Genomic DNA, 57,671 nt, shown 5'->3' on the forward strand with positions numbered 1-57,671 from the left:
AACATCACCTATAGCAAATGCGGGCTGACTGCTTAAAAATGAAGATATTGCATCTAAACAACATTCGGTCTGGCGGACAAAGATTCGATTTCAAAATCCCGCACTTGCCATAGCCATGGCGTTGGGGCACATTTAAAAACAAGCGCATTTCATGAAATATACATTCGTAATCGGGTTACTTTTTTTGACGGTACAAACAGTATTTGGTCAACATCTTTATCCAGAAAAATATGACGCCTGTAAATTGAGCAGTTATTGTCTTGATTGTGGCGAACCAAAAGCTGAAGTTCCTCAAAATGCTGTGGAGAGCATACTAAGCGGTTTGAACCAAAAGTCTCTCAAAAATATAAATGGATTAATAAGAGTTCAAATCTTAGTCGACACATTAGGAAATTCATGTCTCCTAAGCTCTGAGAACAGTACAAATGTGTCATCCAAAAATCTTTCATTACAAAAAGCAATTAATTCAATGCCTAAATGGATTCCCTCCATGAAAGACAATATAGCTCAAAGTGCCTCAGTTTCTCTCGAACTTACTTTTCAAGATGGAAAATTAGGAATTAGAAGGGTTTCATTTGACTTTAAGTATAATACAAATTTTAAATCGGTTGGCACACCAGATGTCAAAGGCTCTAAGGAAAAAGATTTATCAGTTCAATGGACAGTTTTATCTCAGTCGAATTCAGACCTGCCATGGGATATGACGAGAACAGTTGTTTCAACTAACAACAACCTTTGGATTGGTACAGATAATGGGCTTGTAAGAATGACTAATGAGAAAATGGAAATTTTTGGCGTTACAAATTCAGCTATTAAACCAGTCAAATACAACCAAAACATAGCATCTTCAATAAGAGATGCTGCAACGGACAGTAGAGGCAACATTTGGTTAGCGGCAGGTTGGGACGCATATAAATTCGATGGGAATAAATGGACTGTTTATGATTCAATCAATTCTCCTATAGAATGGCCAAGAAAAATCTTTTCAGATAATTATGGCAATGTTTTCTTGACTTCATGGGATGGCTTGGCAAAGTATGATGGTGAAAATTGGAGTGTAATTGACTCCTCTAATTCAGCGCTTCCTTCCAATAAAATATCAGGTGTCTATCTTGACAATCAAGACCGTTTATGGATTGGAACATTTGACGGTAATATCAGAATTGATAAAGACCAAACGATTGAATTTAACGAATCTGACTCGCCATTAAAAGAAGGCTCAATCTCGCAAGCATTTGAAGATAGTAAGGGTAACTTTTGGTTCGACCTGTACAGTAAAGACAAGACAAAATCAGGAATGTGGCTTTTAAAACCAAATGGTGAATGGACTTCTATTAGACCAAGGAATTCCGAACTATTCACTAAGAACGATATAAATGATTTCCTGCTTGACGAAGAGAATGGAGTTTTATGGGTTGCATTAAATAGCGTTGGACTTATTCGTTACGATATAGAAAATGATAAATGGGAAACATATACGCCCGAAAACTCTGAAGTTCCCAGCATTCATGTAATGAAGTTAACAAAGGACAAAAATGGAATTATTTGGGCTGCAACATTTGCAGGAGTAATTAAAATGAACAAATAAAAAACGATGCCCCAACACGGGTTTTGCGTCAGGTGGGGTCAAGTTGAAACGCGGAGCTTTGTACTCCTATTCAAGTTAAGTGCAGGTTGACAGTCTTGTGCATCGAAACCCGCCCGAACGCAAAGCCCGAAACCGTTAAAAACTAGTTGAAATAGAAATAATATCATATTTGAGAAAAGATTATACAATTGCTTGTTATAAAGTGTATACTTCCAAAAGAATAGGACAGTTAAACACAGCATTTATTAACTACCAATAGGAAATGGACAACATGATAATAAACCCCCAAAGAATGAAAACAAATTTAATTATACGGCTAAAGATTAGCTCAATAGCATGTTTTATGATCCTGTTTTTCTTTTGTATTCAAAATTCAATAGCCCAAACAAGGAGTGCTAAAGAAATAAACTATCAGCGGGTAGAGAATGCTGAACATATTGTTGTTTATCAAGAAGAGGATAAATTTCTAGGTTGGCCAGCCAATAACGGCGCGTGGTCTGCAGATGGGGTCAATATGCTTGTGGGATTTACACGAGGTGATTATGAGCTTATTATAGACAATCACAACATCGGAGGAAATCAGGAAAGCTGGCTGGCTCGGAGTTCTGATATGGGGCAAACCTGGGAAGGGTTTAATCCAGACAATTATGTCGGGGACTTTGGTAAGGAACCAGAACTGAAAACATTGGTAAACCCCATAGACTTTTCTCATCCCCAATTTGCTATGCGCGTTGTGGGAACTTCCTACCATGGATCCTTTGATGCGAGAGGCCATTTCTTCTTTTCTTATGATGCTGGGAAGACATGGAATGGACCCTATCGTCTTGGGGATAATACCATTCGAGAATGGCCCGAATTGAAAAATACCTCACTTTCTAGTGAGACCGAGTTAACTCCAAGAACAGATTACGTAGTGAAAGGAAAGGATGAGTGCATAGTATTTATGTCTGTGCGAACTAAAAGTGAATTTGGAACAGATAGACTTTTTAGTATGCGTACCGTTGACGGTGGAAAGACGTTTAAATTCGTGAGTTGGGTGATACCACCTTATGATGAAGAGAAGGCAGACCCTTCTGCAAAAATTAAATTGTATGAAGACGAAGCCCTAAACCCTCATGCTGACCAAAGCCGTGCAGTGATGTCTAAGACCATCATCCTTGAAAATGGCAAGTTGATCTCTGCAATGCGTCGAAGGTATAATGAACATAACTGGGTTGACGCATATGTTTCTGAAGATGACGGTAACACCTGGACATTCCTGTCAGAAGTTGGAGATGCGGGAGCGGGTAATGGAAATCCTCCAGCACTCAATATAACTGACAAGGGTCGACTGGTTGCAATTTTTGGAAACCGAGTAGAGCCTGGAACTATGATGGTTGTATACAGTGACGATGAGGGATCCTCGTGGAGCAATCCGCAAATCTTGCGAGATGATTATGGCTCAGAAGATATGGAGACTATTGATCTTGGTTACCCCCAACTACTGAAACGTAAAGACGGCAAGATGGTCGCCCTCTATTATTGGTCTACCAAAGAGTCCCTGCACCATATCGCCGCAACCATATGGGACGGGGATAATTAGAAAGGATTTGTTGTTTCTATGATGAAAAGGAAATAATGACAAGAAACATGGCTAGAAACTAATGTACTGAAAAATGTATATCCGCTTTTGCACCAGTAAAATAGTCTAAGCAACTTATTTTATGGTAAATACTAGCATTGAGGCTACTTCGGTCCCCTATCTTCAGCCTTCTCATAAGTCAAGCTATCAAAATAAGGTTACTTGCATGATTGCGGATAATCATATAAAGTAAAGGCTAAAATTTACCCTGTGTAAACTTTGAGTAACTACTTTCCTGAAGACATAACAGCTGCTGGCGTCAACGTATCAAAATAATAAAGGAATTATTGCTAATCCTAAGTAAGTAAATCTTAAAAAGGATTGTGTTTGAGTGAAATTTTTGTGCAGTTTAACCCACTACTATTCTTATACTAACCGCTAGCAACGATTCCACCTCACCACTGCTCTAATAAATAGGCAGCTGTAGAATTCTTGATATCATGAAGCACAAAGGAACTCTGAATTTTAGTAATGTTGGGTAGCGCTGCCAGTTTGCCAGAGGAGAACTGATTAATCGTTCAGATCTCTCACAATCAGTTCCAATAGAAAATCACTTGCTCCACCCATCGGGTAGCATTCCTTGACTTCAGGGTGTGGGGGACTGATGATGAGTGTTGGGTGACGGGTGACGGGTGACTGATGTAGAGTTTCAGATTTTTGGCGTAGGGTAAAGTAACCCAAGGATGGCCTCAATTCTAACAGGATAAAACTTTCCACATGCTAGACTTGAGTTCAATGACTATTAAATAGTAGAAAAAATGAGGTAAACACATGTAGTCCCATTAAAAAGCTCTTTTCCCACTAAGTCAGTTAATAAATGAATCAACTTGACTCGCTGGAAAAAGAGCTTTTGTGGGGAATATAAGGAGTATTAAACTACTCCTTGGGCCAACATAGCATCGGCAACTTTCACAAATCCTGCAATATTTGCACCCTTTACATAGTCGCAATAGCCAGTTTCACAGCCTCCATATTCTATGCATGAATTATGAATTTCCTTCATAATTACTTTCAGACGATTATCCACTTTTTCTCTAGTCCAGCTGTATCGCAGCGAGTTCTGCGACATCTCAAGTCCAGAGATTGCAACTCCGCCAGCGTTTGAGGCTTTGCCTGGAGCATAAAGAATTTTGGCAGCTAGGAATTGATGAATAGCATCAGGTGTAGACGGCATATTTGCTCCTTCTGCCACGCACATGCAACCATTTTCTATCAATAATTTGGCATCGTGTCCATCAAGCTCATTTTGCGTAGCACAGGGTAAGGCTATATCACATGGGATACTCCAAGGACGAGCATCTGCAAAATATTCTGCCGAAGGATACTTTGTAACGTAATCAGAAATTCTTCCACGCTCTACATTTTTCAGCTTCATGACATACGCCAACTTCTCGCGATCTATTCCATCTTTATCGTAAATGAAACCCTGTGAATCAGAAAGTGTAAGTACGATACCTCCTAAATCTAAAACTTTTTCTACCGCATACTGGGCTACATTACCCGCTCCAGAGATCACCACTTTTTTTCCTAGTAGTTCCATATCTTTTACTGCGAGCATATTTTGTACGAAGTAAACGGTACCGTAACCCGTAGCTTCTGGGCGAATCAAAGAGCCACCCCAAGAAAGACCTTTGCCTGTCAACACACCGGTGAATTCATTTCGAATCTTCTTATACATCCCAAATAGATATCCGATTTCTCGGGCACCCACACCTACGTCACCGGCCGGAACATCCGTATTTGGTCCTATATGTCGTTCAAGTTCGGTCATAAATGCATAGCAAAAACGCATAACCTCACCATCAGATTTTCCTTTTGGATCAAAATCAGAGCCTCCTTTACCTCCACCCATTGGCAGAGTAGTTAGGCTATTTTTGAAAACTTGCTCAAAAGCTAAGAATTTCAAAATACTCGCATTCACGGATGGGTGAAATCGTAAACCGCCTTTATAAGGACCTAGTGCGGAATTCATTTGCACTCTATATCCTCGATTGACTTGAACTACCCCCTTGTCATCCACCCAGGCCACACGAAATGAAATCATTCGCTCTGGCTCTACCATTCGCTCTAAAATGCTCTGGTCTTTAAAAATAGGATGTTGGGAGATATAAGGAATAAGCGTCTCAGCGACCTCTTCCACGGATTGAATAAATTCTGGTTGATGGGCATTTCTAGTTCTTACACCGTCCATGAATTTCTTGAAATCGTCTTGCATTGGTTATTTTTAGTAATAATAGGGTTGAGTAAAACAGGTGGAACTTTAACTATGTCCTCGTTCTGTTTCGAAAATTGCAACAATACCAGCTAACAATTAAACAATTTTATATAAACTGGCAAAATTTTATGATTTCAGAATCTAACATATTCACTTTTGCTTGAGAAAGAAATTGTCCAAAACCACCAATTGGACCATACGGTAAAAGTTATTTGAACTAAAAGATTTATAAGACATAGTTAGCGGAATAATCATTGGCTTATTCAACTCCAGTTAATGTGGATAAGAATTCTGCCTAAGTGCAAAAATGACAGGGAAGAAGCAATTATACTTGGCTCGGTCCTAAGAAAAAAGAAGAAAGCAATAATACTAACTCCATCTTTCGCGTCTATTGGAAGTTGAGCTCTTTTGGTTAAATTTCATTTCGCTTTTCACCAAACTTCCAATCCATGAATTTAAAATCAATAGCTAGTCTGCTTGCTGTTCCTGCTATACTTTTAGCTTGCTCTACGACTAAAAAAGATGCTTATATCATTCAAGTAGGTGATTTGGAACCACATATTATAACGCTTTCTTCAGATGAATTTGAGGGTAGAATGCCTTTTTCTGAGGGGGAAACAAAAACGATAAACTACCTAGAGTCAGAATTCAAAAAATTGAGTTTGGAGCCTGGAAATGGTGATTCCTATTTCCAAGATGTCCCTATGGTATCGATTAATAGCACTGCAGCATCTTCGATGACCGTAAGTTCTGCAAAGGAATCGGTGACGTTAGAGGGATTAAAAGATTATGTGATCTGGACCCAGCGAACAGATTCAACTGTGGATTTTAAAGATGTTGAATTGGTCTTTGCGGGTTTTGGAACAGTCGCTCCTGAGTATGGCTGGGATGATTATAAAAATATCGATGTAAAGGATAAAATCGTCATGCTACTAGTCAATGATCCGGGATTTGGGACTGAGGACGAAGCATTTTTCAAAGGCAATACCATGACCTATTATGGGCGTTGGACTTATAAATACGAAGAAGCGATTCGCCAGGGAGCTCTAGGAGTTTTGATCGTGCATAATACCATTCCTGCTGGCTATGGATTTAATGTGGTACAAAACCGCTGGAATTCTAAGCAACTTTATCTTGACGATCGAGGCACTGAGAATTATAAACTCGCTTTTGAAGGATGGGTGACTTTGCCTACAGCAAATAAGCTTTTTGAAATGGCAGGATTGAACGAGCGAGAAATGCTTGCCAAAGCAAGAAAAGCTGATTTCCAAGCTATTGCTATGAATCTGAATGTGAGTTCTTCACTCACGGTAGCAACTACGTATGATGTAACCAAAAATGTGATTGCCAAGGTAACTGGAGCTAGCAAACCTGAAGAATACGTAATCTACTCAGCCCATTGGGATCATTTGGGAATCGGAAAACCTGACGAAACTGGCGACTCCATTTACAATGGTGCATTGGACAATGCCAGTGGAACAGCAGCTTTGCTCGCACTGGCAAAAGCATTTGCGACTGAAGAAAAGCCTGAGCGAACAGTGGTATTTTTGGCCGTAACTGCCGAGGAGCAGGGCCTTTGGGGCTCCCTATATTACGCGCTCAATCCTGTGTACCCTAAAGAACAAACTGTCGCTAATATCAATATGGACGGAATCAATCCGTATGGAAAGATGAAAGATGTAGCTATTATTGGTATAGGACAAAGTGAGATGGAGGATTTGCTAGACATAGAATTGGAAAAAGTAGGCCGTTACTCATCTCCAGATCCTACGCCTACGGCTGGATATTATTTCAGATCAGATCATTTTAGTTTTGCAAAAGTGGGGATTCCTGCACTTTACATTGGAACAGGGATAGATCATTTTGAAAAAGGGAAAGCTTACGGAAAGCAGCTTGATGATAAATATGTAGAGAAATACTACCATAAACCATCTGATGAGTATGATGCAAGCGTATGGAATCTAGATGGAGCAGTGGACGATGTCCAATTACTCTACTCCGTAGGTAGAAATCTGGCTAATTCAGCTACTTGGCCTATGTGGAAGGCTAACTCAGAATTTCGATCAATTCGGGAAGGGTATATGAAATAGGATAAATGGTTCTCCTCAAACTACTAATCATAAAAATTTACCCATGCAGATTTTACTTGCTCTATTCCTAGGGAGTACCACTTAATAGTTCTACTCCAATTATGGAGAAAGATCTTGATTTTAGTCCCGAACTTATTGATATCCTCAAATACTTCAATCCTGTTTTTGAACCGTCTTGGCAGACCCATCAGTAATGAAAGTCGGAGAGGAATTCTATGCTTATGGTAGAGAAGACAATTAGGGAGTGGAAGGCGACTACCATTTGGTGCCCAGTGATCAAATCAAAGGGTTTGGTAAGCTGGGTGCTGGTAGGAAATCCCCTGTCGGACAGCACCTGGCCAGACACTGTATCAGATTTCTGGTCGTTACTTCAACTTTTCGGCTTCAGCTTTTCGCCATGGCAGAGCGGCTCTTCAATTTTTACCTCGCGGATGACACACTTGCTTAAACTAGAGGATTACAATCATTATGGCACCTTAAAATTCTCTCCCATTGATATTGTCATATGCCCAGTTCACATAATAGTATAATCCTTCGAATCTTTTCTTTGATATTATTAACGCTATGAATCTAGACATACATCAAATATGGCAATAGGCATAGAGACTGAAAATCATCTTTTTAAAATTCTCTAAAGACACTTGCATTTTCCAATTTTACAGTACCTAAATTTATTATTTATCTAACTTTATCCCCATGAAAAGCAATACTAATAAATCATTAGCAAAAACCCGAACCGGTATTGACGGCCTTGATGAAGTAACCGAAGGAGGTTTTCCAGAAGGAAGACCAACACTTATTTGCGGAAGCGCAGGATGCGGAAAAACATTACTTGCTATGCAATTTCTTGTTAAAGGAATCACTGAGGACAACGAGCATGGAGTATTCATGAGCTTCGAAGAAGGTGTAAAAGACCTTACACAAAATGTGCAGTCTCTAGGCTTTGATTTGGAAAAACTGATTACACAAAAAAAATTGCGCATTGACCACGTGCGTATCGAACGCTCGGAGATTGAAGAAACAGGTGAGTATGATTTGGAAGGCATATTCGTGCGCCTTAATCATGCCATTGACAGCATTGGCGCAAAGCGTGTGGTACTTGATACTATTGAATCGCTCTTTGGTGGATTGGATAATTCAACAATCCTGCGGTCAGAATTGCGAAGGCTGTTTCAATGGCTGAAAGATAAGGGCGTTACTACTATCATTACGGGTGAGCGCGGAGAAAATTCACTAACAAGACAGGGGCTTGAAGAATATGTTTCCGATTGCGTTATTCTTCTTGACTTTCGGGTCATAGACCAGATTGCCACAAGAAGGTTACGTATTGTAAAATATAGAGGCTCTACACATGGCACCAACGAATATCCGTTTCTTATTGATGAAAGCGGAATATCTGTGCTACCCATTACATCGCTAAAACTTGAACACCATACTTCTAACGAGATAGTATCAACAGGGCTTCCTACGCTTGATAATTTATTTGCTCGAGGCGGATTTTTCAAAGGTAGTAGTACACTTATAACAGGATCGGCAGGTACTGCAAAAACAACTTTGTCCACATACTTTGCCTTAAGCAGTTGCAAAAGAAATGAACGCGTGCTTTATTTTTCTTTTGAGGAATCTCCTGAGCAACTCATACGCAACATGCAGTCGGTTGATATAAAAATTGAGCAGTATGTAAAATCAAAATTGCTTTATATTCATGCGTCTAGACCGTCTTTGCAAGGTCTGGAAATGCACCTGCTTTTATTACATAAACTAATTAAAGAATATAATCCACTCACCGTGATTGTTGACCCCATCAGCAGTTTAGTCACTGTGGGCTCAGGAAGTGAAGTCCGCGCTATGCTTGTGCGCTTAATGGATATGCTAAAAGTAAAAGGGATTAGCGCACTCTTTACATCACTCACGCCCAGTGACCAATTTGAGAGTTCCATTACTGAAACCACCATCTCATCCCTTGCCGACACTTGGATTAAATTGAGTAATAAAGAGCACAATAAAGGAAGAGTTCGTAATTTAGTAGTGGTAAAATCAAGAGGAATGGGTCATTCTAGTGATGTGAGCGATTTTATTATTACCGATGAAGGAATTAAAATACTTAGCTCACTTTCAGTATAGAAAAACAATATAATTATTCGCAATCCTGCCAGTAACCTTGTTTTGATAGCTTAACTGGCTGGAAGACCGAAGTAGCCTCAATGCTAGAATTTACTTTGAAATAAGTCGCTTTTGGTATTTTACTGTTACAGAAACGAGTATATATAAAGAACAAATTGATTAAAACCACTACTATGTCAAAAGAGGAGTTAGTTGAGTTAAGATTGTATGTAGCAGGGCAAACGCCTAAATCAATCCTTGCACTTAAAAATATTACCAAATATTGCAAAGAACATTTAGAAGGAAGGTACACTATTGAAGTCATTGACCTTTTAAAAAATCCGCAACTTGCAGAAGGCGACCAGATATTTGCCATTCCAACACTTGTCCGCAAATTTCCTGAACCCATACGTAAAATAATTGGCGATCTATCAAATGAAGAAAAAGTATTGGTAGGTCTCAACATCCGTACACTAGCTTCAAAGTAATAATGTGTAGATGAAAGATAGTCAACATCCAAAACTTAATACAGACGACACTCTTGTGCTCAAATTATATGTTTCGGGCATGTCGCCAAATTCTATGGAAGCCATAGAAAACATAAAAAAATTATGTGATGATCGTTTGAAAAATGGTTTTGAATTGGAAATAATAGACCTCTACAAAAACCCCGAAGCTGCAAAAGAACACCAAATTATTTTCAGTCCATCTCTAATTAAAATCTCCCCCTTACCCAAGAAAATTTTAATAGGAACTTTTCATGATGCAGAAAAAGTAATTACCGTGTTAGGATTATCAATTAAAGAATAGTGATGGATTCTGCGAAGCAAGAAAAATATAAGCAAGAAATTGCCGATCTCAAAATTCGGTTAGAGGAAGCAGAGCAATTGATAGACGCCATCAAAGCAGGTGAAGTAGATGCATTTGCCGTTAACAATGATAATAAATCAGAAATTTTCACGCTTCAAAGTGGAGATTATGCCTATCGTGTTTTAGTGGAGAATTTTAGTGAAGGCGCCATAAACATCACAGATGATGGGTTGATAGTTTACAGCAATAAGTATTTTCATGAGCTTCTTCGCTCGCCGTATGAAAATACTGTAGGAAATTCAATTTACCACTTCATACATCCTAACTCAATCAATAGCTTCACTGCTCTTTTAACCAAAGCTCTGGAAGGAAAAAGTAAAGGAGAAATAAATTTGAAGGCAGGACAAAAAAGCATTCCTGTTTATGTTTCTCTCACTTCATTATATCCGAACCTTCCGACTATAGGAATCATCGTTACCGATCTTAGCGAAAAGAAAAACAATGAAAAAATATTGGCAGCAAAAAATCTAGAACTTGAAAATATAAATAGAGAACTTGCCTCTTTCAGTTATGTTGCCAGTCATGATTTGAAAGAACCATTAAGAAAGATTCAGGCATTCAGCAAACGAATACTCGATGTCGAAAAATTTTCTGCTAAAACCGAAGACTACTTCCAGCGTATCATTTCAGCAGCCGAGCGAATGCAAAACCTGATTGAATCTTTACTGCAATTTTCAAAAGCAAACACGACGGAATTAACTTTTGAAGCGTATGATTTGAACAAAATTGTAGAAGAAGCAAAATCATACCTTCATGAAAACATCATTGAAACACAAGCAATCATTGAAACAGAACATCTTCCGGTAATAAATGTAGTGCCGATTCAGTTTACACAATTTATTACCAACTTGCTTGACAATTCAATGAAATACAGTCGCCCGCAAGTTCAACCTCATATAAAAATTTCAAGCAAACTTATTGATGGCAAAAAAATAGATCATTCTCTTGCTGATAAACAAAAAAAATATCACCAGATTAATATTAGTGACAACGGAATTGGTTTTGAAAAACAATACGCAAATAAAATCTTTGAATTATTTCAACGGCTTCACGGTATGAACGAATATTCAGGCACCGGAATTGGTTTAGCCATTTGCAAAAAGATTGCAAGCAATCATAACGGTTTTATCATAGCAGAAGGAACACTTGGAAAAGGTTCAACATTTAGTATATTCATACCACATGAATAAAATCTTTTTGATTGACGATGATGAAGACGACCAACTCTTTTTCAAAGATGCATTAGAGTTAATAAATCCATTGCTTCAATGCGACACCGCAGGCAATGGAAAAATTGCCCTTGAGAAATTAAAAAACAACGATAGCTTACCCGACCTCATATTTCTTGATCTCAACATGCCCGTTATGAATGGGTTTGAATTTCTTACAGAAATAAAAAATAAAAACCATTTTAATAAAATCCCAATAGGAATTTTCACTACTTCCAATATTATTGATGATATAGAAAGAACAAAAAATTTAGGGGCCAAATTTTTCTTTACCAAGCCTAGCGATTTTAAAGTGCTTTGCATCAAACTGCGAAATTTATTGAAGGAAGATTTTACAAACGAAGACTTTATATCTATAAAATAAAGATTAACGGGCTTAATGCTTGTATAAATTATGTGAGCAGGTCTTCATAGTGGATAATTGTATCAGTATTGCTTCTAATAATAAAGGTAGAGAAGATCTGGAGGATTAGACTTCCATGTCGCTAGAAGTACGGGAGCCAGGAAGCTTTCCAATACAAAATTTTCGCTTTGCCAGAATTGGGAAAAGTATACAAGGTGTAGAGGATATGATATCCTCAGAGGTAGTGAAATGATATTTGTAAACCTAGGTTTACGTTTAATGTTGGAACACTTAAAACTTATGCTGGTAACTGCTTGACTAGACTTTTTTATATTTTGGTTACAAAAAAATTATGCAATGCATCTTATATTCTGTGCTGCCCTAGCATTCGTATTTTGCTCTGAATCTTCTGAGAGCCGAAACGTGATTCCCTATAATCTAACAAGTGACACGCTCAAATACACAAATCCTGTTTTTGAACCTGTATTGGCAGATCCTACCGTGGTGAAAGTAGGCGAGGAATTCTATGCATATGGTACTGAAGACAATTGGGGAAACGAAGGCGGCTACCGCTTGGTACCAGTGATCAAATCTAAGGATTTGATAAACTGGAAACTAGTGGGAAACGCTATGTCCACAAAGCCTGACTGGAAAGAAAAGGGAGGAATTTGGGCTCCAGATGTAACTCAGGTGAAGGATCAGTTTTATATGTATTATTCCTTTTCTACTTGGGGAGATGTTAATCCAGGAATCGGATTAGCGATAGCTGACAAGCCAGAAGGTCCTTTTATAGATCATGGGAAAGTTTTTGACTCCGAGGAAATCGGTGTGAAAAATTCCATTGATCCATTTTATATGGAAAAAGATGGGAAGAGATACTTAATGTGGGGGAGTTTCCACGGCATATTTCTTACAGAGCTTACAGCCGATGGCAGAAAGCCCACTGGCGAGAAAGTCCAGGTTGCTGGTAATCATCTGGAAGCTCCCTATGTCTATGAAAAAGACGGATATTATTACCTATTTGGCTCCACAGGAACCTGCTGCGCAGGAGCTAAAAGTTCGTATAGAATTTTGGTGGGAAGATCTGAGATGCTAGAAGGGCCTTATGTGGATAAGTATGGCAAATCTATGCGAGACTATGACTCAGGAACTTTGGTCGTAGGAACCAACGCAAGTACAAATGGCTATGCTGGACCGGGACACAATGCTGAGATCGTCACTGATGCAGAAGGTCAAGATTGGCTTCTTTACCATGGAATGTCAAAGGAAAAACCAAAGCTTAACAATGGCACAAATCGTAGAGTCTTGCTTTTGGATAAAATAATCTGGACTTCTGGATGGCCAAGTATTGCTTGTGAAGAACCTAGCATGAGTTCTCAAAAATCTCCTAGTTGGCAAAAGAACCAGTAAAATTTTATACAGAAAAGGGAAAATATCCTATAGGAATAGGGGACTTTTAAGATTTGCCTAAAAAAATTCAACCTCATTTTGGAATTTGATTATTAACTTAGGATTTATAGCCTTCATCCACTTAAAAATATTAATCAAAGCCTATTATGAAAAAGACCTACACTAGAAACACGACCAAGATCAAGCCTAGTCTGAAACAGGGCGTCTCAATTTCAGGAACGTTCATTGTTCCAAAACCTGTAGAAACCATCAAAAAACAGCTTTAGATCACTATCGGCAGCAGCTATTTATGCTGGGCTAGTTTCTAATTGCGCAGGAAAAATTTTATATTATTTGTTTACTTTAGTCCATCCCCACCGAAAGTATAAGCGAATTTAATTTCAGGAATCAGCATCATAGCTTGGCAGAACCTCGAGCTTCATACTAATATTATTAAGCTAAGGAATTCTACAGATCACACTAGAGCAAACTTCGATGTGATCTTAATATGGAATTGATGATTCTCTTATAATTCCTAGCCGATTAAGGGGGTAAGTCGGACAAGATTTACAAAATTCTTAGAGATTCAACTTTAGGCTTTACAATTATAGTATTGGCTACAGACATAAAACCGAGTTATTTTATATTATGATTATCCAAAACGCCAGTACCATTATTTTCTTTGCTCAACAGGGTGATATACTATATAAGAAATTCTCATTAGAAAATGTTTATTAATGAATAGCCTATTTTACTGTTACAGAATTATCATTATTCTTTTCTTAATTGTTGGTTTTGCTAGCGTAAGTATTGCTCAGAAAAACAGTTTCGAAAACCCTGTTTTGGCTGGGGATCGACCAGATCCCACCGTGGTGAAAATTGGCAAGTATTATTATGCCTCTGCCACTTCAAATGAATGGGCGCCACTTTTCCCAATTTTCAAATCGACCGATTTAATGAATTGGGAATTGGTGAATTATATTTTTCCCAATGGATCTCCTGATTGGGCCAAAAACAACTTCTGGGCTCCCGAGCTTTCCTATGATGCAAAACAGAAGAAAATCTATGCTTACTATACTGCTAGAGACAAAGAGAGCAACCGTCTGACTGTGGCTGTGGCAAGTGCAGATTCTCCAGAAAGTAGGTTTACCGATCATGGCCCGTTGGTAGCACAGGAGTATGGATCCATTGATGCTTTTGAGTTCCGAGATGAAAACGGGAAAATTTATGTACTGTGGAAAGAGGACGGAAATAGTAAAGGGCAGAAAACTCCAATTTGGGCTCAGGAAATAGATAATGAGCGAAAAAAATTACTAGGTGAGCCACATGAGCTTTTCCGAAATGACCAGCCTTGGGAAGGTCAACTCGTGGAAGGGGTGGCCATTTTCCAAAAGAATGGCTATTTCTATGCAACTTATTCTGCCCGTGGCTGCTGCGAAATTGGCTGTGATTATGTAACCGGAGTAGCACGAAGCAAAACACTTTTGGGTACATGGGAAAAGTATAATATGAACCCGATTTTGAAAGATAATGCAAATTGGAAGTGTGCTGGCCATGGTACGGTCGTAGAAAAAGACGGGGAATTTTGGATGCTTTACCATGCTTACAATACAGAGGGAAGCGTCTATGTTGGCCGCCAAGGCGTATTAGAGAAAATCAACTGGTCAGCTGATGATTGGCCTATTCTTGCCAACAATGCTGGATATGAACGCAGCAAGGAATCCTTAGAATTTACAGACAATTTCAAAAAAGGGTTGGACCCGATCTGGCAATGGAGAGTAACTCAAAAGATTCAATATGAAACTGGCAAGAAGGGACTGAAACTTCAGGCTTCTGAGGAGAATGAAACTTTGGGAACGCTGCTTGTCCAAGGCACGAAGTCACTGGATTATCAATACGAAGCCACGGTAGTTCCTGATGAGTATGCATCAGCAGGATTGGCAGTCATCGGCGGAGCAAATAATGGCTTCGGAGCTCCACCAGCTGGAATGGGTATTTCTGTGAAGGGAAAGCATGTGATACTTTGGGAGACTATCGACCAAAAGACCAGAGAACTCGCCAGTGAGACTATTCCTGCCGGTAAAGAAGTAAAATTGATACTGAGCATGAAAGACGGCTACAATATGACCACTTCAGCCGTCGTGAATGGCAAAACAATTCAAGTAGGCGAAACTCAAGATGTGAAGCATTTAGTCCCTTGGGGCATGGGCTTTAGACTTGGCTTGGTCGCAAAGGGAACAATTAGTTCCTACGCTCATTTTAAAGAAGTGAAGATTTTGTATTAATTGTAAGTATTAAGAGGGAGGTATGTAGATCTTAGATTTAGCACACTGTGCGTCCCAATAGTATAGAAAAATTGACTTTAAAATCAGTAAACCCTTAAACCTATACCCATGAAAACCACCCTAATTTTTGGCGCATTTTTACTTTTTTCGCAGCAGATAGCCACAGCACAAACGAGCACCTACAAACTCGTAAAAGGGAAAATAATGACGGAATGGGCTACTCAGGTGACACCTGAAAACGTCCATCAGGAATATCCAAGACCACAGTTGACCCGAGAAAACTGGGTGAATCTGAATGGGCTTTGGGACTATGCCATTAAGCCTAAAGGGCAGGCAATCCCAACCTACTTTGACGGGGAAATACTCGTGCCTTTTGCAGTGGAATCGGCACTTTCTGGCGTAGGAAAAACTGTGGGAAAAGACAAAGAACTTTGGTACAACACGACTTTTGCTACTCCCAAGAAATCAAGTAATGACCGAGTGTTGCTTCACTTTGGTGCATCTGACTGGGAAACGGAGGTTTTTGTAAATGGGCAAAGTATAGGCATTCATAAAGGCGGTTACGATCCTTTTACTTTTGATATCACGGAGCAGCTGAAGTCAGGAAAAACTCAGAATCTTCAAGTTCGCGTGTGGGATCCAAGTGATGACGGGCCTCAACCACGTGGCAAGCAGGTGAAGAATCCCCATGGCATTTGGTATACGCCTGTAACTGGCATCTGGCAAACGGTATGGTTGGAAACTGTTCCTGCTACATACATTTCTGGTTTGAAAAATGCATCTGATATCAAAACTAAGCAGATTCTAGTGACTACAGAAGTAGCTGGAATAGTAGCAGGCAAGCAGGTGAAAGTGTCTGCTTGGAAAGGCGGTAGCATGATCGCTGAGCAAACAGTCAGTCCAACTGAAACTGCTAAATTGACGATCAAGGACGCAGAGCTTTGGGCTCCTGGAAATCCAGTTTTATATGACCTGAAAGTGGAATTAGTCGATGGGAAGAAAGTAGTTGATGCTGTGGGAAGCTATGGCGCTTTGAGAGAAATCAGCATGGCAGCAGACGAAAATGGGATTCAAAGAATGATGCTGAATGGGGAGTTTTTATTCCAGTATGGCCCACTAGATCAAGGCTGGTGGCCTGATGGATTATATACGGCTCCAAGTCATGAAGCGATGGTTTTTGACATCCAAAAGACTCAAGACATGGGCTTCAATATGATTAGAAAGCACGTGAAAGTAGAGCCTGCAACTTGGTACCATGCCTGTGACAAGATGGGAATGCTCGTGTGGCAGGATATGCCAAGTGGTGATATGGGAAATGGCTGGGAGATGAAGCTTGGCGTGTTGGGTAGCCAATCGGATCGCGAAAGAACGCCAGAATCTGAAGCGATTTTCAGAGAAGAATGGAAAGAGGTTATGGATGATTTCTACAATTTCCCATCCATCGTGGTTTGGGTACCTTTCAACGAAGCTTGGGGTCAGTTCAAAACCAAAGAAATAGCGGATTGGACAAAGAATCATGATCCATCTAGACTTGTGAATAGCGCCAGTGGCGGAAACTTTGAAATGGAAGGAACTAGGATCGCTGGAGATATCATTGACTTGCACAATTATCCAGATGCGAAGATGCCAAATCCAGGGATTTATGGTAAAGAAAATATCCTTGTGCTGGGAGAATTTGGAGGCTTGGGACTTCCTGTGGATGGCCACGTTTGGCAACAGAAAGACAACTGGGGTTACCAAAGTTTTAAAAATCAGGATGAGCTTTATACGCGTTATTCTGGTTTGATTGAGCATTTAGGGAAATTGGTGGAAGCAGGGCTTTCTGCTGCAGTTTACACGCAGACCACCGACGTAGAAGTGGAAACCAACGGACTGATGACTTATGATAGAAAACTCATCAAATTCGACGTTTCCAAGATGAAGAGCATCCATTCAACTCTATACAATAAATGAAGTCTATGAAGAATCATTTCAGCAAAATACTTGGTGCTGCTGCGTTGGGCATTTTCTTATACAGCTGCGAAAGCAAATCAAAAGAAGAAACTAAAGTGGAAGAAGCTGTGCAGGAGCAGGCTTTCGGTACAACTTTTCAAAACAAAAAAGTGGAAACATACGAGATCAAAAATGCCAATGGCATGAAAATGAAAGTCACCAATTTCGGTGCCCGGGTTATTAATCTTTGGGTACCAGATAAAGACGGAAACTTAGTTGATGTGGTATTGGGGTTTGAGACCTTAGATGAATACCTAGCAAGTGGTGAGAAATACTTTGGTGCAGCCATCGGTCGATATGGCAATCGAATTGCCAACGGGAAATTCACGCTGGATGGTGAAGAATACAATTTGCCGATCAACAACAATGGGCAGACGCTTCACGGTGGTCCAGGAGGAATGGACTATGTGATCTGGGATGTGAAGAAGTCTGGAGAAAATGGGCTAATCTTCAGCTACACTTCTCCAGATGGCGAGGAAGGCTTCCCTGGTGAACTGAAAGTGACCATGGTCTACACGATCACAGATGACAATGAATTTAAAGTTACCTATGAAGCAGAAACTGATAAAGCCACACCAGTTAATTTGACTCATCATTCCTTTTTCAACCTTAACGGTGCTGGAAATGGAAACATATTAAATCATTCACTTCAATTGAACGCCAGCAAATACACTCCAGTGAATGAGGTTTTGATTCCTACAGGCAAAATCCCTACGGTGAAAGGAACTCCATTTGATTTCACCACTGCAACCAAAATCGGTGAGCGGATCGATCAGGAAAACGAGCAATTGAAATTCGGTGGAGGATACGATCACAACTGGGTCTTGGACAAAACTGGAAAAGACTTGACTCAAGCTGCTGTAGTCTTATCGCCACAGACTGGAATAGAAATGGAAGTTTGGACTACCGAGCCAGCTATTCAATTCTACAGCGGTAATTTCCTAGATGGAACGATTACTGGAAAAGGCGGGAAAGTCTATGAGTTGAGATCTGCGTTTTGCTTGGAAACCCAGCATTTTCCAGATTCTCCAAATCAACCTAATTTCCCCTCTACGATCTTGAAGCCAGGAGAGAAATACGAACAGACTTGTATCTATAAGTTTGGGATAAAGTAAAAGCAGAAAGCCATCCTGAGAAATCGGGATGGCTTTTATAATCAATTTGAAATTCTGTGTTTTTTATAGCATTAAAACTATCAATTCAGATAGGCGATAACATCAACAGCTCGATAAATAGCGTGTGATTTAAGCTGGTTAATGGCAGATTGGAAATCAGAACTGTTTTTCAGAAACGTAAGACCTGCTATTTCAGAAGTAACAAATGGTGACACTAACACGCCATTATTCGTATAGGTCTCCTGCATGGTGGTAGCATTGAAGGCTCTGCTGCTTACTTCTGGTAGTTAGTCGGTTTCTATATTCTCGCTACAGAGGCCAAGAACGCTTAGGGTTAGAAATAGGACTGGAAGTATTCTTCGAAGGCCTGTTTTTTTATTTATCAAGATTAATCTTGATTAACTATTGGTTAGCTGAATAGATGTCACAATTTCATTGATCCCTCTTATGACTACTATTCTCAATAAAAAAACATGTATGTCTGCTTTATCTCCAATAAAATACTAAATGCGACTTATAATGGAGATCACAGTACTACTCATTTCCTTTAAAGCGATGATTTCTTGCAAACCAAAGAATAAGATTATATTACTTTTGAAAACCTTTTAATATGTCATCATTCCATCAAGAAAATTCAGAAGAATCCAATCCTCGCTTGGTCTCCACACAGGCATTCAGTGATAGTAATAAAAGTATATTAGAAACTATCGAAAAAATAAGTGGCATTGGTTGGTGGAAGGTCAATTTACAAACGGGAGAAAACCACTGGTCAGATCAATTTTATAAAATTTGTGGATTGGATCGTAAAAAATATCCTGCTACCACAGAACTTGGGCTTTCAGTCATTCATCCAGAGGATAGAACTATTGCCAAAATTGCGTTAGATAACAGCATTGAAAAGGGTGTTCCATACCAAGTAGAAAAAAGAATCATTTGGCCTTCAGGAGAGATTAGGCATGTGCTTTCGGAGGGGATAATTGAATTTGACAAAGACAGGAAACCACAATTCTTGTTAGGTACATTTAAAGACATCACTAGTCTGAAAAATAGGGAAAATCAATTTATCACTGAAGCTAAGGAGCTGGGCAATATTTTAGATTATTCTATTGATATGATATTTTTATTTGATGCCAATGGAATGATTGCAAAAATTTCTGAAAGCGTAAAAGAGACCTTAGGTTATTCTACGGATCAATTGATAGGAAAGAATTATGTAGATTTCGTATACCCACCTGATTTGGAAAAAACCAACATCGCGTTTAAAGATGTTTTATTAGGAGAGAAAATCAGAAATTTTGAAATAAGATTCATTGACGTTAAAGGCCGCCTAATCCATCTTAACTGGTCTGGTAATATAAAAAACGAAACTAATCAGATACTTGGCATCGCTCGAGATATAACTAAACTGGTGGAGTCAAGAAAAAAACGGATTGAGGATAAGTTTAGAATTCAAACTATCCTAGACTCCTCACCGGATTTAATATGGGGCTTAGATAGAGATTTCAAGCTAGTTAATGCCAATAATGCATTTTTTAAGACAATGAAAAAAACATTCCGGTGGGATATCAAACCAGGAGACGATCTTCTATCTAATAAATATCAAAACCCTCAGGAAGTTGAATATTGGAAGTTTTACTACGGTAAAGCTCTGATGGGAAAGAATGTAAAATTAGAATCAAAAAACCATAGCACTCCTACCTATTTTGAAACAAAAATAACTCCTATTGAGGTGGATGGTGAGATTGTAGGATTGGCTTGCTTTTCAAGAGATATAACTGAAAAAAAGATTGCATCAGAAAAAATCAAAGCGGAAAATAAGCAGCTTCTCAAAGGTCAGGAAATATCTAAAATTGGCTACTGGGAAAGTGACTTAAAAAGCAACCATGTTTATTGGTCAGATGAAATGTACAGAATATGGGAGATTGTAAAGAATTCTCAAATTGTAAATTTTGATTTTTTCTTTGATTCGATACATCCGGAAGACCGCAAAAGCTTTCTATACCATAGAAACAGGGCCTTGATGCAAGAAAAGAAATTAGATGTAGTGTATAGAATTATCCTGGCAGGGAAAAGGATTAAATACATTCACGAAAAAGGAGAAATAATTCAAGCTAAAAACGAAGGAGCAAGTTTATTCAGAGGCACAGCCCAGGAAATCACCAAAGAGAAGGAAATTGAACTTGAGCTTAGGAATAGAAATCTTTTCATAGAATCTACGCTCAATAATATCCCTTTAGGAATAGCCGTGAACAAAATCAGTGATGGAGAGGCCACTTATATGAATAAAGCCTTTGAGGATATTTACGGATGGCCAAAAGATGAACTAGTTAATGTGAATGATTTCTTTGAAAATGTCTATCAAAATCCAGCATATCGCAGTTGGATTAAAGCAAAGATTTTTGAGGATATAGCTAATGGAGATATTGAAAGGATGTCTTGGGAAGGAATCATCATCAACACAAAAGATGGTCGTCAAAGAATAATAAATGCTAAGAACATTCCTGTTCCAGACTTGAATTTGATGATATCCACGGTGTTTGATGATACCGATAGGTATTTGGCCGAGCAAGCTTTAAAAAATAGCAATGAACGATTCAGGCTCATCTCGGAAGTAACAAACGATGCGATTTGGGATTGGGACCTAGAGACTGACACTCGATTTTGGGGAGAAGGCTTTTCAAAATTATTCGGAGTTGACCTCAGCAACAGCGCAAACATTGCTAAAGAGTTGAGCTCTAGAATTCACCCAGAAGACAAAGCAAGGGTTGACGAATTTATATCTAAACTAGTGACGAGTAAAAATGAAAATGAATTCAAAATTGAATATCGGTTCAAAAGGAATGATGGGACATATGCAGTCGTATTAGATTCAGGTACAGTGATCCGTAATACCAAAGAGATTCCAATACGTCTTCTAGGCGCACTGCAAGATATAAGCGCTAGAAAGGACCACGAAGTCTCCCTGCAATTGTTAAATAAAAATCTTAAAAAAGCGAACCATGAATTAGAGATTTCTAACCAAGAGTTAGAGCAGTTTGCTTACGTAGCCTCCCATGATCTGCAAGAACCTCTGCGAATGATTACCAGTTTTTTGGGTTTGGTCGAAAAGCGGTACGATGCTGTGCTAGATGAAAAAGGGAAAAAATACATTCACTTTGCAATAGATGGAGCAAAGAGGATGCGTGAGATCATATTAGACTTGTTGCAATTTTCTAAACTTGATAGTATTAAAGGAGCTAAAACCTGGATTGATGCTAAAGAAGTACTAGAAACCTCACTGCTTTTTTTGAAAAAGAAAATTGACAGAACAGAACCTACTATTCACATAGATCTACTGCCGAAAGTCTGTGGGCACAAAAACACTTTGATTCAATTATTTCAAAATTTGATCTCAAACGCTATTAAGTATCAACCAATAGGTCAAAAGGCAGAAATTTGGATTTCGGCCATTGAGTCAGAGGATAAATGGGAGTTTTCGATTAAAGACAATGGGATTGGTATTGAACATCAATATTTGGAAAAGATCTTTATTATCTTTCAACGATTACACGTAAAAGGGACTTACTCAGGGACAGGTATTGGGCTAGCTATAAGTAAGAAAATAGTGGATCTTCATCATGGTAGGATTTGGGCTGAATCAACCCTAGGCGTCGGCACTATCTTCCGTTTTACGCTTAAAAAACCAGCTGTTGAATGAAGAAATTAAAAAAGCTTTTCTATAAATCTCCGATAACTTTTGGTTGTGTTATTTTTTTTCTGTCGCTGGGAGTTGGATTCTACATTTCTCTAAAGGATTATCAATTAAATCTAATCGAAGAAAATAATAGAGTACAACAGGCTGAGGAACTTATTGAAAATAGGATTCAAGAAGTTATCTATACAGCAAAATCTTCAGTCAATATTTTAGCTTATTTAGTTCAAACGAATAAGGTTGAGCACAACTTTGTAGAAATTGGCAAAAGTATCATTGATAATATTGAAATCATTGATCAAATCCAATATTTAGATAGCGGCGTCATAGTAGCGACATACCCACTAGTAGGCAATGAAATGATCATCGGCTATGATATCCTAGCCGACACTGCTATTACAAAAGAGGCAACTTTAGCGATAGAAAAAAAACAACTATTCTTTGCCGGTCCAATTAATCTCAAACAAGGGGGAAAAGGCATTCTTGCCCGTCAACCTCTATTTAGAGATAATATTTTTACAGGATTTGCAGTGGTTATAATAGATTGGAAGAAATTTCTTGACAAAGTTTTTAGTGGATTGCAAAATGATCCAGACTTAATAGTTGATTTATTCAAGTTAGGCCCTAATGACTCAGTTAAAACATCCTTACTATCCAGTGATTTCTCTAGAGCTGATGGCTTCTCTAAAGAAATCAAAATCCCTGAAGGAAACTGGATAATTAAAGTCCAGCTGAACTCGAGCCAAGCGCTTAGTTCAATAGGACATCTTATTGTTTTAAGAGTGGTGCTAGCCCTGTTATTTGCTTATTTGATATACAACCTAGCCATCCAACCCCAAAAACTAGCTAAAAAAGTACGAGAAACTACACGCCAGCTCAGGCTTAGTAATAAAAGATTTAAACTAGCTACACAAGCTACTTCGGAGATAATCTGGGACTGGGATCTTGAGAAAGGACATACTTTTCGAAGTGAAAATTTCGATAAGCTTCTTGGGTATTCAAGCAACGAAGATGTGAGTAAAGATGAGTTTTGGAAATCAAAAATCCATCCGGAAGATATTGATAATGTTGAGAAGAATTTGAAGGAAACGCTAATGGGAACTGGGGATAATTGGTCTCAAGAGTTTAGATTCAAGAAAGCAGATGGAGAATTAATTTATGTCATTGATAATGGGCTGATTGTTCGCAACAGACAAGGTGAAGCCGTCAGGATAATTGGCTCCACACAAAATATTACAAAAAGGAAAGAGGCTGAAATCAATCTTGCAAATCAAAGGCAGCGGCTTTCTAATGTAATAGAAGGTACACACGCTGGAACTTGGGAATGGAATATACAAACCGGTGAAGCGATTTACAACGAGACTTGGGCGAATATAATCGGCTATACTTTGAAAGAATTAGAACCTATTAACTTTCAAACTTGGGTTAAATTATGTCACCCTGTGGACATTATTGAATCTGAAAAACTATTAGAAGAATGTTTTGCTAGAAAAATCGAAAACTATGATTCCGAATTCCGGATGAAACATAAAAGCGGAAAATGGGTTTGGATAGTAAGCCGCGGAAAAGTATTTTCTTGGACATTAGATGGAAAACCACTAATGATGTTTGGAACACATGTAGATATCACCGAAAAAAAATGGAGGGAAGAAGAAGTAAAAAGCGCTAATCTGCAATTACAGTCAGTTAATGAAGAGCTAAAATCTTTTGCTTCTATGGCATCTCATGATATGAAGGAACCTCTACGGATGATTAGTTCCTTTCTTCAACTGTTAGAGAAAAAATATACGCCAGTTTTGGATGAAAAGGGGCTGCAATACATATATTTTGCCGTGGATGGAGCCAAAAGGCTGACTGTATTGATTGATGACATGTTAGAATATTCCCGCATCGGCTTTGATGAGAGTATGCTAGACCGGATCAATCTGAACGCCTTAGTGAAAGAGGTAATCACTCTCAATAAGGATTTAATGGAAGAAAAAAATGCTCAAATAAATGTGGGAGATTTGCCAGAAATTTTAGGGATCATAACTCCTATTAAAAGCGTATTTATTAATTTAATTTCCAACGCACTGAAATATCAAGAAAAAGAAAATACCCCAATAATTTCAATTTACTCTAAAAGTGTGGAAGGTTTCTGCCAGATTACAGTACAGGATAATGGTATAGGAATAGATGAAGAGTATTTCGACAAGGTTTTCAATGTATTCAGTCGCTTGCATATCAAAAATGAATATTCAGGAACTGGAATTGGATTAGCAGTATGTAAAAAAATAGTAAACCAGCATGGCGGCAAAATTTGGGTAGACTCCTCAGAACAAGGCACTAAATTTCATTTTACACTCAAATTATATGGCAACTAAACCAATTAGTATTTTATTAGTTGAGGACAATGAGGGAGATGTTCTCCTTATAACGGACGCTTTAAGTGAGGCCGAATTTGTAAATAAAATCGAAATAGCAAGAGATGGAGCCGAGGCAATAAGTTTGCTCTTTGGCATTGCTGATACTAATTGTGTTGCACTACCAGATTTGATATTATTAGATATTAATCTTCCCAAGAAAAATGGGTATGAGGTAATCTCATCCATGGCTGATAATGCTTTGTTAAGGGACATCCCGGTGATAATACTCACTACCTCTTCCTCCGAGATGGACATTATTAAAGCCAAAAAACTGGAAGACTATTGCTATATTATCAAGCCCATTGAAATTGATGAATATTTGCAAGTGGTCAGTAAAATCGAAGAGTTCTGGATATCAACACTTATTTCTTCTAAAACTAGAGCATAATGGCAAAAGATGTAGAGCATTATCATGTTTTAGTAGTTGAGGATAATCTGGGGGATTTTGTCATTTTGGAAGAATATCTTTCTGAATCACTTCTCAATTTGAAAATAAAGCATGCCGAAAGCTTTAAAGCTGCTGCCCGATATTTAGAGGATGCTGCAAGTCAGTTTGATATCGTATTTCTTGATCTTTCACTTCCAGACAAATCAGGTGAAGAATTAGTCTTGCAGATTATAAAACGAGCTATAGGAATTCCTGTGGTAGTTTTGACAGGGTTTTCAAATTTGGAATTTGGTAGTCGGTCTTTGGCTTTGGGTGCTTCAGATTATTTGCTCAAAGATGATTTGTCTGCTGCTATCCTTTACAAAAGCTTGCTATATAATATTCAGCGAGTCAAATTTATTTCTGAACTTAAAGAATCCAGAAGTAAATACTCTGACCTCTTTCAATTAAATCCCTCGCCAATTATTGTATATGATCTGGAAACTTTAAGAGTGGTAGATGTAAATCAAGCTACAATTTTGAAGTATGGCTATGATGAGGAAGAGTTTTTGTCAATGAACTTGTTTGATTTTCGTCCAAAAGAAGAATACGATATTTTGCGACGAGCTATTGAAGGTTTTTGGGGAGATGACAAGTCAGATTTTCAGCGGATTACAAAGCACATAAAAAAGACTGGTGAGATCATTGATGTGGAAGTCAATCCTGCGAAAATCAGAATCAACAATAAAGATGCAGGCTTAGTCTTAATAAATGATATTACTGAAAACATCAAATATACTCGGAAGATTGAAGAGCAAAATGAAGCATTTAAGGAGATCGCCTGGATACAATCTCATGTGGTCAGAGCTCCCTTGGCTAGACTACTTGGCTTGGTAAATCTATTGGAGATCTCAGAGGAGGGCAGTAGCAAAGAAAACTCAGAACTATTGCAATTCATTAAGGAATCTGCTTTGGAATTGGATAAAATCGTAAGAGATATAAATGAAAAATCGGAGATAATTATTAGTCGTGAATAGTCATAAAAGATAAGACTACTTGCAAAGTTAACTTATCACTATTTCTCCTCAGAAATTTATTCATTTCTCATTTAGGCTTTTTTAAACTAATTGATAAGCTACCTTATCAAAGCAGTCATTAAAATTTTTCTCAAGCTTAAACACCTCACTTTCTATGAAATACTTTCTTATTAACGTAATAGCAGAGGTATGCACTTCCTGCACCAACTACCGCCCCGGCTAGTACGTCCCTAGGATAATGAACCCCTAAATCCATTCGTGAATAGGCCACTGTAGAAGCCCACAAGTATGAAGGAGCGATGACATACCATTTTCGATAACTAAGACTCAAAGAAGTAGCCGTAGCAAATGCTGCTGAAGTATGACCAGAGGGAAAGGAAGGGCTGTTTGGGTCGAGCACATTATTTATAAAAGAATACGTTTCGTAAGGTCTAGGTCGATCTACACTATACTTAAGTGCGGACGTGATTAGGGTAGAAACCACTAGAGTTTCAGCAATAAATAAACCCTTATGGGTCATTTCCTTATTTTTTTCGAGCAGTCCTACAGATAGAATTATTGCAGGCGTGGCGATACTGATGGGCGTGACTGTATTACTGATAAATTCAAATGCGGGATCTAGTTTCTCGTTTCTGTTTAGGTTGATGTTTTTTAAAATATCAATATCTAAGTTTTGTGAAAATCCTGGAACTGACAGAGTCAGAAAGAGAAGTAAACTGACTATTTTTTTCATAATTCCTTGGCGAAAGCGATATCTGAACGTTGCTGAAAAGTAATTAGTATCAATTCTTTTTTTCTACCACCATATAGTCATACACACTTTTTGAAATACCTGCCAATTGCTCAGTTCCGACAACAAAATCCTCTAAATTCTTAGATAGCAAAACCAATACGTAGGAGCGACCATCTGGCAAATAGATAATTCCCGCATCATGGTGAACGCCAGTAATGGATCCCGTTTTGTGAGCGACGGTCACTTCTTTAGGCAGGTAAAAAGGAATGATCTCTTTGAATTGTTGATCTTTCATGATCGCGATCATCTCCTTACAATCGGCTTCCGTTCCAGCGGTGTTTTCAGCTATAGCTTTCATGATCATCATGAGGTCTTTGGCAGTTGTGGAGTTACTCAGTCCTAGATCAAAAGCCTTCTGATCCTCCACTCCTCGTAGGACTTGAATCTTTTCAGCTCCTAAGTCTCGCATGGTAGCTGTAACATTCCTGGCTCCAACCAATTCTATAAGAACATTGGTAGCCAAATTACTGCTTACCGTAATCATAGGATATAAAAGATCATTTAGGGTAACTACCGACCCAATTTTTCCATAAATCACATCGTCACTGTCATCTCCTATATCCATACTGTACAGACTAGAATCGACAATACTTTTAAACTCATTTTTTAGAAAAATAGTATCACTCAAATTCAGCTTTCCCTGAGCCTGATGCTTGTATAGTTCGATCATCACAGGCACTTTCATAGTACTGGCCGCATGAAATTCCTCATCAGCATTGATCTGTAAACTATCGCTAGAATCAGACAAATTGTAAAAAGCTACTGCCACATTTCCTTGGATGGAATCGATTTGAGATTGAATAGTTGTTTGAAGTAATTCTAATTTTGATACTTTTTCTTGGCAGGAGAAAAGGAAAGAAACAACTATCAAACAGCTAATTCTACAATGGAAACGTCTCATAAATAGGTGGACTGTTTTAAAAATAGTGATTAATACACACTCAATGTAATTGCTTTTTTTCGCTTAGAAAACCGAGAAATCCAATCATACTTACCATTTTTAGGCAACTCAACCCAAAAATCATCTTTACCTATGAAATTCAATATCCCCTCCTTTCTAGCACTCGCATTATTCTATCTCGTAACATTTCATGCAATTGCCAGCGTAGACACTGTCACCACCTTCAGTGCAGCTATGCAAAAAGAGATCAAGGCTGTGGTAATCACTCCCAAAGAATATAGCCAAGACAAGGATTATCCAGTGGTTTATTTGCTTCATGGATACTCGGGCAACTATAAGAATTGGATCGAAAAAGTCCCACAACTGGAGTCGTATGCCGATCAGTATGGATTGATCATCGTGACACCAGATGGAAACTTTGGGAGCTGGTACTGGGATAGCCCTGAGGTGGCAGACTCCAAGTATGAGACTTACGTAGGAAAAGAATTAGTGGAATTTATCGATAATGAATACAGCACGATTCCTAGTCGCGAAGGAAGAGCAATTACTGGCTTGAGCATGGGCGGACATGGAGCACTTTATTTGGCCTTTCGTCATCAGGACACTTATGGCTCTGCTGGAAGTCTAAGTGGTGGTGTGGATATAGGGCCTTTTCCAGAGAACTGGGAGATGAAAAAGTATCTTGGCATAAAAGCTGAAAACCCTGAACGCTGGGAAGAATATTCTGTGATGTATCAAAGTAATCGTCTACTTCCGAATAAGTTAGCATTAATTATCAGCTGCGGCACAGCCGATTTCTTCTACAATGTAAATGTCAAACTGCATGAAAAATTAGCTTACAACAACATCCCACACACATTCATGACTGGTCCGGGAGGCCATACTTGGGAGTACTGGGCCGATGCCGTGCAATATCAGTTGCTGTTCTTTCACAATTATTTCGAAGCTGGGAAATAGGCGATTGCCTAGCCCTCATTGAAATTTCGCGTTGTATATTCAGCCTTCAGCTATTGTTGATTATTTACCAGATTATCTAAAGAAACCCCAATGCTAAACCGCCGTGATTTTATAAAACAGACAGGACTTGCGCTATCAGTTGCCAGTTTTGGTATGTCAAGCTATACTTTTCCTAAAGTAAACTCCTACAAAATGGGGCTTCAACTTTTCACCATCAGGGCTCCAATGGCTCAAGACCCTAAGCTATCCTTGAAAACAATCGCTGGCTTTGGCTATCAGGATACCGAAACCTACGGTTACGATGGAGAAAAACAGGCATTTTATGGAATGCCAGCCACTGATTTCAAGAAAGTACTAGAAGACAATTCCCTAATTAGTACCTCTGGTCATTATGATTTTATAAAATATTTCAATGGATCAACTGAAGAGCTATTACGCTATACGGATCAAAGTATAGAAGGAGCACATGCATTAGGCCAAAAATACATTACCTGGCCTTGGCTGGATCCAGAATCCCGATCAATTGAAAAGTTTAAGATTTTGACAGATAAGCTGAATGAGATCGGCGAGCGAGTAAATAAGGCCGGACTTGGTTTTGCGTACCACAATCACAATTTTGAATTTATTGAGCAAAATGGCGAAATAGGTTACGATATTATTTTGCAAAATACAGATCCAGAATTGGTCAAACTTCAGATCGATTTGTATTGGGTAGCTCATAGCTCCCCATATACTGCTCACGAGCTTTTTATGAAAGCACCAGGTCGATTTGTAATGTGGCACATCAAAGACATGGACAAAGTCAACAGAGACTACACTGAGATGGGAAATGGATCGATAGATTATACGAAGATTCTCCCAGATGCATCTCTTTCAGGGATGGAGTTTTACTACATCGAACAAGGAGGTAACTTTGCCCAAGACCCCATTCAGAGCGTAAAAGATAGTGCTGAGTACTTTAAAAAGAACTTGACCAACTTGTTTGGCTAATCTTCATCTAAAAGATTTTGAATTTAAGTCCAAAAATATCTGAGACTATGGTTGATTACTTACTCTTTTGCGCATGCATATGGCCAATAAAGCCCACTAATCCACCAGCGGTGCGGAAATCACATATCTAAGCAATATTTTTAGGGGTAAAATAAACCAAATATGAAAAAGAGATACTTATTAGGCATGGGTCTGATGTTGCTTCTTGGGAGTAATGTTCAAGCCCAAGACGAAATAATTGACAAAATTATTAAAGAGGAAACCGATAACTCCCAACTTAAGCAGATCGGACATGAATTGATGGACGGTATAGGCCCGAGACTGGTTGGATCACCTCAAATGCAGCAAGCCCATGACTGGGCTGTCGCAAAATACAAAGGCTGGGGCATTGAAGCTCGCAATGAGCAATGGGGCGAATGGAGAGGCTGGGAAAGAGGAATTACACATATTGATATGGTGGCACCTTGGACTAGATCTCTTTCTGGAACTCAACTTGCTTGGAGCCCATCATCTCCTAAAGGTGGAGCTAAGGGTGAAGTGGTAACTCTTCCAGATTTGGCAGACTCTGTAGCTTTCGCAAAATGGCTCCCTTCTGTAAAAGGAAAGTATGTAATGATCTCAGCTCCTCAATTGACAGGCCGTCCAGATTACAACTGGGAGGAATTCGCAACGGAAGAGTCTTTCACCAAAATGAAAGAAGATCGTACTGCATCCAATGCAGATTGGAATTCAAGACTTCAAAAAACTGGTAAAGGAAGAAGAGATTTGCCTACAGCTCTTGAAAATGCTGGTGCATTAGGACTCATCACTTCTAACTGGTCTCAAGGATTTGGAGCAAATAAGATTTTCTCTGCATCTACTAAAAAAGTACCCACTGTAGATTTATCATTGGAAGATTACGGCCTACTTTTCAGACTTGCTGAAGGTGGAAGCAAACCAATGATTAACCTCAATGCTCAATCTAAAGAGAATGGCATGGTGCCAACATTCAACACCATCGCTGAGATCAAAGGAACTGAGAAGCCTGACGAATATGTGGTGCTTTCTGCACACTTTGACTCATGGGATGGCGGTACTGGAGCTACTGACAACGGTACAGGTTCTATCATGATGATGGAAGTGATGCGAGTTTTAAAGAAAGTATATCCTAATCCTAAAAGAACAATCTTGGTAGGTCACTGGGGTTCTGAAGAGCAAGGCTTGAACGGCTCTAGAGGTTTCGTAGAAGACCATCCTGAAATGATGCCAAAGATCCAAGCACTTTTCAACCAAGACAATGGTACTGGCCGAGTAGCCAACGTTTCCGGACAAGGCTTCGTGCATAGTTACGAATACCTAGGAAGATGGATGTCTAAAGTACCTAGAAATATCACCAGAGACGTTGAATCATCTTTCCCTGGCAATCCAGGTGGTGGAGGATCTGACTATGCTTCTTTCGTAGCTGCAGGCGTTCCAGCGTTCTCTTTGAGCTCATTGAGCTGGTCATATGGCAACTACACATGGCACACCAACTTGGATACGTATGATAAAATCGTTTTTGATGACGTTCAAAACAACGTTATTATGGCTGCTATCATGGTTTACATGGCTAGTGAAGAAGAAGGAATGGTTTCTAAAGAAGTAAGAATTCCTATCGGAAGAAATGGCCAGCCAACAGAATGGCCTGCTGTACGCTCTCCTACTAGAAAAGGTGGAGTAGAGTAATCAACAATACCTAACTAAATAATGAAGCCACGGGATTTTTCTCGTGGCTTTTTTTGTATTTATTCTTTATGCAAAGGCCACTAAGGGCATCGATTAGGACTCAATAGAACCCCTCGCGCCTCATAGAGAATTAGATTGAAGCCCAAATTCCAAAACATTGGAAAATAAGAATCTTAATACAATCACATATTTCTGCCATTCTGACTTCATAGCAAACGCAATTATAACTATTTGTTGCATGCTCGAATTTAAGCTTCACCTTCCCTTCGAAAACTTATCGTGCTTTGCTGTCAGAAAAATTTTTCTATCACCATGCTTCTAACCCATATTAGGGCATTACCAAAAAGGTTTTGTAAATTTCTGACAAACCTCTCATGTCATGAATAGATTCCTCTTACTCTTCTTATTGGCTATTGCTTCCTTTCAACTAAATGTACTGGCTCAACAAAAGATTCTGCATGAAGCAGTTGAAAGGGCAGAGAAGGAAGGATTTTCTGGTGTAATTCTCGTAGCTGAAAATGGCAAGATCCTTTTCGAAGATGCAATGGGGATGCGCACCTACGAAAATCGCATTTTGCTCCATGAAGATGATACTTTCGAACTGGCGTCACTCTCCAAGCAATTCACAGCCATGATGATCATGATGTGCGAAGAAAAAGGATTGTTAGCCTTCGATGATCAAGCTGCCAAATATATAGAAACTCCCTATCCAGGAATCACGATTCGTCATCTACTCACTCACACCAGCGGACTTCCTGACTATCAAGCTATAATGGATGCTCACTGGGACAAAAGCAAAGTTGCCGGCAATCAGGAGATCCTCGAATACCTGCGGGAGTATGCACCTGTGAAATCATTTGAACCAGGTGAACAATACGAATACAGCAACACAGGTTATGTTTTGCTGGCAAGTATTGTGGAAAAAGCCACTGGAAAAGACTTTGTGGAGCTAATGAGGGAATGGATTTTTCAACCTCTGAAAATGAAAAGTACCGACATTCGATCCTTGGCGGAAAAAGCGGAGGTTCAAACTTTTGCAGCAGGCCATCTTAAAAATAAAGAAGGCCACTATGTTAATGCTAATACTTTTCATTCGTCAGATTACACAGTATGGCTAGGCAATAGAAAAGGCCCTGGAAGAGTCAGTAGCAATGTGGAGGATTTATTGAAATGGGATCAAGCACTATACAGCAATACATTGGTTTCTGAGGAAACTCTTGAAGAAGCCTTTACGCCATTCAAATTAACTAATGAGAGAAGGAGCTATTACGGATTTGGATGGGAGATCGAACCCAAAAGTCCCTTCGGGAAAATGGTGATGCACACTGGTGACAATCCTGGGTACAAAACAATCATCGTCCGCTTCATTGAAGAAAACAAAACGATAATTATCCTGAATAATAATGCTCATCCCGACATGATGAGATTGGTGGAAGCTGCTACACTTTCTCTAGGGAAATGGTAGAAAATGCTTGAAAATCCTATGGCGGCAACTGGAAGACAGTGGTAACCAAATTTCAATCATCTTATTAGACGGAACACCGAAGCGGCCTTAACTCTAGGGTTTAGCAATTTATAAGATGGCTTTTATCCCTACTAAAAAGAAGATAATTATACAATTTAATCCCCCAAAGCAGCCATTCTGAAGGTACTGACGACAGGAACTTCATGTTCTTTTGCCATAATCTCTTCGAACTTTTTGATCAAATCCGGATGCTGAGCAGCTATATTATTCTGCTCCAAAATATCTGCTGAGAGATCATACAACTCAATATTCAAATTGTTCTCTTTCACTATATTTTGTCTCACCGCTTTCCAATTCCCCATTCTCACGGCCTGCTGACCGCCAGTTTCCGGAAACTCCCAATAGAGGTATTCATGCTTTTCCTGTTCCTTGCCCATCAACTCTGGGAGGAAACTTTTCCCATCCATCTCTTCAGAAATAGGCATGCCTACCAGTTCTGCTAGGGTAGGAAATATGTCGTAAAAAACTGAAATGTGATCCGAAGTACTTTGCTTGATCTTGCCTGGCCAGCTTACCAGCATTGGTACTCTGATTCCTCCTTCATACAAGAAACCTTTGGTTCTACCGTAGCCATTAGTGAATGGAGCAGAACTTTCGAAGTAATCAAAATCTACCCCACCCGTGTAAGTTGGTCCATTGTCGCTTGTGACGATGATCATGGTATTTTCCTCCAAACCCAACTCTATCAACTTCGCTCTGATTTCTCCGATCTGCTGATCTAGTTTGGTGATCATCGCAGCATAAGTCGCATTAGGAAATTGATTAGGGAAGTAACCCTGCTTTCCATCGTATGGATCTTCTGCCCCGAGCTCCGAGATATAGCCTTCTCTATCCGTACCGGGAATCTGTAAGGGAACATGTGGAAGTGGAGAAGCATAATAAAGGAAAAATGGCTCATCCTTATTTTCAACAATGAAATTCATAGCTTTCTCATGCATCAAGTCTGGAGCATACTCATTTTGCTCGTATTTGGCATAACTCGCTGGATCATTTGGATCAGCACCTTGATCCAGTTTAGTAGTTGGTACTACCAAATCGTTATCCAAAGGAATTTTCTCTCGGTTTTCCCAGAGGTGAGTTGGATAGAGATTATGTGCTTGGCGCTGGCAATTGTATCCGTAGAAATAGTCGAATCCCAAGTTATTTGGAATTCCATCTGTCAGTGGCGCTCCAAGTCCCCACTTTCCCACTATGCCTGTTTTATATCCAGCTCGTTGAAGCATTTTGCTCATCGTTTCTGTATCCAAGGGCAAATTTCGCTGACCTTCTAGGTTTGGGTCTGCAGATGCTTTTGCATAATCCCACACATCACCTCGCTCTTTCATTGCATCATTGCCACGAATGTAGGTATGCCCCATGTGCAAGCCTGTAAGCAATACAGATCGTGCAGGCGCACACACTGGAGCTCCAGAATAATGATTGGTGAAAATCATTCCAGTCGCTGACAAGGCATCAATATTTGGTGTTTTGATCTTTTTTTGACCTTGATAACCTACTTCGCCATAACCTAGATCATCAGCTAAAATTAAAATTACATTCGGCTTTTTAGGGTTCTGTTCTTCTGCTGTTTCACAGGAAAAAATGAGGATCAAAAAGAAAAGAGGGAGAATACTTCGAGTCATATTTTACTAGGATTAAGATTTAAAACTAGATCAATTTTATTGCTTTCGTAAGCCGTTCATCCCTATTTCCAGAAATAAGATGAAATGGAAAACCGCTTTCCAAAGCTAATTTCGTGTATAAATCAAGAAAATAGTTCCGCATTTTCAACTCAGGATATTCTCTTAATGGGTCGGGAGTCCAAGGTAAATCTGTATCTGTCAGCAAGATCAAATCATAGCTTCTCTGGGCAATTTGCTCAATTACCCAAGGATCAGTTTTCCCGAATCTATGCTCCGACCAGATGTGGATAACTCGCAAATCTGTATCGCAAAAAAGATAATTCTTAGCTTTTTCAGCGATAGCATCTTCCAAAGCAACTTGCCCTTTTCCGATCTTTAACATATCCTCATAGCAGTATTCTCTCTCTAGGTCATCAAGATATTCTCTTGCATACTCTGGTACCCACGGCTCCCCATAGTAATTAGCAAGATCTTGCGCCAATGTGCTTTTCCCGGTAGATTCCGGGCCAAGAATTAGGATTCGTTTTGGTTTAAGCATTATTAGTTTTTTAACCGCAGAGGACTCTGAGTTTTCGCGGAGGGGCACAAAGCAAAATTTTTCATTTCTATGAATTGGGCTGAAAGCCCAAGATATTCAAGCCCAGCCAGAAGGGCTGGGTTAATATTTTATTAGATTCCCCTAAAGCTTTGACAGAGCGAAATAGAAGACTTTTATATAAATTGAACCTCATTTTTTCTCGCTGATTTGATCCATGCAATTAATCCCAAAATAGCCAAAACAGTAAAGAATAAGTATTGAAATGATGTCAATACTAATCCTTTGTAGAAATACAGTGGGACGGCTACAAGATCTGTTACAATCCAAAATATCCAGTTTTCCACTTTCTTTTTGGCCATCAGCCACATCCCCACAAATGCTGATGCGGTAGTAAAGGAATCCCAATAAGGCACATCGCTATCTGTATAATTGACCAGCACATAAACCAAAATGACATAGGACAAAACTAAAATCCCTATTGAAATCGCCCATCCTCGAGCATTCAGCCAAGTCACAGGCAACTGAGCTTTTCCCTCCTTTGGATGCGTCCACACATACCAGCCATAGATAGACATGCTGAAATAATACGCGTTGATTCCCATGTCCGCGTACAACTTGTATTGCAAACAAATCCACACATAGATCAAGGTTGAAATAATCCCTGTCGGGTAAACCCAAATGTGTTCCCGCATAGAATAAAACACAGACGCAATCCCAAAAAATACTGCAAATGCCTCCAGCCAGGTCATATTCTGTAGACCTTCCGCCAAACCATCTAGCAGGTATTGCAATTCCATGATGCGAAGAAAAGAATTTATATTGGAAGATTAGAAAATTGGAAGTACTTGTCCGACTTGGCGGATTGAAAAATTATTCTTCGAGAAAGTGGTTTTAAATTCATAACCTCCCCAACTTTTTCCTGACTTTGGCTGTTCCTTTCGTAACTTTGTCCCCTATGACTTTGAGCACTTTGCCTAGTACAACCAACATCGACTCACTCGATCCCAGAGAATTTATTATCATCAAAAATGCCCGGGTGAACAACCTGAAAAGCCTTAGTGTGGCGATTCCGCGTAATAAATTTGTGGTTGTCACGGGGCTTTCGGGTTCTGGAAAATCCTCCTTGGCATTCGATACACTTTTTGCCGAAGGCCAACGCATGTATGTGGAGAGCTTAAGTTCCTATGCCCGTCAGTTTCTCGGCAGAATGGAAAAACCCGATGTCGAATATATCAAAGGTGTAGCTCCTGCTATCGCAATTCAGCAAAAAGTAAACACTAAAAATCCTAGATCCACAGTCGGAACGACCACAGAAATCTATGATTATCTGAAGCTGCTTTTCTCCAGAGTAGGAAAGACAATCTCTCCGGTGTCGGGAAAAGAAGTAAAGCACCACACCGTCACGGACATAGTTGATTATGTTCAATCATTCGAAGAAGGCTCGAAAGTAATGATTTCCTGCCCACTACAAATCGAGCGTGGTAGAAAGATCAATCAGGAGCTAGAATTGCTTTTGCAAAAAGGATATACAAGAATTCTGATCGATGATGAGGCATATTTTGTAGAAGATCTACTTCAGGAAAAAAAGATCCCAAAAGGGAAATATGAGATATTGATTGACAGGGTTGCTGTTCATAAAGAAGATGAGGACAATCAATTTCGAATCGCAGATTCAGTGCAAACAGCTTTTTACGAAGGACATGGAGATTGTAAAATCACGATTCCAGAACAAGAGACAAAAAGCTTTTCAGATCGATTCGAATTGGATGGAATGCAGTTCGAAATCCCTTCGGTCAACTTTTTCTCCTTCAATAATCCTTTCGGTGCTTGCCGAACCTGTGAGGGCTTTGGAAATGTGCTGGGAATAGATACTGATTTGGTAATTCCTGAGAAAGATCTTTCAGTTTACGAAGGTGCGATTGCTCCATGGCGTGGAGAATCTTCCCGTAGCTGGGTTGAGCCTTTATTGAAAAAAGGAATCGAATTCGACTTCCCTATTCACCGAGCTTACGAGGATCTGAGCGACAAGGAAAAAGCATTGCTTTGGACTGGAAACAAGTATTTCAAAGGTCTGGATGCATTTTTCGAAGATCTAGAAACCAAAACATATAAGATTCAGTACCGCGTGATGCTCTCCCGTTTTAGGGGTCGCACCACTTGTCCGGATTGTAAGGGAACTCGCTTGCGGAAGGATGCTTCATACGTCAAAATAGCAGATAAATCTATTATCGACATCGTATTGATGCCGATTGATGAGGCATTGCAATTTTTCAATACCCTTGAACTTCCTCCACATCAGGCCAAAATCGCCAACAGATTGCTGAAAGAAGTGCAGAGTCGCTTGGAATATATGGATCAGGTTGGCTTGGGCTATTTGACTTTAAATCGCTTGACTTCCTCACTTTCCGGAGGGGAATTTCAGCGGATCAAATTGGCGACTTCCTTAGGTTCGGCCTTAGTCGGATCGATGTATATCCTGGATGAGCCGAGCATTGGCCTTCACCCAAGAGATACAGATCGATTAGTAGAAGTTTTGAAAGCACTTCGCGACATGGGTAATACTGTAATCGTGGTGGAGCATGAGGAAAAGGTCATGAAAGCCGCCGATCAGATTATTGACATTGGGCCAGATGCGGGTGTTCATGGTGGAGAATTGCTTTTCCAAGGTTCCATTGAAGAATTGATGAGCTCAGCACAGACGCATACTGCAAAGTATTTACGTGGGGAAGAGCAAATCTTCAAAAAAGATGGTAACCGCCCTTGGAAAGACTCTATTCTCGTGAAAGGCGCAAGAGAAAACAACCTGAAAAACATCTCAGTCAAATTCCCGCTCAATACGCTGACATGTGTAACTGGGGTTTCAGGTTCTGGAAAATCCACCTTGGTGAAGAAAGTGCTTTATCCAGCTTTGGGTAAAATGCTGGGTACTGTCATAGACGAAAGTGGAAAGTATGACAAGATCGAAGGCGATTATAAATCTATTTCTCAGGTGGAATTTGTGGATCAAAATCCTATCGGGAAGTCTTCTCGCTCCAATCCTGTGACCTATGTAAAAGCTTACGATGCGATAAGAATGCTCTTTTCTGAGCAACCAATTTCCAAGCAGAGAGCCTACAAACCAGCATTTTTCTCTTTCAATGTAGATGGTGGTCGCTGTGAAAACTGTGCCGGAGAAGGAATCACGACGGTGGAGATGCAGTTCATGGCAGATATCCACTTGACTTGCGAATCCTGTAAAGGCAAGCGATTTAAGAATGAGATTTTAGATGTCAAATATAAAGACAAAGACATTTCAGATGTCCTGGGTATGACTATCGATGAAGCCTTGGAATTCTTCAAGGGAAAAACCCAGATTATCAATAAACTTCAACCACTTCAGGAAGTTGGCTTGGGTTATATCGGTATGGGACAAAGCTCTAATACGCTTTCAGGCGGTGAAGCTCAGCGTGTGAAGTTGGCATCATTCCTTGGCAAAACAAGTAGCAAAACTAATGATCACATTCTCTTTATCTTCGATGAACCGACGACTGGCCTTCATTTCCACGATATCAAAAAACTCCTCCACTCCATCAATGCATTGATTGATCAAGGTCACTCGGTAATCATCATCGAGCATAATACTGAGGTTATCAAATCTGCAGATTGGGTGATTGATTTGGGACCAGAAGGTGGAAATAAGGGAGGTTATCTGACTTTCGAAGGAACTCCTGAGGATATGATGAAGGAAGAAGGAAATTATACTGCGAAGTATTTAAGGGAGGCCTTTGTGTAAACCTCCTGCGCGGTTTGTTCGTCATTGCGAGCAAAGCGAAGCAATCTCATCTAGCAAACAAAACTTCACTAGCGCAATTCTCCAATCTTACGTTTTCTTCATTGCAGTCTTCAGATTATTTAAAAAGACAGAATCTAAGGAATTAATCATTCTATTATGATCTAAATATAAAGCCTTATTTTAGACTGACCCAAAGAAAAACACTTGACCATGGCTGAAGAAGATATACGCTGGATACAACGCTTTTCTAATTTCAGTAAAGCGATGTATCATTTGGAAAACGCGCTTCAAATCCCCAATCCTGATATTGTTCAGAAAGCAGGAATTATTCAATTTTTTGAAATGAGCTTTGAATTAGCCTGGAACATGGTGAAAGATTACCTAGAGGAACAAGGTTTTGTGGACATCAAATCTCCAAGAAGTGCACTGAAGAAGGCTTTCGAAATGAACATCCTAGAAAATGGACATGATTGGATGGATCTATTGCAGGACAGAAACTTGACTGCACATACCTACGATGAACAGAAAGCAACTGATATGGAGCAATTAATCAGCAATAAATATTTCCCTTTATTGAAAGCCTTAAGAGATAGTTTCAACCAAAAACTTCATGAACAGTAAATTCGGACTTTTGGCGTCAGATGTAGAAGCAATTTTGAGTGTGCTGAGTAATCATGCTAAAGTGGAAAGGGCGTACATTTTTGGCAGCCGAGCTAAGGGGAATTATAGAACTGGAAGCGATGTAGATCTTGCTCTAAAAGGGTCAGAGATAGATTTTGACACAGTAAGTCAAATCAGCTATTTGCTCAACGAAGAAACTAATATGCCCTATAAGTTTGATGTGCTGAACTATCATTCTATCACTGAACCAAAATTATTGGTGCATATTGATCGGGTTGGAGTCGAGGTATATAGGCGGAGTTACAAGTCTTAGTTGTTAGAAAATTTAAATAAAGGAAAATCATTAAATTAATACTATGAGCATCCGACTTTTCAAGATTAGCTTCATCATAATGATTGTTTTTATTATCTTAAATATTGGGATATTTCTCTATTATTTTCATGATCAAGTAGTTTCAAGAAATATATCTGATTGGGCAAATTTCTCTAGCTACATAAGTGGAACAACTAGTGTTATCATATCTATTATGACATTATTAGTTACAATTTGTATAGCTAAGGCACTTAGCAATCTTGACGAAAAAAGGCACATTGCAAATATTGAATATGAAAAGAAAAGATTTACACGAGATTTAAGGGAGAAGAAATACGCTGAAGTATCTGAAAATCTCAATAGTTTTTGGCTCGCAATTAGGAATAAAAACGGGGGCGCAGATGAATTATATATTATTCGAACTAGATTTTTCCTTTTTGCAAAGTATAAAGACCATCTTTTTCCTAACCTTAATCGAAATGACCTTAAACCTATCGATGATATCTTAGTAGAGATCTTAGAAAAGATGGATAAAAACTTGGGTACCGACAATCCAGAGAATTTGGGACTTGTTGAAAAATTTCAAAAAGAAGTCAACTCTTTCCATAAAATAATGCAGGAATACATAACCACTCAATAAAATCACTAATTAAGGAAGAACTTACAGCTATATGAATATAATTAGAAAATTATTTGGCGGTAAATCCAATACTTCAGTAAAAGATGAAGTAATGTTAAATATATCTTCAATTTCAAATATCGAATTGCCTTCAAATTATAAAATAGCTGCGGAAACACAAATCCCAGCATTCTGTTCAATAGGTAATTTGATTTTTGAAAAAAAATATTTTGAAGCCATAAATTTAGGGGAAACACTTTTGAAAGAAACTCCTTACTCTGTTGGAGTTCATGTAAATCTCATGGATGCATATTTTAAAGCAAGAAAAGAAAATTCAACTTTCTATGATAAATCAATTGAACATGCCAGACTTGCAATGCTCTATGGGCACAACACAGGATATGCACAAAAAAAACTTGCAATAGGCCTTGAGAAACAAAGAAAAATCTATCAAGCCATACAAGTTTGTAATATAATACTAAGTGACGACTATCATTTCTCTAGGCATGGCTGCGGAAATATAGTTGAATTTGCTAACCGAAAAGAGAGGCTTTTAAAAAAAGTACCAAATTCTCTGGATGATGAAAATTCATTTCTTTTTACAGAAAGTGAAATTTCTTATATGATTAAACAAATTCAGGAAGATGATGAATTGATAGTACAAGAGGAAATAGAATATAAAAGAAAAATGGAACAGTTGAGAAAAGATTCAGACGCATTATGGGATAGTTTAATGAAAGGGAAATAATAACTTATAATACTTAGTTTACACCACCTCAGACGTGAACAATTTAACCCTACCTGCGAACTAGAAACTTCCTCACTCCCACCGCCTTCACTTTTTTCCGAAAGCGAATATCCTTCCTCAAATCTACAGATAACAATACCTTCATCGGCTCAAGTATCTTACATGGAGATCTGAAGGTCTTTAATAAGTTGAAGGGAAAGGGTGTTTTTAATCTCGATAGTAGTTATGAAACTATTTTACCATGAAAATCGAAAATTTGATTTACGGATTTCATGGTAAACTTTTGGTTGAAAAAAAAGGGAAGCCCTAAAGCTCCCCTGTTCTTTTATCCAACGCACTGATTGACATTGCTCCAAGAGCCACCGTTGATGACATCTTGAATACCATTTTGTTCCAAAATACCCTTGGCCTGCCCACTGCGGTTACCACTTTGGCAGAACACTACGATGTTTTTCTTTCCTTTGAATTTGGACAACTGGGAAGAGATTTTATCCAAAGGGATATTTACTGCTTCTTTAACACTTCCTGAAGAAAATTCTCCTGCGGAACGAACATCCACTAGAAATGCTCCTGCCTTTATAGCCTCGGTCACTTTACTATTGTCTTTTGCTCCGAATATTGATGATAAAAAACCCATGGTATAATTGTTTAATTTTTTACTGTTTCATTTCCTTTTTCTAACCACTCTTTCATTCCACCAGAATAGTTTTTAATATTTTCAAAGCCATTCTTTCTCAAAAGTGAATAAGCAATAGCTGCTCTATCTCCACTTTGGCAATGAATTACTACTTGCTTGTCCTTACTGATTTTATGAAGATTGTCTGGCAGAGTCCCTACGAACACGTGGTCGGCACCACTTACATGACCTGCAGCAAATTCTGTCGTATTTCTCACATCGACTACCTGCACATCCTCTTTTCCAATCAGAGGTTTGAACTCTTCGAGATCAATCACATCGGCAGTTTGTAGCTGTATATCTACCACACTCACGTCATCAATGAATCCGTAGATATTATCTAAGCCAATTCGCATTAGCTTGCGTGTGAGATCATCCATCTGAGTTTGATCAGCTACGAGTATGAATTGCTCTTGATAATTAAGCAACCAGCCTGCCCATGTAGAAAAGGAATTATTGCTTTGAATATTGATACTGTTTGGCAAAAAGCCTTTTGCAAAATCTACCTTATTTCTGGTGTCAATTACTTTCAACCCATCCTTGTATGCAGCTTGAAATTGATCCTTGCTAAGCTTTGGGTGCTTTGGCACTTCTACCAATAAGGGTCTATCCACCTTATTCAGGTGCTTCATCATCGCAAAATACTTCGGTGGCTCAGGCTGTCCATCCAACAAATAATCCACAAATCCTTCCTCGTCCGAAGCATATTGGAACGCCCAGTTCCTGATTTTCTCATAGCCAACCGTAGAGCTAGGAACCGCACCTAAGGCTTTGCCACAGGCTGATCCAGCTCCATGACCCGGCCAAACCTGAACATACTCTGGAAGTTGAGCAAATTGCTGAACAGACTCATACATCTGTTTTGCACCTTTCTCCTGTGTTCCTATCAATCCAGCAGCTTTTTCAAGTAAGTCTGGTCTTCCAATATCTCCTACAAACACAAAGTCACCCGTGAAGATCATTACTGGCTTGTCTGTGGCCGGATGATCTGTCAAAAGAAAACTGATACTCTCCGGAGTGTGACCTGGAGTATGGAGAACTTCCAAACTAAGATTTCCTAAATATATCTTGTCGCCATGATGGAGACCTTCGTGATCAAATTCATATTGCCATTCTGCAGGTCCTTCATCTGATAGGTACATGTTGGCACCAGTCACAGCAGCGAGTTCACGAGTACCGCTCAAGAAATCTGCGTGAATATGCGTCTCAGCAACATGGGTAATCTTCATGTTGTTTTGCTTGGCAATCTCCAAGTAAACATCCATGTCCCTTTGAGCATCAATTACAATTGCGACACCTTTTGCCTGACAGCCAATAAAGTAACTAGCTTGGGCCAGGGATTTGTCATATACATGTTGAAAATACATCGCTATAATATTTCTTATTAAACTTCGATTTAGTACTACAAATTACAGGCTTTTGATTTTGCCCTTCAGCAACTTTTGTCACATTAGCCTTTTATACTCGGTTTTTCTTCGTGAATACTTCATTTTTTGTGAAAAGATGCTGAAGACTGCAAACTAATTCAAAGAAATAGGCTTAGAAAAACCTCAATCTGGGACTTTCACCAAGCCTTTTTTTAATTGGTGATACAGGACATTACAATTCCTTTTAAATTCAGGCTATTAATTCCTTCCTCGGTTTGTGTCTCACAAACAGAAACAAATTCATGCTGTCATTCCATACTCCCTTATGAAAAAACTCTTACTCTTATCGCTCTTCGTTTTTTCGATCAGTATTTGCTCTTGGGCTCAACTCCAGACCCCAGAACAATTTTTGGGTTACAAACCCGGAGATCGATTTACCCCCCATCATCGCATGGTCGATTACTTTGAGCACGTAGCGGCAAATAATCCAAATGTCAAACTCATCCAATACGGTGAAACCAACGAAAAGCGTCCGCTGATTGTAGCGATTTTTTCCAGTACAGAAAATATGGCTAATTTGGAACAAATCCGTACCGATAACCTGAAAAGAACAGGCATGATGGAAGGAACACCTTCGACATCTATTCCGATCAATTGGATGTCTTTCAATGTCCACGGAAATGAGTCTGTAGGCATGGAAGCTGCAATTTCTTCTTTTTATACGTTAGCAAATCCTGAGAATGCAACTTCTCAAGAATGGCTGAAAAATCAAATTGTGATCATCGATCCTGCGATCAATCCAGATGGTCGTGACCGATACTCGAACTGGTATAACCAGAAAATGAATACGACCCTTCAGCCAGATTTACAATCTACAGAGCATAATGAACCGTGGCCAGGCGGGCGTGCAAATCACTATTTGTTTGATCTAAATCGCGATTGGGCTTGGCAAGTTCAGGTTGAATCTCAAGCGAGAATGAAATTGTATCAACAATGGATGCCACAGCTTCACTTGGACTTCCATGAGCAGGGTATCAACAATCCTTTCTACATGGCTCCAGCTGCTGAACCACTTCATGAGCAACTATCTCCATGGCAACATGAGTTTCAAGATACTTTTGGTAGAAATACTGCCAAGTACTTCGATGAGGCTGGCAGATTTTATTTCACTAAGGAGCGTTTCGATTTATTGTATCCTTCTTATGGTGATACTTACCCGATGTTTAACGGCGCAATTGGAATGACCATCGAACAAGGCGGCGGCGGTCAAGCTGGAATCGGCGGATTTGATGCCGTTGGTGACACCGTGACTTTAAGCTACAGAATCCAAGGTCATTATACTGCCGCGATGTCTGCTGCAGAAGTTACCAGCAAAAATGCTGGAAAGCTACTTACTGAGTTCGAGAAGTTTTTTAGTGAAAATGCATCTTCTCCAAAAGGCCAATACAAAAGTTTTGTAATCAAAGGTGAAAGTAACTCTGCTCAGGTGGCAAAATTGCTTGAATTATTGGATAAAAATGGAATCAAATATGGTAAAGCAGGAGCCAAATCAGGCTTGAAAGGTTTCTCATATGGATCAGGGAAAAGTGTGTCGTTCTCCACTAGCGAAAAAGATATTATCATCAATGCCTACCAACCCAAGTCAGTTTTGACTCAGGTACTTTTCGAACCAAATCCTGTGCTGCATGATAGTATCACTTATGACATCACTAGTTGGTCCATGCCCTATGCATACGGACTTGAGGCATTTGCTCTCGAAACAAGAGTAAATGCTGCCAGTACTTATGAGAAACCATCGTTTACGGCAAATACTGCTGGCAAAACTCCTGTAGCATACATAGCCGCTTGGGAAGGAACACGAGACGCAGCATTTCTTTCAGCTCTACTTACTGCAAAGATTAGAGTGAAATTCAATGAATTTCCTTTTGATGTGGAAGGTAAAAGTTTCCCTGCAGGAGCGCTTATGATCACTAAAGGCGGCAACGAATACGTTCCTAATTTTGACCAAAAAGTAGTTGAAATAGCTAATAAATTTGGGGTGACACTGGCGACAACCATGAGTGGCTATGTGGACAAAGGAAAGGATTTTGGCTCACCAAATATCCGTGTAATCCAAGCTCCACAGGTTGCTCTAATCGGCGGAGAGGGTACAAATTCTTTGAACTACGGTGCAATATGGCATTTCTTCGAAAAAGACTTGAATTACCCATTGGTAAACTTGGAACTAAATGACATGGCTCGTTATGATCTGAGCAAATACAATGTGCTCATCATGCCTTCTTTGCGTGGATCTGGACTCTCTGAGGCAGGTCAGAAGAAAATGATGGAATGGGTTCGTGCTGGAGGAAAATTAATTGCGATCGATGGAGCTTTGAATCTATTTGCAAATAAGGAAGGTTTTGAACTGAAGACGTTTGATTCGGACGATGAGAAAAAGGCTGCTGAAAAGAAATTGGATTCTTTAGCTAAAGAAGAGCGTTTGTTACCTTATCAAGAAAGTGAACGAGTTGCAATTTCTACAGGAGCTGTTGGAGCAATATACCAAGTGACGATGGACGAAACTCATCCCCTAGGCTACGGAACAGGTGGAACATACTATGCCCTGAAAAATAATTCCAGCAAATTCGCCTACCTAAATAAAGGTGCAAACGCAGGAATAATCGCTAATAATGAAGCCTACAGAACTGGATACATTGGTTATAAAATCAAATCCAACATGGGCGAATCCTTAGCAATCGGTGTAGAAAATGCCGGTCGTGGCAAGATCGTCTACTTCGTAGATGACCCGATTTTCAGAGGCTTCTGGGAGGCTGGAAAATTGATATTGAGCAATGCGATCTTTATGGTAGGACAGTAAAAGAGACCTTAGTACATAGGCATAAATATTAAGACCGGTTACTCACAAGTGACCGGTCTTTTTTTTTAACCGCTAGTAGCTCTAGATGTCTTGCTACTCCCGAAGAAGAACTGTATTCCCATTTTCTCATCTGCCTGATAATTCATTGTTCGTTTTGCTCAAATGAATGTGCAATTTTAGCAGAAACTGCCCATTTGAAAGTGCATTTTTCGTTTACCCTGCTTCTTTACGATTCTCTAATCCCATTCTTGATACATCATTTACGAATTCAATTATCTTCGAACTCCCTTAAACTGCCTCTATATATGACCGATTTCAAAAATTACACTGTTCCTTATCCTCCTGCTCAGGAATTTTCCAATCGAGTTGCCTACTTTTCAATGGAATTTGCCATTCACCAACCGCTCAAAATCTACTCTGGTGGGCTTGGCTTTCTTTCCGGATCTCATTTGCGCAGCGCTTACGAGCTCAAGCAAAACCTCATCGGAATCGGTATCCTTTGGAAGTACGGCTACTATGATCAAGGTAGAAATCAGGATCAGACGCTTAAGGCAGAATGGTATGAAAAAACTTATAGCTTTCTGGAGGATACTGGCATAAAATATCAGATCACAATACACGATAATCCTGTTTGGGTGAAAGCTTGGTATCTTCCTCCAACCACCTTTAATAGTGCACCTTTATTCTTATTGAGTACAGACTTACCAGAAAATGACTACCTCAGCCAGACCATTACGCATCGCTTGTACGACTCTGATTCTGCCGCAAAAGTGGCGCAGTTTATACTGCTGGGGATCGGAGGTGCTAGGCTGTTGGATGAACTAAATTTCAATCCGGAGGTCTATCATCTCAATGAGGCACATGGCGTAAGTGCAGTTTTCCATTTGATGCGGAAATTCGGCTCGAAAGAGGAAGTAAAAAAGCGACTGGTATTCACTACACACACGCCCGAAGAGGCTGGTAATGAGAAGCATGATATCTACCTCTGCGAGAAATTGGGTTATTTCAATGGGTATTCATTAGACGAAGTGAGATGGCTGACAGGCATGGAAGGAAATCTTTTTAATCACAGTTTGGCAGCATTTAGATTTGCTAGAAAAGCCAATGGGGTGAGTAAGCTTCACGGTGAAGTCAGCCGAGAGATGTGGAGCAAGTATTCAGACATACCTGAGATAACCTCGATTACTAATTCACAAAACTATACCTACTGGGCGGATAAGCAGCTGTATCATTTCATGCGAACGGATGATAAACCAGGCTTTGAAGACAGAAAGCATTATCTGAAAAAAAGAGCTTTTGAAATCGTAGCAGATCAGACAGGAAAATTGCTTGACCCAAATGTGCTGACAATTGTTTGGGCTAGACGTTTTGCTGGATATAAAAGAGCAGATCTGATCACTAGAGATCTAGCGAGATTTGAAAGATTAATCAGTCATCCTGATCACCCAGTTCAGGTAATTTGGGCTGGAAAGCCATATCCATCTGATTACGGTGCTATTTCCACATTTAACCAACTCGTGCATCTAAGTAAAAAATATCCGAATGTGGCTGTATGTGTGGATTATGAGTTGACATTGAGCAAACGACTCAAGCAAGCAGCTGATGTTTGGTTGAATACTCCTAGAGTTCCTCGCGAGGCGAGCGGAACGTCAGGGATGACCGCAGCCATGAACGGAGCAGTGAACTTTAGTACCTTTGATGGCTGGATCTGTGAATTTGCTGATCACGGGAAAAATAGCTTTATCGTCCCAACTGCCGATTATAACAACATGAGCATAATTGATCAGGATCAGTTTGATCTGGATAACCTCATGAATGTTTTGGAAAACGAGATAGTTCCTACCTATTATGAAAATCCAAGTAAGTGGGATGATATCGTAGAGCAAGGAATGAAAGATGTCTTAGAAAATTTTGAAAGCAACCGTATGGCAACGGAGTATTATGAGATTATGTATAAAGAATGAATTAGGAAATCATAAGTATAATTATCCGCAACCATGCCAGTAACCATATTTTCTTTGCTTGGTATACGGGAAGACCGATGACGGGTGACCGAAGCAGCCTCAAAGCTAATGTTAACCATTTATTATGTCGCTTTTATCCATTTACTGGTAACATAGCGGATATACATAATCATTAGACTTTTAAAAACCTAGAATTTCCTGCATTCTGGGTTTTTTTTGCATTTAAATGATCTAACAGCAGTTTAACCAAAAATGCTGCACTCCTATCAAAGTACTTGCGATATTTAGGCAAACATTCTCCAAAATGAAATTATTACCATCATTTCTTCTCCTAGTTTTTTGCATGAGCTTCTCCATTCATTCTTTTGCTCAGGATATCATGCCTCCCATACTTCCCTGGGATGGAAAAAGCAAGGAATTACTTGTGGATAAGTCCAATAAATGGGTGACACCATTTGAGCTATCCAATGGTCTTGAGTCTCCTACTTATGTGGAAACAATGGCTTGGATAGAAGAATTGACTAAGAATTCAGGATACCTCGAGATTCAGTCAATTGGTAGAACTGAACAAGGAAGACCAATTCAAATGATAATTGCATCAGTTGATCGTGACTTCACTGCCGAAGAGTTATCCACATCTAAAAAGCCACTGATTCTCATTCAAGCTGGCATCCATGCTGGTGAAATAGACGGGAAAGATGCTGGAATGATGCTACTCAGAGATATCAGCCAAGGAGATAAACTAGAGCTCTTAGTACATGCAAACCTGCTCTTTATTCCGATCCTCAATGCTGATGGCCATGAGCGAAGAAGTGAATATGGAAGAGTAAATCAGCGAGGTCCAAAACAAATGGGCTGGAGAACCAATGCAGTAAATCTTAATCTCAATCGCGATTATACGAAACTGGAGACAGCTGGAATCACTGCGATCGCAAATGTTATCAACAGGTACGATCCAGACTTATATATAGATATTCATGTCACTGATGGGGCAGATTACCAATATGATATTACTTATGGATATGTAGCGTCGGGTGGCTACTCTCCGCAAATCTCCAATTGGCTCTCTACCTACTTCCAGCCAGAAGTAGATCAGGCTTTGAAGGATCAGGGGCATATTCCTGGCCCTTTACTTTTCGCAGCAAATGGCAATGATTTCACTGAAGGAAATGTGGCATTTTCATTTAGTCCAAGGTTTTCACATACCTATGGTGATATCAAACATATCCCTTCAATTTTGATAGAAAATCACTCTCTAAAGCCATTTGAGCAGCGTGTGTTAGGTACTTATGTATTCTTGGAGCAAGCGATTAAATCAGTTAGTGGACATTTTGCCGAACTTCAAGAAGCTGTGAAAGCAGACAAAAACCAGAATCCTGAGGAGATAACAGTGAAGTTTGCTTTTAGAGAAACACCAGCCGACTCTATGGAATTTTTGGGAATTGCTTCTAGAAAAGAGATTTCTGCGATTACTGGCAGAGAGTATGTGATCTGGGAAGGAAAAGAGATTACTCAGCAAGTTCCAAGTATTTTGATGGATAGGCCAGTCGAAAAAGTAAGCGTACCAAAAGCTTACTATATTCCGGCAGAATGGTCATCGGTTATCAAGAAAATACAGGCCCATGGCATTGAAATGGAAATTTTAACAGAGCCGAAAGAGCTGACCTTGGAGTTTTCCACAGTCGGAGATTTCAAAATGGTCACTCAACCTTACGAGGGGTTGATGCGCATTCAGTCTTTCGATCTAGATAAAATGGAGAGAACCATAACCCTTCAGCCAGGCTCTGCAAAAATAAATACTAATCAGGCACTTGGCGAACTCGCAGTAATCCTCATGGAGCCGGAATCAGTGGATAGTTTTTTCCAATGGGGCTATTTCAATACGATTTTCACGCAAACCGAATACATGGAAACCTACATCATGGAGCCACTGATCGCCAAAATGCTCGCTGAAGATGCGGATTTAAATAAGAGATTTGAGGCGGAAAAACTATCCAATGCTGAGTTTGCCAAGTCTTCTAGAGCTATCTACTCTTGGTTTTACAAACAAACTCCTTACTTCGATCAGAACTGGAAAGTGATACCGGTGGGGAGGGAATGGTAATCATCCAAAAGTAAGATTATGAAAATAGAACATCTCGCAATTTGGGTTCATGACCTTGAGCAAATGAAGAATTGGTATTGCCATTCTTTCGCTATGACAGCTGGAGAAAAATACGAAAACCACACTAAAGGTTTTAGCTCCTATTTTCTAAGTTTCTCCTCAGGAACAAGACTAGAATTGATGAAGAGAATCGATATTCTTGAGTCATCCCATCCTCGAGGAATGATTTCAGGATTAGCACATTTCGCTATTTCGGTAGGTTCTAAAGAGAAAGTTTTGTCGATGACGGAAAACTTTCGCGATATAGGAATCTCTATTATCGGTGAACCTAGAACGACAGGCGACGGGTATTTTGAAAGCGTAATTGAAGATCCAGAGGGGAATTGGATAGAGATTACAATCTGAAAGCCTCAGCTTGAAATAGTTGAATCCTTGTAAAGGTTTATAGGCAAAGAATACTTCCCAGCAAGATAATGCCATTTTAGCCAGCAGATTTAAGTATAATTTCTAGTAATCACCAATCTGGGCTAATTCATTCGTTCATAAGAATTATTGTCAAACTCATTCTTATTTCTCCATAAGAAACAGCTTCGTGTAGTTTTTCAAAAATGGGCTTCAGGGCTATTGCTCTGTCCAATTCATTGAATGCATCTCGTACCTTATCCACCACGTCTTTCGATACAAGTTTCTCTAATTCCACCTCTCTCCCCTCAGTATATAGCTGCGATAAATGGGAATAAACAGTGGTGATTTGTATGTTTTTTTTGTTGGCGATCTCTATGGGGCTAAGCCCTTCTTTGTACATCGCAAAAGTGTCCATAATAGTCGGAGTCTTTTTTGGTTTTGCTACGGATTTGAACTTTCGGATTTCGTCCATAAATTCTTCTCCATACTGCTCCATCTTGTTCATTCCCACTCCAGAAATTCCCAAGAACTGGTTTTCTGTGACAGGCAAATCTATCGTCATTTGTTTCAATGATTTGTCACTAAAAACAACGTAAGACGGCACATTTTTTTCACGAGAAATTGAAGACCTCAACTTCTTTAATGCTGCAAATAAATCCGTATTTACTTCTCCTTCATCTGCCATTTTAGCGATGTTTGGCCTTCTACTGACTTTCTCTTCAGCTAGTATTGGTGAAGTCAATTTTATGAACAGCTCTCCCTTCAGCACTTTCCATCCAACGGGTGAAATCTTTAATGCCGAACCTTCACTATACATAATCTCTATCAAGCCTTGATTAGCCAATTGAATGATATAATCTCTCCAATCTATATAACTAATATCCTTCCCTGCTCCATAGGTTTTGAGTTGTGAATATCCACTCGCATGTACCTCAGCATTATTGGAACCTCTCAATACATTAATTAACATGGCAATTCCTTCCTTTTCTTTCATCCTGGCAATTCCGGAAAGCGCTTTTTGGGCCAGAACAGTTCCTTCAAAATCTTTGGGTGGATTGTCACACACATCACAATTCCCACAATCTTTTGGTAAATGCTCTCCAAAATAAGAAAGTAGTATTCTTCTTCTACAAGATTTCGCCTCAGCAAATTGCAACATGCGATTCAGTTTCTCCTTTTGCATAGTTGAATTTGCCCCATCCTCCGCGAACTGACTGTACATCACAAAATCACTCATGTTATAATATAGCCTTGTTTCAGCAGGCAGTCCATCACGACCAGCTCTACCTATTTCTTGGTAGTATCCCTCTAGGTTTTTTGGCAAATTAAAGTGAATTACCCAACGCACATTCGATTTGTCAATCCCCATCCCAAAAGCAATCGTCGCTACGATAATTTTGGTATCGTCATAAATAAACGCTGTTTGAACTCGCTCTCTTTCCTCGGGATTCATCCCTGCATGATAATACGCTACCGAATGTCCATATGACTTCAGATAATCGGCGACTTCCTCTGTATTCTTTCTACTAAGGCAATAAATGATGCCACTTTCATTCTTTTTTTTCTCTACAAAGCGCCCAATTTCTTCCAGTTTTTTCTTTTTAGGAACTTGGCCTCTAACCTCAATACTCAGGTTTTCCCTGTTAAAAGATGAGATAAACAGCTTGGATTCATTCAATCCCAGCTGTTGCTCAATATCTATTCTTGCCGATTTATCAGCAGTGGCCGTTAGCGCCATAAAAGGAACTTGGGACAAGGAATTTCTAAATGCTTTTAGCCTGGTATATTCTGGTCTGAAATCATGTCCCCACATGCTGACACAATGTGCCTCGTCGATGGCTACTAACTTTATGTTCAAATTCCTCAACCAGGTATTGCTCACAGAAATCAATTTCTCTGGCGATAAATAAAGCAACTTAATTTCGCCCTTTGTAGCTCGAGCAATCACTTCATTTTCCGCTTGTGGAGAAATAGAACTATTAAAAAAATCTGCTTTTATTCCATTGGCTTGCAATGCCTGAACTTGGTCTTTCATCAATGAAATAAGAGGCGAGACAACAATCGTAATTCCATCAAAACACAAAGCTGGAATCTGAAAGCACATCGATTTCCCCCCGCCAGTTGGCATGAGTACAAAACTGTCCTTTCCTGCCAAGGTGCGCTCAATAATTTCTTGCTGTAAAGGACGAAATTCATCGTACCCAAATACATTCTTTAATAGTGTATGTGGATTAATTTCCATGATTACCTCTTTGTTCTTGATAACATCTATTTCTAGAGCTATTAAAAAAAGCTTACCTCATTTGATTCTGCCACAAATTTAATGGAAACATCCCCCGATCTAGGCGGTCATGGGTAGATATCTCAATTTGAACATCTTTAATTTGAGTTCTAATTAGGGAGAGAGAGATGGATCAATTAGGGATACACAGAGATACTTGCGCCCACAAACGTGATTAATATCTTAACTAGAATCTTTTACACTAATCCAATTAGATCGCAACTCAAAAAATAAGTATTTACATAATGGAATGTTAGTCTGCTAAGTCGAATAAAAAGTCTGTTGTTTTTTACATCAACTAGCTCAATAATTACCTGTAGGCTACTTCCGACACTACATTATAAATTTCCCTAATTCGATCGGAATTGGGAAGTGATACCAGTGAGAAAGGAGTAGTAGAAACTTCGCTAACTCTGCTCTTCCAACACCAATGCAAAATTAACTTTAATTGAGTCCTTCACTTTAATTGTTCCTAAGAACTTCACTGGAGGATCCAACTTGAAATCTGTAAAAGTCAATTTTCTCTCGCCTGTTAAAAATGCCTTCTTGCCATTTTTAGCAAGAAATGCGCATGAAATCGGGTAGATTTTAGATACACCGGCTAAAGTGATTTCCACTTCTCCGCGTAAATTTTGCTGATTTATAGTTTCAGATTCTTTGACCAAGTTGATAAACCGCACACTGATTGTAGGATGATCCTCGAACTGAAGTGTCTCTCTGAAGTCTTTCGTCATGATTGAATTGAAGCAGTCAAAGTGGGCTGTATGTAAAATAATGACTCCATTCCATTCTGATACATTTCGTTCAGGATAAACGGTTTCTTTCAGAAGTCCACCACCTTGATATTTAGTGGCTTCACATCGAAAAGTGGAAATGTTTGTGCTGCCAGCAATCTCGATGACACTTGCAGAATCTATTCTCCAGGTTTTTATTTCTGCGACTTCAGTTTTGGGGTTAAGCATAGAGAAAAATGTAAATACAAGAACAAGCAAAATCTTCATCTTCTTAAATATAAAAGCCTAGTCGGATCTATGAGATTACCGACTAGGCTGTTGTGGTAAATTTAGAAGCTAATAGCTGCTTCTAGGTTTACACCATTGAACTTAGCTTCATTGTAAACAGAAGTTGCAGCAAATCCATTCTTGTATTCCTGCTTCATGTACTCAAGCTTTACAATCACATTCTTAGTCATAAACCATCCGCCACCTACATTTACGCGGCTGATTTCTATATCCTGAGCATCTGACTCATTGTTTTTTCCTTTGACAGTATTGTATCTGCCACCAACATAGAATTGCTCTGTTCCTCCGAAACGATACAGAAGCTCTCCTGAAAGCTGGGTAAACTGACCATTACCTTGATCTTCAGAGTTACCAACTGACTCAAAGATTCCAAAGAATTCTAGGCCTTTATATTTTAGAAATGGATTAATTTGGAATGCAGTCATTTGCTTGAAGCGAGGATTAAATCTGCCTTCAAAATCATTTGAAGAACCTTCTAACGGCTGCAAAACATTGTAGTAACGTCCTCCAGCTCTATCTCCCCCATACAACCAACTTCCAGTCGTAGTGCCATTATTCAGGTACCATGATCCTGTAAGCCTAAATCTGAAATCTTCATTAAGGTATTTATCCACTCCTAATTTTCCGTAAAAGGATGGCTTGTTATCAGTATTGTCATTCACTATTACATTTTGGTTCAGCTTGCCATTAGTAAGACCAACTACTGCAAGCAATCCATCTTTCTGAACTGTCACTTCTCCAAATGCTTCAGTGGAAAATGAATCCATTATGTAATTGCCGATAAAGGGATTATAGATTGCTCGGGCGTTGTCGGATCTACGGAAATGGGCATCACCGTAATTAAACTCGTCCATACCGAATGTTATCGTGGTGAAATCCATAATTCCATCCATAAAGCCTTCTTTGATAAAGCCAAGTCGATCTATTTGGAGGTACCCTCCTTTTACCCATGCTTCATTGTGATGCTTGGAAGAAAGGTAGGTTTTCAAGTGCAATCTTAAACCATCCGCTAGCTGGGTATTGATGTTGAGGTTTGCTGATGGTAGATTAAAATTTGAACCAAGCTGGACCAAATTATTTAATCCATTGGAATGATCAATAGACTGAAATTGTAATGCAAAATCACCTCCTATAAATACACGTACCTTGTCAAAGTCGCCACCTTTTTCTTTAGGAGTTTCAAAAACATTCAAACCTTCCTTACTGTTTTGACGGAAATATTGAAGTTCTGTTTTTTCTTGAGCCAGGACTATACCCGATGTCAGCATTGCGCAGGACAACAAGGTGAAAGTTGATAATTTCATGATGGTTTAGTTTAAGTTAATTTTTTGGTGAGAAACTAGCTTCAAAGGCTAGTGTGAGCTCATTACCCGTTTTTATTGTTCCGAAGACCGCTGTAGGAGGCTTTACATTAAAATCACTGAAAAGAATATCCTGCGTTCCTTTGAATTTAATCGTACTGCCATTCAGGGAGTAAATCACTTCAAGAGGAATAATTTTCGTCGTTCCAGCAATCGTTACTTTACCTTTCACTTTGACAACATTTCCTGAAATGGAAGTGAGTTCGGTCATCTCAAATTTTATCGAAGGATATTTTTTTACCGTGAGTGCTTCGTACGCATTATTATCCATTGATCCTTTACCACTCTTGAGGCTCTTCACTGGCAGATCAATTGACAAACTCTGAATTTTGGTGAGTTTGCCACTTTCTATCGTTAGCTGAGCTGTTCCATTAATATCATCTTTGGCGTTCATATCCCAGTCATGTATCGAAGAAGTTCCAGATACTGTGAATTGTTGATTTCCAGCTAGAAAGTACGATTGCTGACCAACGCTTGGAGTCCACATAAGCAGCACCAAAGCTGCGATGAGACAGTGGGAGAATAGATCCCTTTTCATAGTATTATTGGTTTAGTTTTACTCCGTTTCCTGAGGCAAAGGTAACTGGGGAAGCAAGCAGGAATACTGAGAACTCTTTTATGAAAAAGTGATTTATGTCATCAAAAATCAAATCAATTAGTTTTAACTTTAATGATTTGTTTCAGCAAAAATTAATTGAGAACTGCTTTACATCTCAGCCGCCTCCTAATTGGATTTAAAGAGATGATTTCTACGCAAACACCTAAACTTGATCTGCGTTATTCGATATCTCTCCTTTTTTACACTTCAGTTACTAATTCCTAAATTTCAGTAAGTTTTATTTTATTCATTGACACTAGGAAAAATTATGGAAGCTTTCCATACCCTTCCTGGTACGAACACTGTCGGTAATGACAGCAGACTATTCGTTGGAGGTGGAGTTACATGCCACGTAATACATTAGGCAGGGCAGAAGCAAATTGAATTTATAAAAAGGTAAGTTTTTTTTGTAGCGAAATACTTAATTTACAAAACCCATTCATTTCAATTTCATGAGAAAATTTACTCAACTTAATTTTTTAGCCATATGTTTTCTAGGCTTTTCATGTTCTACTAAGACTACAGAACAAATCCCTATTCTTGATCTAAAGGATTTGATCGTGGATACCTTGTATTTGGAGAAGGATACGCTGACCAAAAATCTAGGCTCACACTTTTCATTTTACGAAACTGATTCCGGAAAAATATTAGCTACTTATTTAAACCATCAATTATTAGTCTATAGCTATCCAGAAGGAAAATTGCTAAAAAGACAAACTTTCGAAAAAGAAGGCCCAGATGGCATTGGCTCCTTCATTACCGGAAATTTCATAGATAAGAATAGCATTTACTTTCTTTCCCAGCAGAAGGAATTGATTCAATCAGATTTGAATGGAAATGTACTGGAGAGATGGGATTTACCAGCCGTAACTAGCGAAAGGAAGTATGCGAACTACTCAAGCTATTTGTACAATAATCTACAAAAATCAGGAAATGAGCTGTATTTTGTTGATATCCCATTTGTTTTCCAGGATGGTTTTGAAAACTACGACAAGTGGGGAATGGTGTTCAATACTGAAACGGATAGTTTTTCTAATTACCATTTTCTTTACCCTCAATCTATCACAGAATATACCCAGGATGATCAGTTGGGGTTATTTAGCCATGTCTTCAACCCAAAATCAAATGAACATCTTATAGGTTTTTCTATCTCAGATTCGATAGCTATCGTGAAAAATGGAAAGCAAAGTTGGAAATGGGCAGGAACAACAAGTCCGCTTGAATTCAAAAAAGGAGAAACTATTCCGAGTGGACAATACACGGTATTCCAACCAAATCATGAAAGCAGCAAATATGAAGGATTAGATTTAGACACCTATGCTAAAAAAATCATTCGCTGGGTTAGATTAAAGGGACCCAATAAAGATTACCCAGACAGACAGGAATACCGCCTTTTAGTTTTTGATCAAGAGTTTAATCCTGAAGCTGAAATAAAATTCAATATTGATGAACTTGCCAAGTTTGGGTTTAATACACCAAAAGGTTATGCCTTAAGCCTTTATACCAAAACAACAGATGATATCGTGGCATATGCAGTAATTGATTTCTCGAAAATTAATAATGCGAAGACCGAAACCAAATAGGAAGTATAAT

At 39.2% G+C, this 57,671-nt stretch carries 43 protein-coding genes; 30 read left to right on the forward strand and 13 right to left on the reverse strand.

What is annotated here, in order from left to right:
* The first annotated feature begins 151 nt into the window (after positions 1-151).
* Together BVH02_RS07160 and BVH02_RS07165 are read left to right on the forward strand one after the other, a co-directional pair.
* Positions 152-1,588, forward strand: coding sequence for a ligand-binding sensor domain-containing protein (locus BVH02_RS07160; RefSeq protein ID WP_086500694.1), 1,437 nt, complete (start codon positions 152-154; stop codon positions 1,586-1,588).
* A 292-nt stretch (positions 1,589-1,880) separates the two neighbouring features.
* Positions 1,881-3,170, forward strand: coding sequence for a sialidase family protein (locus tag BVH02_RS07165; protein WP_158093863.1), 1,290 nt, complete (start codon positions 1,881-1,883; stop codon positions 3,168-3,170).
* Positions 3,171-3,719: 549 nt separating this feature from the next.
* Here the strand turns inward: BVH02_RS07165 and BVH02_RS21205 are convergent.
* Entirely contained in the window at positions 3,720-3,926 is a 207-nt protein-coding gene (locus BVH02_RS21205) for an Lrp/AsnC ligand binding domain-containing protein (protein ID WP_111357113.1), read from the reverse strand.
* A gap of 154 nt (positions 3,927-4,080) precedes the next feature.
* Complete coding sequence (gdhA, locus tag BVH02_RS07170) at positions 4,081-5,424, reverse strand: NADP-specific glutamate dehydrogenase (RefSeq protein WP_086500697.1); 1,344 nt, start codon at positions 5,422-5,424, stop codon at positions 4,081-4,083.
* A gap of 449 nt (positions 5,425-5,873) precedes the next feature.
* Here gdhA and BVH02_RS07175 point away from each other — a divergent pair, with 449 nt between their 5' ends.
* The 14 genes from BVH02_RS07175 to BVH02_RS07245 all read left to right on the forward strand — a co-directional run bounded on the left by BVH02_RS07175 (position 5,874) and on the right by BVH02_RS07245 (position 26,340).
* A complete protein-coding gene (locus tag BVH02_RS07175) occupies positions 5,874-7,514 on the forward strand; it encodes a M28 family metallopeptidase (RefSeq protein WP_086500699.1) in 1,641 nt (546 codons plus the stop codon).
* A 696-nt stretch (positions 7,515-8,210) separates the two neighbouring features.
* Positions 8,211-9,638, forward strand: a complete 1,428-nt coding sequence (kaiC, locus tag BVH02_RS07185) for a circadian clock protein KaiC (RefSeq protein ID WP_086500701.1) — start codon at positions 8,211-8,213, stop codon at positions 9,636-9,638.
* Positions 9,639-9,811: 173 nt separating this feature from the next.
* On the forward strand, positions 9,812-10,105 hold the full coding sequence (locus tag BVH02_RS07190) for a circadian clock KaiB family protein (protein WP_086500703.1): 294 nt from the start codon (positions 9,812-9,814) through the stop codon (positions 10,103-10,105).
* A 10-nt stretch (positions 10,106-10,115) separates the two neighbouring features.
* A complete protein-coding gene (locus tag BVH02_RS07195) occupies positions 10,116-10,427 on the forward strand; it encodes a circadian clock KaiB family protein (RefSeq protein WP_086500705.1) in 312 nt (103 codons plus the stop codon).
* 2 nt (positions 10,428-10,429) lie between these two features.
* A complete protein-coding gene (locus BVH02_RS07200; RefSeq protein ID WP_086500707.1) occupies positions 10,430-11,677 on the forward strand; it encodes a PAS domain-containing sensor histidine kinase in 1,248 nt (415 codons plus the stop codon).
* Positions 11,670-12,080, forward strand: a complete 411-nt coding sequence (locus BVH02_RS07205) for a response regulator (protein WP_086500709.1) — start codon at positions 11,670-11,672, stop codon at positions 12,078-12,080. The genes BVH02_RS07200 and BVH02_RS07205 overlap by 8 nt, the downstream gene beginning before the upstream one ends.
* Positions 12,081-12,416: 336 nt before the next feature.
* Entirely contained in the window at positions 12,417-13,469 is a 1,053-nt protein-coding gene (locus tag BVH02_RS07210; RefSeq protein ID WP_086500710.1) for a family 43 glycosylhydrolase, read from the forward strand.
* A gap of 716 nt (positions 13,470-14,185) precedes the next feature.
* Entirely contained in the window at positions 14,186-15,733 is a 1,548-nt protein-coding gene (locus tag BVH02_RS07215) for a glycoside hydrolase family 43 protein (protein ID WP_086500712.1), read from the forward strand.
* Positions 15,734-15,841: 108 nt separating this feature from the next.
* The gene (locus tag BVH02_RS07220; RefSeq protein WP_086500714.1) at positions 15,842-17,686 is read left to right on the forward strand and encodes a glycoside hydrolase family 2 protein; all 1,845 of its coding nucleotides are present in this window, start codon (positions 15,842-15,844) and stop codon (positions 17,684-17,686) included.
* Positions 17,687-17,691: 5 nt separating this feature from the next.
* On the forward strand, positions 17,692-18,840 hold the full coding sequence (locus BVH02_RS07225; protein WP_086500867.1) for an aldose epimerase family protein: 1,149 nt from the start codon (positions 17,692-17,694) through the stop codon (positions 18,838-18,840).
* 610 nt (positions 18,841-19,450) lie between these two features.
* Positions 19,451-22,537 (forward strand): PAS domain-containing protein, encoded by a 3,087-nt coding sequence (locus tag BVH02_RS07230; RefSeq protein WP_086500721.1) that lies wholly within the window; start codon positions 19,451-19,453, stop codon positions 22,535-22,537.
* Positions 22,534-24,894 carry a PAS domain-containing protein gene (locus BVH02_RS07235; RefSeq protein ID WP_086500723.1) on the forward strand — a complete coding sequence of 787 codons (2,361 nt, stop codon included), beginning with the start codon at positions 22,534-22,536 and terminating at the stop codon, positions 24,892-24,894. The genes BVH02_RS07230 and BVH02_RS07235 overlap by 4 nt, the downstream gene beginning before the upstream one ends.
* Entirely contained in the window at positions 24,884-25,324 is a 441-nt protein-coding gene (locus BVH02_RS07240; protein WP_086500727.1) for a response regulator, read from the forward strand. The genes BVH02_RS07235 and BVH02_RS07240 overlap by 11 nt, the downstream gene beginning before the upstream one ends.
* The gene (locus BVH02_RS07245) at positions 25,324-26,340 is read left to right on the forward strand and encodes a response regulator (RefSeq protein ID WP_086500729.1); all 1,017 of its coding nucleotides are present in this window, start codon (positions 25,324-25,326) and stop codon (positions 26,338-26,340) included. Before BVH02_RS07240 ends, BVH02_RS07245 begins: the two co-directional genes overlap by 1 nt.
* 145 nt (positions 26,341-26,485) lie before the next feature.
* Here the strand turns inward: BVH02_RS07245 and BVH02_RS07250 are convergent, their stop codons facing one another.
* Both BVH02_RS07250 and BVH02_RS07255 read right to left on the reverse strand, forming a co-directional pair.
* The gene (locus BVH02_RS07250) at positions 26,486-27,073 is read right to left on the reverse strand and encodes a phosphatase PAP2 family protein (RefSeq protein ID WP_086500731.1); all 588 of its coding nucleotides are present in this window, start codon (positions 27,071-27,073) and stop codon (positions 26,486-26,488) included.
* A 49-nt stretch (positions 27,074-27,122) separates the two neighbouring features.
* Positions 27,123-28,034, reverse strand: coding sequence for a serine hydrolase (locus BVH02_RS07255; protein ID WP_086500733.1), 912 nt, complete (start codon positions 28,032-28,034; stop codon positions 27,123-27,125).
* A gap of 132 nt (positions 28,035-28,166) precedes the next feature.
* Here BVH02_RS07255 and BVH02_RS07260 point away from each other — a divergent pair, with 132 nt between their 5' ends.
* The 4 genes from BVH02_RS07260 to BVH02_RS07275 all read left to right on the forward strand — a co-directional run bounded on the left by BVH02_RS07260 (position 28,167) and on the right by BVH02_RS07275 (position 33,150).
* Positions 28,167-28,991, forward strand: coding sequence for an alpha/beta hydrolase (locus tag BVH02_RS07260; RefSeq protein WP_086500735.1), 825 nt, complete (start codon positions 28,167-28,169; stop codon positions 28,989-28,991).
* A gap of 90 nt (positions 28,992-29,081) precedes the next feature.
* Positions 29,082-29,981, forward strand: coding sequence for a sugar phosphate isomerase/epimerase family protein (locus BVH02_RS07265; protein WP_223271839.1), 900 nt, complete (start codon positions 29,082-29,084; stop codon positions 29,979-29,981).
* Between the two features lie 162 nt (positions 29,982-30,143).
* On the forward strand, positions 30,144-31,685 hold the full coding sequence (locus tag BVH02_RS07270; protein ID WP_086500737.1) for a M20/M25/M40 family metallo-hydrolase: 1,542 nt from the start codon (positions 30,144-30,146) through the stop codon (positions 31,683-31,685).
* A 379-nt stretch (positions 31,686-32,064) separates the two neighbouring features.
* Entirely contained in the window at positions 32,065-33,150 is a 1,086-nt protein-coding gene (locus BVH02_RS07275) for a serine hydrolase domain-containing protein (RefSeq protein WP_086500740.1), read from the forward strand.
* Positions 33,151-33,305: 155 nt separating this feature from the next.
* On the opposite strand, the gene BVH02_RS07280 is transcribed toward BVH02_RS07275, so the two are convergent.
* The 3 genes from BVH02_RS07280 to pnuC form a co-directional block, all read right to left on the reverse strand.
* Positions 33,306-34,832 carry an arylsulfatase gene (locus BVH02_RS07280; protein ID WP_086500742.1) on the reverse strand — a complete coding sequence of 509 codons (1,527 nt, stop codon included), beginning with the start codon at positions 34,830-34,832 and terminating at the stop codon, positions 33,306-33,308.
* A 25-nt stretch (positions 34,833-34,857) separates the two neighbouring features.
* Positions 34,858-35,370: an AAA family ATPase gene (locus BVH02_RS07285; protein ID WP_086500744.1), complete on the reverse strand. Its 513-nt coding sequence runs from the start codon at positions 35,368-35,370 to the stop codon at positions 34,858-34,860.
* A 173-nt stretch (positions 35,371-35,543) separates the two neighbouring features.
* Positions 35,544-36,167, reverse strand: coding sequence for a nicotinamide riboside transporter PnuC (gene pnuC, locus BVH02_RS07290; RefSeq protein ID WP_086500746.1), 624 nt, complete (start codon positions 36,165-36,167; stop codon positions 35,544-35,546).
* Positions 36,168-36,325: 158 nt separating this feature from the next.
* Here pnuC and uvrA point away from each other — a divergent pair, with 158 nt between their 5' ends.
* The 5 genes from uvrA (at position 36,326) to BVH02_RS07315 (ending at position 41,443) form a co-directional block, all read left to right on the forward strand.
* Positions 36,326-39,142 (forward strand): excinuclease ABC subunit UvrA, encoded by a 2,817-nt coding sequence (gene uvrA, locus BVH02_RS07295; protein ID WP_086500748.1) that lies wholly within the window; start codon positions 36,326-36,328, stop codon positions 39,140-39,142.
* Positions 39,143-39,352: 210 nt separating this feature from the next.
* Positions 39,353-39,763, forward strand: coding sequence for a nucleotidyltransferase substrate binding protein (locus BVH02_RS07300; RefSeq protein ID WP_086500750.1), 411 nt, complete (start codon positions 39,353-39,355; stop codon positions 39,761-39,763).
* Positions 39,753-40,076: a nucleotidyltransferase domain-containing protein gene (locus BVH02_RS07305; RefSeq protein WP_086500751.1), complete on the forward strand. Its 324-nt coding sequence runs from the start codon at positions 39,753-39,755 to the stop codon at positions 40,074-40,076. The genes BVH02_RS07300 and BVH02_RS07305 overlap by 11 nt, the downstream gene beginning before the upstream one ends.
* 43 nt (positions 40,077-40,119) lie before the next feature.
* Positions 40,120-40,716: a hypothetical protein gene (locus BVH02_RS07310; protein ID WP_086500752.1), complete on the forward strand. Its 597-nt coding sequence runs from the start codon at positions 40,120-40,122 to the stop codon at positions 40,714-40,716.
* 31 nt (positions 40,717-40,747) lie between these two features.
* A complete protein-coding gene (locus BVH02_RS07315) occupies positions 40,748-41,443 on the forward strand; it encodes a hypothetical protein (protein WP_086500753.1) in 696 nt (231 codons plus the stop codon).
* 325 nt (positions 41,444-41,768) lie between these two features.
* Here the strand turns inward: BVH02_RS07315 and BVH02_RS07320 are convergent, their stop codons facing one another.
* Complete coding sequence (locus BVH02_RS07320; protein WP_086500754.1) at positions 41,769-42,080, reverse strand: rhodanese-like domain-containing protein; 312 nt, start codon at positions 42,078-42,080, stop codon at positions 41,769-41,771.
* Between the two features lie 11 nt (positions 42,081-42,091).
* Entirely contained in the window at positions 42,092-43,486 is a 1,395-nt protein-coding gene (locus BVH02_RS07325; RefSeq protein WP_086500755.1) for an MBL fold metallo-hydrolase, read from the reverse strand.
* 325 nt (positions 43,487-43,811) lie between these two features.
* Here BVH02_RS07325 and BVH02_RS07330 point away from each other — a divergent pair, with 325 nt between their 5' ends.
* The 4 genes from BVH02_RS07330 to BVH02_RS07345 all read left to right on the forward strand — a co-directional run bounded on the left by BVH02_RS07330 (position 43,812) and on the right by BVH02_RS07345 (position 50,816).
* Positions 43,812-46,343 carry a M14 family metallopeptidase gene (locus tag BVH02_RS07330; RefSeq protein WP_086500869.1) on the forward strand — a complete coding sequence of 844 codons (2,532 nt, stop codon included), beginning with the start codon at positions 43,812-43,814 and terminating at the stop codon, positions 46,341-46,343.
* Positions 46,344-46,648: 305 nt separating this feature from the next.
* A complete protein-coding gene (glgP, locus tag BVH02_RS07335; protein WP_086500756.1) occupies positions 46,649-48,307 on the forward strand; it encodes an alpha-glucan family phosphorylase in 1,659 nt (552 codons plus the stop codon).
* Positions 48,308-48,611: 304 nt separating this feature from the next.
* Positions 48,612-50,411, forward strand: coding sequence for a M14 family zinc carboxypeptidase (locus tag BVH02_RS07340; RefSeq protein WP_086500757.1), 1,800 nt, complete (start codon positions 48,612-48,614; stop codon positions 50,409-50,411).
* 18 nt (positions 50,412-50,429) lie between these two features.
* Positions 50,430-50,816, forward strand: a complete 387-nt coding sequence (locus tag BVH02_RS07345) for a VOC family protein (RefSeq protein ID WP_086500758.1) — start codon at positions 50,430-50,432, stop codon at positions 50,814-50,816.
* Positions 50,817-50,943: 127 nt separating this feature from the next.
* On the opposite strand, the gene recQ is transcribed toward BVH02_RS07345, so the two are convergent.
* The 4 genes from recQ to BVH02_RS07365 form a co-directional block, all read right to left on the reverse strand.
* Positions 50,944-53,058: a DNA helicase RecQ gene (gene recQ, locus BVH02_RS07350; protein WP_086500759.1), complete on the reverse strand. Its 2,115-nt coding sequence runs from the start codon at positions 53,056-53,058 to the stop codon at positions 50,944-50,946.
* Positions 53,059-53,504: 446 nt separating this feature from the next.
* Positions 53,505-54,059, reverse strand: coding sequence for a YceI family protein (locus BVH02_RS07355; RefSeq protein WP_143244189.1), 555 nt, complete (start codon positions 54,057-54,059; stop codon positions 53,505-53,507).
* Positions 54,060-54,160: 101 nt separating this feature from the next.
* Positions 54,161-55,423 carry a hypothetical protein gene (locus BVH02_RS07360; protein WP_086500761.1) on the reverse strand — a complete coding sequence of 421 codons (1,263 nt, stop codon included), beginning with the start codon at positions 55,421-55,423 and terminating at the stop codon, positions 54,161-54,163.
* A 16-nt stretch (positions 55,424-55,439) separates the two neighbouring features.
* Positions 55,440-56,018, reverse strand: a complete 579-nt coding sequence (locus BVH02_RS07365; protein WP_086500762.1) for a YceI family protein — start codon at positions 56,016-56,018, stop codon at positions 55,440-55,442.
* Positions 56,019-56,530: 512 nt separating this feature from the next.
* On the opposite strand from BVH02_RS07365, the gene BVH02_RS07370 reads away from it, so the two are divergent.
* Positions 56,531-57,661 carry a DUF4221 family protein gene (locus tag BVH02_RS07370; protein WP_086500763.1) on the forward strand — a complete coding sequence of 377 codons (1,131 nt, stop codon included), beginning with the start codon at positions 56,531-56,533 and terminating at the stop codon, positions 57,659-57,661.
* The last annotated feature ends 10 nt before the right edge of the window (positions 57,662-57,671 follow it).

The sequence above is a fragment of the Algoriphagus ratkowskyi genome, assembly GCF_002150505.1.
In the GTDB taxonomy this organism is placed as follows: domain Bacteria; phylum Bacteroidota; class Bacteroidia; order Cytophagales; family Cyclobacteriaceae; genus Algoriphagus; species Algoriphagus ratkowskyi.

Coding starts and splice junctions, on each gene's coding strand:
- BVH02_RS07245 (WP_086500729.1), top strand. CDS start 25,324: ATGGCAAAAGATGTAGAGCATTATCATGTTTTAGTAGTTGAGGATAAT.
- BVH02_RS07315 (WP_086500753.1), top strand. CDS start 40,748: ATGAATATAATTAGAAAATTATTTGGCGGTAAATCCAATACTTCAGTA.
- BVH02_RS07220 (WP_086500714.1), top strand. CDS start 15,842: ATGAAAACCACCCTAATTTTTGGCGCATTTTTACTTTTTTCGCAGCAG.
- BVH02_RS07265 (WP_223271839.1), top strand. CDS start 29,082: ATGCTAAACCGCCGTGATTTTATAAAACAGACAGGACTTGCGCTATCA.
- BVH02_RS07215 (WP_086500712.1), top strand. CDS start 14,186: ATGAATAGCCTATTTTACTGTTACAGAATTATCATTATTCTTTTCTTA.
- BVH02_RS07300 (WP_086500750.1), top strand. CDS start 39,353: ATGGCTGAAGAAGATATACGCTGGATACAACGCTTTTCTAATTTCAGT.
- BVH02_RS07195 (WP_086500705.1), top strand. CDS start 10,116: ATGAAAGATAGTCAACATCCAAAACTTAATACAGACGACACTCTTGTG.
- BVH02_RS07280 (WP_086500742.1), bottom strand. CDS start 34,832: ATGACTCGAAGTATTCTCCCTCTTTTCTTTTTGATCCTCATTTTTTCC.
- BVH02_RS07205 (WP_086500709.1), top strand. CDS start 11,670: ATGAATAAAATCTTTTTGATTGACGATGATGAAGACGACCAACTCTTT.
- pnuC (WP_086500746.1), bottom strand. CDS start 36,167: ATGGAATTGCAATACCTGCTAGATGGTTTGGCGGAAGGTCTACAGAAT.
- BVH02_RS07235 (WP_086500723.1), top strand. CDS start 22,534: ATGAAGAAATTAAAAAAGCTTTTCTATAAATCTCCGATAACTTTTGGT.
- glgP (WP_086500756.1), top strand. CDS start 46,649: ATGACCGATTTCAAAAATTACACTGTTCCTTATCCTCCTGCTCAGGAA.
- BVH02_RS07240 (WP_086500727.1), top strand. CDS start 24,884: ATGGCAACTAAACCAATTAGTATTTTATTAGTTGAGGACAATGAGGGA.
- BVH02_RS07305 (WP_086500751.1), top strand. CDS start 39,753: ATGAACAGTAAATTCGGACTTTTGGCGTCAGATGTAGAAGCAATTTTG.
- BVH02_RS07365 (WP_086500762.1), bottom strand. CDS start 56,018: ATGAAAAGGGATCTATTCTCCCACTGTCTCATCGCAGCTTTGGTGCTG.
- BVH02_RS07355 (WP_143244189.1), bottom strand. CDS start 54,059: ATGCTTAACCCCAAAACTGAAGTCGCAGAAATAAAAACCTGGAGAATA.
- BVH02_RS07230 (WP_086500721.1), top strand. CDS start 19,451: ATGTCATCATTCCATCAAGAAAATTCAGAAGAATCCAATCCTCGCTTG.
- BVH02_RS07250 (WP_086500731.1), bottom strand. CDS start 27,073: ATGAAAAAAATAGTCAGTTTACTTCTCTTTCTGACTCTGTCAGTTCCA.
- BVH02_RS07345 (WP_086500758.1), top strand. CDS start 50,430: ATGAAAATAGAACATCTCGCAATTTGGGTTCATGACCTTGAGCAAATG.
- BVH02_RS07325 (WP_086500755.1), bottom strand. CDS start 43,486: ATGTATTTTCAACATGTATATGACAAATCCCTGGCCCAAGCTAGTTAC.
- uvrA (WP_086500748.1), top strand. CDS start 36,326: ATGACTTTGAGCACTTTGCCTAGTACAACCAACATCGACTCACTCGAT.
- BVH02_RS07370 (WP_086500763.1), top strand. CDS start 56,531: ATGAGAAAATTTACTCAACTTAATTTTTTAGCCATATGTTTTCTAGGC.
- BVH02_RS07260 (WP_086500735.1), top strand. CDS start 28,167: ATGAAATTCAATATCCCCTCCTTTCTAGCACTCGCATTATTCTATCTC.
- BVH02_RS07200 (WP_086500707.1), top strand. CDS start 10,430: ATGGATTCTGCGAAGCAAGAAAAATATAAGCAAGAAATTGCCGATCTC.
- BVH02_RS07190 (WP_086500703.1), top strand. CDS start 9,812: ATGTCAAAAGAGGAGTTAGTTGAGTTAAGATTGTATGTAGCAGGGCAA.
- kaiC (WP_086500701.1), top strand. CDS start 8,211: ATGAAAAGCAATACTAATAAATCATTAGCAAAAACCCGAACCGGTATT.
- BVH02_RS07175 (WP_086500699.1), top strand. CDS start 5,874: ATGAATTTAAAATCAATAGCTAGTCTGCTTGCTGTTCCTGCTATACTT.
- BVH02_RS07210 (WP_086500710.1), top strand. CDS start 12,417: ATGCATCTTATATTCTGTGCTGCCCTAGCATTCGTATTTTGCTCTGAA.
- BVH02_RS07275 (WP_086500740.1), top strand. CDS start 32,065: ATGAATAGATTCCTCTTACTCTTCTTATTGGCTATTGCTTCCTTTCAA.
- BVH02_RS07330 (WP_086500869.1), top strand. CDS start 43,812: ATGAAAAAACTCTTACTCTTATCGCTCTTCGTTTTTTCGATCAGTATT.
- recQ (WP_086500759.1), bottom strand. CDS start 53,058: ATGGAAATTAATCCACATACACTATTAAAGAATGTATTTGGGTACGAT.
- gdhA (WP_086500697.1), bottom strand. CDS start 5,424: ATGCAAGACGATTTCAAGAAATTCATGGACGGTGTAAGAACTAGAAAT.
- BVH02_RS07255 (WP_086500733.1), bottom strand. CDS start 28,034: ATGAGACGTTTCCATTGTAGAATTAGCTGTTTGATAGTTGTTTCTTTC.
- BVH02_RS07165 (WP_158093863.1), top strand. CDS start 1,881: ATGAAAACAAATTTAATTATACGGCTAAAGATTAGCTCAATAGCATGT.
- BVH02_RS07285 (WP_086500744.1), bottom strand. CDS start 35,370: ATGCTTAAACCAAAACGAATCCTAATTCTTGGCCCGGAATCTACCGGG.
- BVH02_RS07225 (WP_086500867.1), top strand. CDS start 17,692: ATGAAGAATCATTTCAGCAAAATACTTGGTGCTGCTGCGTTGGGCATT.
- BVH02_RS07320 (WP_086500754.1), bottom strand. CDS start 42,080: ATGGGTTTTTTATCATCAATATTCGGAGCAAAAGACAATAGTAAAGTG.
- BVH02_RS07310 (WP_086500752.1), top strand. CDS start 40,120: ATGAGCATCCGACTTTTCAAGATTAGCTTCATCATAATGATTGTTTTT.
- BVH02_RS07340 (WP_086500757.1), top strand. CDS start 48,612: ATGAAATTATTACCATCATTTCTTCTCCTAGTTTTTTGCATGAGCTTC.
- BVH02_RS07360 (WP_086500761.1), bottom strand. CDS start 55,423: ATGAAATTATCAACTTTCACCTTGTTGTCCTGCGCAATGCTGACATCG.
- BVH02_RS07270 (WP_086500737.1), top strand. CDS start 30,144: ATGAAAAAGAGATACTTATTAGGCATGGGTCTGATGTTGCTTCTTGGG.
- BVH02_RS07160 (WP_086500694.1), top strand. CDS start 152: ATGAAATATACATTCGTAATCGGGTTACTTTTTTTGACGGTACAAACA.